Raw genomic sequence first — 55,533 nt, 5'->3', positions numbered from 1 at the left:
GCGACAGGCCTAGCAACATGACCGGACGCTAACAATCGCCATTCGGCCACTGTCGCTATTTTTTGATCGAATGCCGCTTTGCGTGAGAAAGGATCGACTGTTCCGTCAGCCCGTCGTTGCGGACCATGACCGCGTCGAAAGCGATCTCGACAGCCCTTATCGGCTCTACAGTGTAGGCCGATGTGAGGCTACCCTGAGCGCTGGCCAACCCATAGCCGGGCCGCTCCGAAGGGATCGGGCCAATCTCCGGCAGAACGGTGAATTCTGCTGCCGTTGCAAAGCCGTTCAATGCCTGGCTTGCGCCGGACACTGCCGGACTGCCGGGCATCGGGCCGCTCCAGGCCATCGTCGCCGGTGCAGCACTCGGTGCCGGCGACGGCACGGGTGCCGCATAGCTCTGCAATTGATCGCCAAGCGGTGCGGCATAGGCCACCATCACGCCCGTTGCGATCTGCCCTTCGGGCTGAACGGATGGAAGCCTGTCGCCCTTTCGCGAGTAGGACGCCATCAGATAAGGCATATCGTGCCCGTCCATGCGGGCGCGACCGACATACTGGACGTTGACCTTCGCGGTGCCGGTCCGCTTCATGTCGAGCAAATCAGCCGTCTTGGACGAAACGTCGATGATGCGGCCGGGATGAAAAGGCCCACGATCGTTGACACGCACGATGACGGAGGAGCCGGTTTCCAGATTCGTCACCCGCGCATAGCTTGGCAGCGGGAACGTCGGATGCGCGGCCGACAGATGTTCTTTGTCGTAGATTTCGCCATTGGCAGTCACGCGGCCGTGGAATGCCGACCCGTACCAGGAAGCCAGCCCGCTCTTGTTGTAGCCGGGATCTTCCTCCGGGACGTAGGTCTTCCCTTTGACTTCGTAGGGTTTGCCCACCATGAACCGGCCGCCCCCTTTCGGGACCGGCCGCCCCTCGGAAACGACACGAGGGCTTGCCTTCACGCCATATTCCTTTTCGGAGAAGTATTCCTTGCTGCGGGTCTTCTTCTTCGGGGCTTCGGTCGTCGCACAGGATGCAACGCTCAAGCACACCATCATGATCCCAAGCCATTTCGCCGAAAGCGAAAGCGCACCGCCGCTCAATTGCAACTCGAAGTCCCCTCACGTCACCGGCCGCAGACCTCGCGTTCAGGCGGCCATTGCTCCGCTCCGGCACAACCAGGCTGATCCGGCGAAGCAACAGCCACACCCTTTGGTGCGAAAGTGGCGAAAATGCGAATTAAATCTGGGGACAATCTGGCATTTGGCTTGATGTGGTTAACCAACACCTAACGCCCGCGTGGCGCGATCAGTCCCCCCGTGCGGTGTGAAAGTCGACCTTGCTGGAAAGGACGGAGCGCCCGTTATCGTCGCGCACATAACGTTAATCTCACCATAGGCGCTATCGGCAAGCTCCTCGCGCGCCAGATCCGTCAGGATCCGGCTCACCTCACGCAACAGGGTGTCACGGTTCTCCGGAAGAACAATCCCATCTCGTCACGAACCAGTCCGTCACCGTTGACAAGGTCAAAGAAATAGCGGGGCACGCTCGGTACTCTTTCTTTTTTCCGAAGCCTCACTGGGCAGGATTGTTCCTTTTTTTTGCGCGGAGGGTCGATGAAGAGACGACAGGGGGCCCTGCACATCGACCTCGAAGTGGTGCGTAAATGCCGGGAATGAAGGTGGCAATGGCGGAAGAGGTGGGATTCGAACCCACGGTACGGTTTCCCGCACGCCGGTTTTCAAGACCGGTTCCTTAAACCACTCGGACACTCTTCCACAGAGCCGAGCGTTTACAGTGTGGCTTAGAGAGCGTCAACTGGCACCTCGCAGGCCGCATAAAACCTGCGAGCATGCCTCTACGGGTCTCGTTTCGCCTTAGCAGGCTTCGACGGAAGCCGCCGCGCCGGCTGTTGCGGCAGCACCCGGATCTGCCAGACCCGTGGCGCCCGCCGTTCCGGTGCCATGCATCGACGTCTCCGCACCGCAGTTGGAAATTGCCGTGCCTGTTCCGGCGTTGCCGGTCGCAACGCCCTGCAAGTCATTAGGCACTGCGTTGCCTGCTGCTCGCGGCTGCAGAAGAGCCGTTCCGCTGGCGCCTGCTGCGGTGGATGCTTCAGACGTTGCCGTCACTGCCGCGCCACCGGTCGTCTGTGCCAGCGCTGCGGTGGTAAGGCCAAGCGCGAATGTTGTGGTCATGAGAAGTCTGCCGAACATGGAATTCCTCCTTGTGGTTCGAGAGACTAACGAGGGGGTCGGCAAAATTGTTTCCGGATCAGGGGACGCATTTCTTCGTCGCCGGAGCGCTTAAGAACGCGCCACCGTCAGCCGCTCGAGTGCCGAAAGTCCGTCATAGATGAGGACCGCCAGAGCGCCGACAATCAGTCCACCCTGGACAACGAAAGCGAGGTTGTTCGACTGCAGCCCGGCAATGATCACTTCGCCAAGCGTGCGGGCAGCGACGGTCGATCCGATCGTTGCCGTCGCAAGGCTGATCACGACGGAAAGCCGGATTCCCGACAGGATCACCGGAAGTGCCAGGGGAAGCTCGATCTGGAGCAGTCTCTGGGCCCCGGTCATGCCGGTACCGCGCGCGGCTTCCACGACGGCTCTCGGCAGCGTGGTGAGACTGGTCAGCGTGCTTTCAAAGATCGGCAGGAGACCGTAAAGGAAGAGTGCGATCAGCGTGGGCTTTTCGCCGAAGCCCACCACCGGCACCGCAAGCGCCAGGACGGCGACCGGCGGAAAGGTCTGGCCGATGTTCACGAGGCTGCGCGAGAGCGGCAGGAATTCGGCCCCTGCAGGCCGGCTGACGAGGATAGCCAGGCTGACAGCAACGACCGTCGCGGCGGAGGTGGCAGCAAGAACCGTGAGCAGATGCTGCACGGTGAGAGACAGAAGGCTGCCCTGATTGTAGATGACCGGCGCGTTTGACTGCGCAAGCGGGCGCAGCAGTGGCTCCATGGTCTGCGGCACAAGCAGGAAGGTCATCAGGAGCGCCAGCAGCAGTCCGCGCAGCAAATATGGAAGAGCCCGCATCACTTCGGCCCTCGGGCCCGCTGCAAAAGCGCCTCCAGCGTCACGCGCCCCCTCGCCTCTCCATCCGATGAAACAACGGGTGCCGCGCTCCGGCCGGTCCACATCAGTTCGGCAAGTGCATCCTGTTGAGTCACCGTTGCCGCAATCGGCGACCCGTCCGCGCTCCCAGGTTCGGCGAGATCAGAAACGCGGCGCATGGAAAGCAGCCGGAACGGCCGCTCCGACGCGCCCACCATGGCCTCGACGAAACCGGTGGCGGGTTGCCGCACCAACTCGTCCGGGGGCCCGAACTGCAGCAACCGGCCAGCATCCATCACGGCGATTTTGTCCGCGAGGTGAAACGCCTCGTTCATGTCGTGCGTGACGAGAATGATCGTCGTGCCGAAATGCTTCTGGATGGCCAGGAGATCGTCCTGCGCCTTTGCCCGGATGATCGGATCGAGCGCTCCGAACGGCTCGTCCATCAGGAGCACATTGGGTTCGGCCGCCAGTGCGCGGGCGACCCCGACCCGCTGCTGCTCGCCACCGGAGAGCTCGTGCGGGTAGCGCGGCCCGAAGAGATCCGCGTCGAGCTGGAAGAGCGTCAGCAGTTCCCGCACCTTTGCTGCCGTCTTTTCTTTGTCCCATCCAATTAGTCGCGGCACCGTGGCGATGTTCTCCGCCACCGTCCGGTGCGGGAAGAGGCCATGGCCCTGGATCGCATAGCCGATCCGGCGGCGCAGTTCGTAGCCGGGGATCGTCCGGTTATCCTCACCGTCAAGGCGGATCATTCCCGCATCCGGCTCTACAAGCCGGTTGACCATGCGCAGCAGGGTGGTTTTGCCCGAACCGGAGGTCCCGACGATGACGGCGACGGTGTGAGGCTCGATCGTCAGCGTAACGTCGTCGACGACCGACTTCCCGTCATAGATCTTGGTGATACCGTCGATTTCGATCATCAGGCATCCTTCCTTGCGGGCGAGATACTGTTCATGTCGATCAAGGCATCGAGCACGACCGCCGACACGAACGCCAACCCCACCGTCGGCAGCGCACCCAACAGGACGAGGTCTGTCGCGGTCTGCCCCAATCCCTGAAAAACGAAGGTGCCAAACCCGCCGCCGCCGATCAGCGCGGCAATCGTCGCCAGGCCGATATTCTGGACGAGGACGATGCGGATGCCCGTGAGGATCACTGGCAGCGCAAGAGGGAATTCCACCCGGAGCAAACGCTGTGCAGATGTCATGCCTATCCCCCGGGCCGCCTCCCGACTTTCACGAGGAACACCTGCAAGGCCGGCCACCGTATTGGCCACCATCGGCAGGAGCGAATAGAGGAACAGCGCGACGAACGCAGGCGTGGCACCGATGCCCCGAATGCCAAGCGCATAGGCCCCTGGCACATGTGCGGCAACCCAGCCAAGCGGAGCGATCAGTATGCCGAAAAGGGCAATCGACGGGATCGTCTGGACGATGTTCAGCGTGTTCAGCACCGCTGCACGCGTTGCCGGCACGCGCTCGCAAACAATGCCAAGAGGAACACCGACGGCAACCGCCGCAGCAAGCGAACCAAGCGCCAGCACCAAATGCCGCGACGCCTCGCTCCAGAACACGTCGGCTCGCACCGCGTACTCCTTCATGACCGAAAGGTCCGCCCACAGGCCGGACAGTAGAATTGCAGCGATGATTGCCATGGCTGTCACGAGGTAAAGAAGACGCATGACCGGACCGGGCCGCATGCGGCTGATTCCGTCCGCTGCAAGCAGCGCGAAGGTGAAGAGCAACAGCCAGAACCCAGTTGCCGGCGCCACGCGTGCGTAAGTGTTGTCAGCAGGCGTCAGAAAGGCGGCTGCTTCCCCGATAAAGGCGAAAAGTGCGACCATCACGGCTGCGGCCGAAACGAGCCGAGGAATTGCTTCGCGCCGGAGGAGCGCCACCAGCGACGCCAACGCAATGACCGTCAACAGCAGTCCCGCCATCCAGGCCGGAAGCGCAGACGGAATGCCGAAACCTTCACCCTGGACGATCCGGTTGGAACGCAGGGTGGCGAAGGGAGAGGACGCCGCATAGGCGACCATTGCGACGATCAGGGCGCCAAGCTTGTCGATATTGGAACTCACCACGGCGTCCCTCTGTCAAGGCTCCGCCGGGCGCCGTTTCGGCACTGGTGGAGCCTTAGACAACCTACTTGAGGAAGCCATTCTGCTTCAGGAAACCCTGGGCCACGGCCTTGGCGGGCTCACCTCCGACCTGAACGCGTCCGTTGAGCTCCTGCAGCGTTTTCAGATCAAGCTTCTCGAACACCGGCTGCAGCAGTCTCTCGATTTCCGGATGTTCCTTCAGCACTTCCTCGCGGATGATGGGTGCCGGCTGGTAGACGGGCTGGACACCCTTGTCATCCTCCAGGACAACCAGTCCTGACGCGCCGATACCGCCATCCGTACCATAGACCATGGCGGCATTGGCGCCGTTCGTCTGGTTCGCCGCTGCGGCGATCGTTGCCGCGGTGTCGCCGCCCGACAGCGTGATGAGCTGATCCGGCTTGAGCTCGAAGCCATAGGTGGTCTGGAAGGCCGGTAGTGCAGCGGCGGAGTTGACGAATTCTGACGAGGCCGCCAGCACGACTTCACCGCCGTCCGCGACATACTCGCCGAAATCGGTGAGGGTCTTGAGATCGTTTTGCGAAGCGACATCATTGCGAAGTGCGATCGCCCAGGTGTTGTTGGCGGGCGATGGGGTGAGCCAGACGATCTTGTTGGCGTCGTAATCCAGCTTCTTCGCCTGCTGGTAGGCCTGCTCAGCATTCTTCCAAGCCGGATCATCCGCCTTTTCGAAGAAGAACGCGGCATTGCCGGTGTATTCCGGATAGATGTCGATTTCGCCCGCCGTGATGGCCGATCGCACGACCGGCGTTGCGCCGAGCTGGATCCGGTCCGTGGTTTCAATACCGTTTGCCTGCAGAACCTCAAGGATGATGTTGCCGAGGACACCGCCTTCGGTATCGATCTTGGAGGAAATTACCACCTGGGCCGAAGCCTGGCCGGCAGTCAGTGATAGCGCAAGCAGAACACCAGCGCTCTTCTTCCGAATGTGCATGAGATTTGCCCTCCGTGTCTGATCCCCCGGCATGACCGGCTACACCGTCTATGCCTCGTCCACCAATATGGATCATTCGCGCCCGAATTGGAGAGCAGCGGACGACTTTTCTGTACAGGCGCCTCCAGTTGCCGCTCTTCCTGACTCATCACTGGCGGAAACGGAAAAGCGCTCGGCGCAAATGGAACGGTGCGGGCCGGCAGGCCTGCAAAACTCATCGGGTAAGGACAAGGGCACCAAGAACCCTCGCATGACTCTGCCCGGCGTGGAGGAAACGCCGGTGAAATGCCGCCGACCGGCGGGACATCAACCAGGGGAACGCCATCCATGAAACGTCTGCTTGCTTCTACCTGCCTCGCCTTCGGCCTGTCAGCCCTTGGCGCAACGGTCGCCGCCGCCGAATGCGGCGATGTCACGATTGCCAGCATGAACTGGCAAAGCGCCGAGGTGCTCGCCGCCCTCGATCAGTTCATCCTCAACGAAGGCTTCGGCTGCAACGCCGAAATCATTGTCGGGGATACCGTGCCGACGCTCACTTCAATGGTTGAAAAGGGCGAACCCGATCTTGCACCGGAAGGGTGGATCGACCTGCTGCCCGAAGTCGTGGGCCGTGGGGTTGCCGACGGCAAGCTGGTCGGCGCCGCCGTGGCGCTGTCGGACGGCGCCGTTCAGGGATGGTGGATCCCGAAATATATTGCCGACGCCAATCCGGAGATCAAGACCATCGACGACGTGCTGAAGCATCCGGAACTATTCCCGGATCCCGAAGACTCCAGCAAGGGCGCAATCCACAACGGACCCGCCGGATGGGGCGGCACCGTTGCCACCGCACAGCTCTACAGGGCCTATGGTGCCGAAGACGCCGGCTTTACTCTGGTCGATACCGGCTCGGCTGCCGGCCTTGATGGTTCGATCGCCAAAGCCTACGAAGGTAAGGACGGGTGGGTCGGCTACTATTGGGCGCCGACGGCGCTGCTCGGCAAGTACGAGATGGTCAAGCTTGAGCACGGCGTTCCCTACGACGAAGCGGAATGGAAACGGTGCAACACCGTTGCCGACTGCCCGGACCCGAAGAAGAATGATTGGCCGAAGGACACCGTGCAGACCATGCTGAGCGCAAGCTTCGCAGAGCGCGCTGGCCCGGAAGTCATGGATTACCTGAACAAGCGCTCGTGGAGCAATGCGACGGTCAACGCGCTCATGGCATGGATGACCGACAATCAGGCAACCGGTGAAGACGGCGCCCGCCATTTCCTGCAGGAGCACGAGGATATCTGGTCCACCTGGGTCTCGCCCGAGGTGGCCGAAAAGATCAAGGCCGCGCTCTAACGCAGGATCAATGCTGGCGGCCGCTCGCGCCGCCAGCAAACATGCCCCCCTGCCTGCCGCAAATACCCCGATCTCACCGGAGACCTTCTGATGGAGTGGCTTTCGAGCTTCCCCCACATGGATGACGACATGCTGCGGGGCCTGAAAAAGGTGATCGACGAAGGCTTTCGATCCTTTACCCGCGCCTATGGCGATGCAATCGAATCCTTCTTCGATCCACTGCAGTTCTTTCTCATTCAGTCGGAGCGACTGCTGACGGACACTCCGTGGCCGATCATCCTTCTCATTATCGCAGCCATCGCCTGGCTCGCCAGCCGCAGCTGGAAGATCGTGGCCGGATGCGTCATCACTCTACTGTTGATCGGCTATTTCGACATGTGGGAAGACACGATGAAGACAATCTCGATGATCTTCGTCTGCACCGTGCTCTCGATCATCGTCGGCATTCCGATCGGGATCGCGATGTCGCGCTCGAACCGCCTTCAGGCGATGGTCAATCCGATCCTGGACGTGATGCAGACGATGCCAAGCTTCGTGTATCTGATCCCTGTCGTCATGCTGCTCGGCATCGGCAAGGTGCCGGGCCTGATTGCGGTCGTCATCTACGCGCTGCCGCCGATGATCCGTCTCACCAATCTCGGCATCCGACTGGTGGACCGCGACGTCCTGGAGGCAGCCGACGCCTTCGGCTCGTCTGCCTGGCAGAAACTGAAAGATGTGCAGATGCCGCTTGCCCTACCCACCATCATGGCGGGGATCAACCAGACAATCATGATGGCGCTGGCCATGGTGGTCATCGCGTCGATGATCGGGGTTCAGGGGCTCGGGCAACCGGTCCTGCGGGCGATCTCAAACCAGTATTTCACGCTCGGAATCTTCAACGGCTTGGCGATCGTCGGCATCGCGATCATCTTCGACCGGATCAGCCAGGCCTATGGAAAGCGGCTGCAGAGGCACCTGGAGATCGTCCACGGGTGACGGAGCCTGCTACTTAACGTCCGCCGCCTCCGCGCGCACACCGACGTGGACGCTGCGACCGGCCTGCCAGCCGTTCCACGCGGCGCCAGCGCCCAGCGCGACGAACAGCAGGCCGCAAGCGGCAAAGCTGCCGCTCCAGTCGCGGATCAGGCCGACGAAGAGCGGACCGATCGAGGCCAGGAGATAGCCCACGCATTGCGCCATCCCCGAAAGGTGTGAGGCGACCAGAGGATCTGGCGAGCGGAGCACGATCACCGTCATTGCCGCTGCGATCAGCCCGCCCTGGCCGATGCCTTGGAGGACAGCCCAGAGCCAGACTGTGGAGAGCGGCGCAAACAGGAGGCCGAGAAGCGCAACCACCGAGAAGAGGCAGAGGACGACGTTGATCACTCGCTGGTCCCTGCCGCGCACGGCAATATGCGGCACGACGAGGCAGGCAGCGGCCTGCACCATGACCGAGGCGGAAACGATCCCGCCGGCTGCAACGCCATTCAATCCCCGCTCGCGGAGGATCGGCACCAGCCAGCCGAAGACGCAATAGGCAAGCGCCGACTGCAGCCCCATGAACAACGTAACCCGCCAAGCCAGGCGGTCTCGCCAAAGCCCCCGAACCCGAGGGTGGCTTTGTCTCGGTTGGCTCCTGCTTCTGAAGACCTGCGGCATCCAGATCACGGCGGCGAGAATGGCCGGCAGAGCCCACGCCGAGAGCGCCAGCCCGAGCGAGCCGCCGAGCGCGTGCTCGATCGGTAGCGTCAGACCAGCCGCCCCGGCTGCCCCACCGCAAAGCGCCATGGTGTAGAGACCGGTCAGCAGGGCGGTCCGGTCTGGAAAGTCCCGCTTCACCAAACCCGGGAGAAGGACGTTGCCGACGGCAATACAGGCACCGGCGATAGCCGTGCCAAGGAAGAGGAGCCAGATGGAAGAGATACCGCGCAGCGCCGTTCCCAGCGCCAGCAGGAGGGTGACGGCGAGCAACGTCCCCTCCGTACCGATCCGCTGTGCCAGTTTCGGCGCAAGCGGCGAGAAGGCCCCAAGGCAGACAACCGGCAACGTCGTCAGAAGCCCTGCACCAAGTGCATCGAGACCAAGCTGCGTGCGGATCTCCGGCAGGAGCGCAGAGGCGCTCGAGAAAACGGGTCTGAGGTTGAAGGCGATCAGCACCAGGCTGATCCCGAGCAGCAACCGGGATCCCGCGCTCCTCCCGCTGACCTGAGCAGGCTGACGGCTCATCTGGGATGAGGGCGATAGGGGCGGCTGGGGAGAAGTGTCGTTCACGCAGGCATCCAGTCAAGTTTGCCGCCAACGGCGACGTTCGATCCCGGCAACGGCTCTAGCAGGTGCCGGGTGCGGCAACAACGCCACTTCCATGGACGGCGGTACGCCCTCGCCAACGGGCTCCCTTGTCCGACTCGGTGGAACATGATTGCGGTGAAGAGATAATCGCAGCGGAACCCCACCTCATGTTTCCCACCGCCCCTGTTTTCACGATCGTCCTTCTCCTGCTGTCCAACATCTTCATGACGTTTGCCTGGTACGGGCACCTCAAGTTCAAGGCCGCCCCGCTCTACGTCGTCATTCTCGTCAGCTGGGGGATCGCGCTTTTCGAGTATTGCTTTCAGGTCCCGGCGAACCGCATCGGCTACGGCTATTTCAATGCAGCGCAGCTGAAGACCATCCAGGAGATCATCACCCTCTCCGTCTTCGTTCTGTTCTCGGTCTTCTATCTCGGCGAAGCCTTCCACTGGAAACAGGGCATCGGGTTTGCCTTCATTGCGCTCGGCGCCTTCTTCATCTTCACCAAATAGGCTTCGGAACTCTGGCGCCGCGCCTCCGTTGGCCCACGAACAACCGCCTTCGGGCTGGTTGAGCAGACGGATGACGAGGAGACGCCATGACCAGAACGGGCACCATCCGCATCGGTATCTCCGGGTGGACCTACAAGCCGTGGCGTCGCGTTTTCTATCCCGTGGGACTGCCGCAGAAGCAGGAGCTTTGCTTCGCGGCGAGCCACTTCCCCAGCATCGAGATCAACGGCACCTTCTATAGCCTGCAGATGCCGCAGGACTTCACTACCTGGCGCGAAGCGACGCCGGACGACTTTGTCTTTTCCGTCAAAGGCCCGCGCTTCATCACGCACATGAAGCGGCTGAAGGAGATCGAGATCCCGCTTGCCAACTATCTGGCGTCCGGTCTTCTCAACCTGCGCCACAAGCTCGGTCCGATCCTCTGGCAGTTTCCGCCGCGCATGAAGTTCGACGCGGGGCGATTTGAAAACTTCCTGAAGATCCTGCCCAAGGAAACGGACGAGGCGGTGGCGCTTGCGAAGCGGCACGACAGCCGCCTCGACGGTCGTTCTGCAACGGAGACCGACAAGAACCGCCTGATGCGGCACGCGTTCGAGATCCGGCACGAGAGCTTTGCGTGTGACGAATTCATCGAACTGCTGCGCTGTTACGGTGCCGCGCTCGTGGTCGCCGACACGGTGCAGTGGCCGCTGCTGATGGATCTCACCGCCGACTTCGTCTACTGCCGCCTCCATGGTTCTGAGGAACTTTATGTCAGCGGCTATGACGAGGGGGCGCTCGACGTCTGGGCGGCACTTGTCCGCAGCTGGGCTGCCGGAAAAGATCCTCAACAGGCAAAACGGGTGTTGCCGCCCTCCCCCGACCGATCCTCCGGCCGCGACGTCTATGTCTATTTCGACAATGATGCCAAGGTGCGTGCGCCGGCAGACGCTGCCTCCCTCATCACACGGCTCAATTGATTCCCTGGCAGGGGTGACAGCAGCCGGACACTCACCTGCTTTTGCATCCGCATGCCTTCATTTCCGTGACAGATTGTTCTAGAGACGTTCGATCATCCCGCCCGAGCGGCGGCCGGACATCGTGCAAGGTAAAGTAGGCAATGCTCAACTCCCTCAGAAATGCTTCCCGCTCCTGGGTCGCCAAGGCGCTTCTTCTGCTTCTGGTCGCATCCTTCGGCATCTGGGGCGTTTCCACGTCGCTTGTGGCGACCGACGCCAACACCGTCATGACCGTCGGCGATCAGGAAGTCTCGGCGCAAGAGTTCGCGCTCGCCTATCAGCGGCACGTCGCCGCTTTGGGACGGCAGTTCGGCATGCAGCTCACGCCGGAGCAGGTGCGTGCATTCGGCATCGATCAGCAGGTCTATTCGCAGCTTACAGCCGGCGCCGCGCTCGATCAGCTGTCGGACGATATGGGGCTCGGCCTGTCGCATGACCGCCTGGCCATGCTGATCGCCGAAGATCCGGCCTTCCAGGGCAGCAACGGCCAATTCGACCGCAACCTCTTTACCTCCCGCCTGCGCAATGCCGGCCTGCGTGAAGACGACTATATCACCGAGCGCAGTCAAGTCGCCGTACGCAGCCAGATCGTCGAGGCTGTCTCCGACGGCTTCCAACCGCCTCAGGTCATGCTCGATGCGCTCAAACAGTATCGCGACGAAACCCGTTCTGTGGACTACCTGCTGCTCTCCAACGCGAACATCGCGCCGGTGAAGGCGCCGACCAATGACGTGCTCGCGGCGTGGTTTGAGGGTGTCAAGGCGCGCTACCGTGCTCCGGAATACCGTACCTTCACCTATGTCACCTTGCAGCCATCGGACCTTGCGGATCCCTCCTCCATCAGCGAGGAAGAGGCTCGCGCGGAATACGAGAAGCGCAAGGACAGCTTCACGACCCGAGGCACGCGCACCATCGAGCAGCTGACGTATCCGAGTCGCGAAATGGCAGAGGCAGCGGCCACGCAGCTCAGGGAAGGCAGCACGACGTTCGACCAGCTCGTCGCCGATCAGGGCAAGACCGCCAGCGACGTCCTCCTCGGAGAATTCACGAAGGAAAACATTCCAGATCCGACTCTTGCCGATGCGGCTTTTGCAGTGTCCTCCGAAGGTGGAACGACGGATGTTATCGACGGTGCGTTTGGTCCCGTGATCCTGCGGGTAACCAACGTCACATCGGAAACCACAAGGTCCTTCGAAGAGGTAGAAAGCGAAATCCGACAGCAGCTTGCCCTGCAGGTCGGCTCCCAGCAGGTGCTGGATGCGCATGACCGGTTCGAGGAAATCCGTGCTGGCGGCGCTACGCTGGAGGAAGCGGCCAGGGAACTGAACCTGAAGGCTGTGACCGTGACCGCCGACGCATCGGGCACCACACCTCAGGACGAGAAGATCGAGAACCTGCCAACGGCCGATACACTTCTGACCGACGTTTTTCGCTCCGAACCGGGTGCACAGCCGCTCCCCGTCTCTCTCGGCAATAACGGCTATGTCTGGTTCGAGGTAAGCGAAGTGACGCCGGAACGGGATCGAACGCTTGATGAGGTTCGCGAGCGGGTCGTTGCCGACTGGACGGCGGAGCAGCAGCGCGAGGCTCTCGGCGCCCGGGCAACTGAACTCAAGCAGCGCGTCGAAGGCGGCGCCACGCTCGCTGCTGTGGCCGAAGATCTGGGGATTGCAGTCGAAACGAAGCAGGGACTGCGCCGCAACGCGGAGGATGCCATCTTTGGGCCGGAAGCGGTGAATGCTCTATTCGCCGGTCCTGTCGGGCTCGTCACAACCGCCGTCGGGGCAGACGGTGAGAGCCAGCTGCTGATCAAGGTCACCGGTTCGGATCTGGTGCCGGCGGATGCGCTGTCAAACCAGGAGCCGCTGCAGCGCCTGGCGCAGGCGGCGGGCGACGACATGCTCGACCAGATGGTCAACCGGCTGCAGAATGATTACGGCGTTTCCATCAACCAGGCCGTGGCCGAACAGGTCGCCAACTCGATCCGCTGAGGAAGATATCGCAAGATGCCCGAACTGAAGCCGATCATTGCGAAGGTCGCAAACGGCGAGAGCCTGAACCGCGAGGAGGCGCGCCAGGCCTTCGAGATCCTGATGTCAGGCGAAGCGACGCCGACGCAGATCGGTGGTTTTCTGATGGCCTTGCGGGTACGCGGCGAGACGGTGGACGAGATCGCCGGAGCCGTCACGACCATGCGTTCGAAGATGCTACCGGTTGAAGCGCCGGCACACGCGGTCGATATCGTCGGCACCGGCGGCGACGGAACCGGGACCTACAACATCTCCACCCTTGCTTCCCTCATAGTTGCGGGCTGTGGCGTGCCCGTCGCCAAGCATGGCAATCGCGCGCTCAGTTCCAAGTCCGGGGCCGCCGACGCCCTTTCGGCGCTGGGGGTGAACCTCGACATTGGTGCGGGCAAGATCGGCCGGTGCATCCGGGAGGCCGGAATCGGCTTCATGTTCGCCTCGATGCATCACTCCGCCATGCGTCATGTCGGACCAAGTCGCGTAGAGCTTGGCACGCGCACCATCTTCAATATCCTTGGCCCCCTTTCCAACCCCGCCGGCGCCAAGCGGCAATTGCTGGGGGTCTTCTCGCCACGCTGGCTGATGCCGATTGCGGAGGTGCTTCGCGATCTGGGCTCCGAGCGCGTCTGGGTCGTCTATGGCGACGGCATGGACGAAGTCACCACCACCGGCACGACGAACGTTGTGGCGCTGGAAGACGGAGAGATTCGGAGCTTCGACCTGACGCCGGCGGATTTCGGCGTCGAGACCGCAACACTCGCCCAACTGAAAGGTGGGGACGGTGTTGCGAACGCCGCTGCGCTGCGTGCCGTTCTCGGCGGGTCAAAGAACGCCTATCGTGACATCTCCCTCTGCAACGCGGCCGCAGCGCTTGTCGTGGCCGGTGTAGCTTCCGACTTGAAGCGGGGTATGGAGCAGGCGACCCACGCTCTCGACAGCGGCGAAGCAGCCGCAGCACTGGACCGGTTGGTAGCGGTGTCGAACGAACAAGATTGAGGGCCGATTGATGACCGATATCCTGAAGAAGATCGAGGCCTACAAGCGGCAGGAAATCGAAGCCGCCAAGGCGCACGTATCGTTGGCGGACCTGAAGGCGAAAGCCGCCGAACAGGAATCACCTCGCGGATTCTATCGGGCGCTCAAGGCAAAGCAGGATGCCGGCAGCTTCGGTCTCATCGCCGAGATCAAGAAGGCGAGCCCCTCGAAGGGCCTGATCAGGCCGGACTTCGATCCACCTGCCCTCGCTCGTGCCTATGAGGAGGGTGGCGCGGCCTGCCTCTCCGTCTTGACGGATACCCCCAGTTTTCAGGGGGCACCGGAATTTTTGACTGCTGCCCGGAACGCCTCCTCGCTTCCGGCGCTGCGCAAAGACTTCATGTTCGACACCTACCAGGTGCATGAAGCACGCGCCTGGGGCGCCGACTGTATTCTGCTGATCATGGCATCGCTGACGGACGACGAGGCTCGGCGGCTCGAGGACGAAGCACAGGATGTCGGCATGGATGTCCTCGTCGAGGTGCATGATGAAGAAGAGACCGAGCGAGGCCTCAAGCTCTCCTCCCCGATGATCGGCATCAACAACCGGAACCTGCGCACCTTCGAGGTCAGCCTTGAGACGTCAGAGCGGCTCTCGGGCATGGTACCCGACGACCGCCTGCTGATCGGCGAAAGCGGCATCTTCACGCACGACGACTGCCTGCGGCTCCAGAGATCCGGCATCAGCACGTTCCTGGTGGGCGAAAGCCTGATGCGCCAGGACGACGTAGCACAGGCGACGCGGGTCCTTCTCACCGGCACGTCCGCATCCGTGGCGGCAGAGTGATGGCCGGGGTGGCGGGCCTCACCCATATCGGCGCCGCCGGCGAAGCCAACATGGTGGACGTCGGCGACAAGGCCGAGACGCAGCGTTCGGCAACCGCGGAGGGTTTCGTGCGGATGCAGCCGGAGACCCTCAAGCTCATCCGCGACGGGGACGCAAAGAAAGGCGACGTGATCGGTACGGCACGACTCGCCGGCATCATGGGGGCGAAGAAGACCTCCGACCTCATCCCGCTCTGCCACCCTCTGATGCTGACAAAGGTGTCGGTTGAGATCACCGAGGATGCTGACCTTCCTGGCCTAAAGGTGACAGCGACCGCGAAGCTCACCGGCAAGACAGGTGTGGAGATGGAAGCTCTGACTGCCGTTTCCGTCGCCTGCCTGACGATTTACGACATGGCCAAGGCTGCCGACAAGGACATGGAGATTGGCGGAGTTCGACTGGTGGAGAAGACCGGCGGCAAGTCTGGCCCCTATCGCCGCGGAGACGATTGAGCATGGCTCTCCTGCCTGTCTCCGAGGCAAAGGCCCGACTGCTTGCTCGTGCCAGACCGGTAGAAGACAGCGACATCGTTTCACTAGGGGAGGCCAATCGGCGGGTGCTTGCCGAACCCGTTGCTGCCCGATTGACTCAGCCACCCTTCAATGCCTCCGCGATGGACGGCTACGCCCTGAGAGCGGAAGATGCGCCCGAAGTCGGTGCCGAACTGACCGTCATCGGCACTGCGGCCGCCGGCCATCCCTTCCCTGGACATGTCGGGCAAGGAGAGGCCGTCCGCATCTTTACCGGCGCCCCCGTCCCCGATGGTGCTAATTCCGTTCTTATTCAGGAAGACGCCGAAGCCGTCGAAGGCGGCCGCATTCGTACGAAGTTTGCTGTCACCAAGGGCAGACACATCCGGCCCCGCGGCCAGGACTTCGCCGAGGGAGAGGCCGTGCTTCCTCAGGGGACATGGCTCGATTATTCGCATCTCACGGTTGCTGCTGCGATGAACCATCCGGCGCTTGCCGTTTATCGGCGACCGAAGGTGGCAATCCTCGCCACCGGCGATGAGCTGCTCGCACCCGGAAGCAACCCTGCCGCAGGGCAGATCATCGCCTCCAACACGTTCGGGGTGGCAGCTTTAGTGCGTGACAACGGCGGAGAGGTCCTCGACCTCGGAATTGTGCCGGACCAGAGCAAGGCCATCACCGCAGCAATCGAACGCGCACGTGCCGCGGATGTCGATGTGCTGGTAACCCTCGGCGGCGCCTCGGTGGGCGACCATGATCTCGTGCAATCGACGCTGAAAGCTGCCGGCATGGAGCTGGATTTCTGGCGAATTGCGATGCGGCCAGGCAAGCCGCTGATGGTCGGCAGCCTCGGCGAGATGCAGGTGCTCGGCCTGCCGGGTAACCCGGTGGCGAGCCTCGTCTGCAGCCTGCTCTTCCTGGAGCCGCTTGTCCGGACACTGGCGCATCTTCCCGCTCGCTCGAGGGATGCCGAAGCCATCGCCGCCCATGACCTCGCCGCCAACGACCAGCGCCAGGACTACGTGCGTGCGAGACTGATCCGCGGCGACGACGGCATTCTTCGCGCCGAGGCGTTTGCCAAACAGGATTCCTCTATGATGAAGATCCTGGCCAATTCCGGCGCGCTGATCGTCCGCCCGCCGCATGCGCCGGCGCTCAAGGCCGGTTCTCCCTGCTCGATACTCCTGCTAAGGCCCTGATCTATCTGGCGCGCTGGTACGTAGTCCCTGCAGAACAGCCAGTGGAGCCCTCTTGTCCCAGTCCCCCTCGCCCGTGATCCTGTGGTTTCGTCGGGATCTCCGTCTTTCCGATAACGCAGCTCTGTCAGCCGCTGTGGAAACGGGCGCTCCGCTGATCGCGATCTTCATCCGCGAACCCGCTCCCACGACCGTCATGCCGCTCGGTGCGGCGCAGGCGTGGTGGCTGCATCACTCGCTGACGGCGTTGGCGAATGACCTGAAAGATCGAGGAGCTGATCTCGTGCTCGCCTCCGGTCGCGCAGAGGATGTTCTTGCTGAAGTTGCGAAGGAGACCTGCGCCAGCACCGTCTATTTCAACCGATGCTACGAACGCGACGATATTGATCGGGACATAGCCCGCGACCTGAAGCGTGAGGGAGTTGCAGTGGAGGCGTTCCACGGCCAGCTTCTCCAAGACCCGCAGGTGGTACGCACGGGTGCAGGAAAGCCATTCCGTGTCTTCACGCCATTCTGGAAGGCCATGCAGGCTCTGGGGGAGCCGCGGGATACCGTCGAAGCGCCCAAGACGCTGCCAGGCTTTGCGTTTTCGCCCCGATCAGAGCGGCTTGAAGACTGGGATCTTCTCCCGCACCGGCCGAATTGGGCAGCATCGTTCGAAAACATTTGGCATCCCGGCGAAGCCGGTGCACATGAACGGCTGAGCGACTTCATCGAGAACGGCCTGAGCGATTATAGGGAAGGCCGGGATGTTCCGGCACGTGATGTCACCTCTCGGCTCTCCCCTCACCTCGCCCATGGCGAAATCACGCCGGCCCAGGCCTGGCACGCCACAAGCGGCCTTGCAGGAGTTGATCCGGCACAGGTGACCCATTTCCGCCGCGAACTCGCCTGGCGTGACTTCAGCTATAACCTGCTCGTAACCTTTCCCGATCTTGCCACGCGAAACTGGAACTCGTCGTTCGATGGCTTCCAGTGGTCCTTCGACCGCAAGCACTTCCGCGCCTGGACGAAAGGCCTCACCGGCTATCCGATCGTCGACGCCGGAATGCGCCAGCTCTGGCAGGAGGGCTACATGCACAACCGCGTTCGGATGATCACGGCGTCCTTCCTGATCAAGGACCTGATGATCGACTGGCGCAAGGGCGAGGACTGGTATTGGGATACTTTGGTCGATGCCGATCCGGCCAACAACGCCGCAAGCTGGCAGTGGGTGGCCGGATCTGGCGCAGATGCCTCGCCCTTCTTCCGCATCTTCAACCCGATCCTGCAGGGCGAGAAGTTCGACCCCGACGGAGATTACGTGCGTCGCTATGTTCCGGAACTGGCAAAGCTGAACCGGAAATATGTTCACCGTCCCTTCGAGGCTCCCGAAATGGTGCTGCAGCAGGCTGGCATCGTTCTGGGGCAGACGTACCCCAAGCCAATCGTGGACCATGCGAGCGCGCGGGACCGAGCATTAGCGACCTATCGATCGATCGGATGAGCCACGATCGAGGCAGACGGCTAGGAGCAGAAAGTCTGATCCGCTAGTCCAGGGGCGATGAGGGAGTAGTTGCCATGACCTTCACCATCAACTTTCTGGATGACAGCACACGGCCCAGGGCGCCGAAGATTGAGGATGTGACAGCGGAGCAGAGGCGGCGCGGCCGACGCCTTGCCGCCATCCATGCCGTGCATCTTCGTCAGATGTCGGACGTGAGGAGCATCATCGACGAGGTTGCGCAGGGGTTGCGGTCGGTGAGCGAAGTTACTTACGCTGTGGGTTCGCTGGCGATGAGCAAAAACACCCGCCTTGCCGGAACTATCTGCGGTGAAGAATGCCAGATGCTGACCTTCCACCACACGGCCGAAGATCAGTGGAACTTTCCCGCCCTCACCGGTCACAGTGCCGGTCTGACCCGTGTTGTGGAGCGCCTGGCGGAAGAACATCTCGTCATCCACGCGCTGATAGAACGGCTTGAATCAGCCGCTGCAGAGGCAATCTCAGTACCGACGCCCGCCAGCTTCGACGCGCTCAACGGGAGCTACAATCAGCTCGAGGCGGTGGTGAAATCGCACTTCAGCTATGAGCAGGAAGAGCTCGAAGAGGCGCTGGGTTTCTACGACGTGGACCTGTAGCGCAGCCACAGGTCCACACCGAAATTAAACCAGCCGGCTCTGCTCCAGGGCCGCCTCGATGAAGCTTGCAAACAACGGATGCGGGTCGAGCGGACGGCTCTTCAGTTCCGGATGGTACTGGACCCCGATGAACCAGGGATGATCCGGATATTCGATCGTTTCCGGCAGCAATCCGTCAGGCGACATGCCGGAGAAGACCAGACCGCAGCTCTCCAACTTGTCCTTGTACTCGACATTCACCTCGTAGCGGTGGCGATGGCGTTCGGAGATCGCGGTGGAGCCGTAGATCTCGGCGATCCGCGTTTCCTTCTTCAGTGACGCGTCGTAGGCGCCGAGGCGCATGGTTCCGCCCAGATCGCCGGACGCTGCGCGCTTCTCCAGCGCGTTGCCCTTCACCCATTCCGTCATCAGGCCGACGACGGGTTCCTGTGCCGGACCAAACTCCGTGGAGGAGGCCTTCTCGATGCCGGCGAGATTGCGCGCCGCTTCCAGAACGGCCATCTGCATACCGAAGCAGATACCAAAATATGGCACCTTCCGCTCGCGCGCAAAGCGCGCCGCATTGATCTTGCCCTGAGCGCCCCGCTCGCCAAAACCACCGGGCACGAGAATGCCGTGCACCTTTTCGAGATAGGGCGACGGATCCTCCTTCTCGAAGATCTCCGACTCGATCCACTCGAGCCTCACCTTTACATGGTTCGCGATGCCGCCGTGATGCAGCGCCTCGATCAGCGACTTGTAGGCGTCCTTGAGGCCTGTGTACTTGCCGACGATCGCGATCGTCACCTCGCCTTCCGGCGTATGGATCCGGCTGCAGACCTCTTCCCAGGCATCCAGCCGCGGCTTGGGCGCCGGCTCGATCCCGAAAGCCGCCAGCACCTCCGAGTCGAGGCCTTCCTTGTGGTAGGCCATCGGCACGTCGTAGATGTTGGCGACGTCGAGTGCCTGAATGACGGCAGAGGGACGAACGTTGCAGAAGAGCGAGAGCTTGCGGCGTTCGGCCTCGGGGATCTCACGATCAGCACGAACGAGGAGAATGTCGGGAGCAATCCCGAGCGCCTGCAGCTCCTTGACCGAATGCTGAGTCGGCTTGGTCTTCAGTTCGCCAGCCGCCGGGATGAAGGGCATCAGCGTCAGGTGCAGGTAGACGGCCCCACCGCGCGGCAGCTCGTTGCCGAGCTGGCGGATCGCCTCGACGAAAGGCATTGCCTCGATATCGCCGACGGTGCCGCCGATTTCGCAAATGACGAAGTCGTAGTCGTCATTGCCTTCGACCACGAAATCCTTGATCTCGTTGGTCACGTGCGGAATGACTTGGACGGTCGCGCCGAGATAGTCGCCGCGGCGTTCCTTGTCGATGATGTTCTTGTAGATACGGCCGGTGGTGATGTTGTCGGTCTTGGTCGCCGAGCGTCCGGTGAAGCGCTCGTAGTGACCGAGGTCGAGGTCGGTTTCCGCGCCGTCGTCAGTGACGAAGACTTCGCCGTGCTGCGTCGGGCTCATGGTGCCCGGATCGACATTCAGATAGGGGTCAAGTTTGCGAAGGCGAACCCGATAACCACGGGCCTGCAACAACGCTCCGAGTGCCGCGGCCGCAATTCCTTTTCCGAGGGAAGAAACCACGCCGCCTGTGATGAATACATATCGCGCCATGGGAGTCACCGGATACCTTTTCATGATCGATTCCGCCAGCCCTTTTCTTCACATGCTTGGGGCGGTCCGACGAAATCTGGACAAAAGAAAACCGGCAGGCTTTTGGCCTGCCGGAGAATGTTGCAAAGACCGGGCTTATTGGCCGGTCGGAACGCCCGTCGAATTGGCGGGCGCGGCAGGCGCCGGAGCGGCAGTACCTTGAGCAGGAGCCGCATCCTGAGCCGCGGGTGCGGCGTCGTTCTGTGCAGGCACTTCGCCGCCGGTCGGTACACCGTCATTGGCCGGGGCCTGAGCGGGGGTCTCCGTCTGCGCCGGGCCGAGCGAGTCGAGAATGCCGTTGCCGCTTCCTTGCGTCGCGGGAATGCGGTCGAGGATGTCCGTCGGACGCGACTCATAGCGCGCGAGGATGCCCAGCGTCATGGAGGTGATGAAGAACAGCGTAGCTAGGATGGCTGTGGTGCGCGTCAGTGCATTGGCCGTGCCGCGTGCCGACATGAAGCCGGAGCCGCCGCCGACGCCCAGGCCGCCGCCTTCCGAGCGCTGGATCAGCACCACGCCCACCAGGGCGAGCACGATCATGAGGTGGATGACGATTAAAACGGTTTGCATGGCAAATTCCCTGCCCTGGCGAAGGGCAATAACGGTAAGATTGGCGGCTCTTTACATGAGGCTGAGGCGCATTCCAAGCCCCGGGTGCCGGTTTACCCCATCAGCTCGCGATAGACATCGTAGATGGCAAGGAAATCAACGGCTTTCAAGCTTGCCCCGCCGATCAGCGCCCCGTCGACATTCTCCACCGCCATCAGGTCGCGGGCGTTCGAGGGCTTGACCGAGCCGCCATAGAGAATGCGCATGGCTTGCCCCTCCGCCCCGAACCGGGCTGCGAGTTCGCGGCGCATGAAGGCGTGCGCTTCCGCGACGTCGGCAACGCTCGGCGTCAGGCCCGTGCCGATGGCCCAAACCGGCTCATAAGCCACCACCGTCCGTTCGGCACGTGCACCATCAGGAATCGAGCCTTCGAGCTGCCGCTTCAGCACCTGAAGCGTCTCGCCCCGCTCGCGCTCCTCTTCCGTCTCCCCGACGCAGATGATCGCAGTGAGATCCGCCGCGTTAGCCGTCTCGGTCTTGGCGCGCACAAGCGCATCGCTTTCGCCGTGATCGGCACGCCGCTCTGAATGGCCGACGATCACGTAAGTGCCGAAGCAGTCTGCGATCATCTCGGCGGAAATGTCGCCGGTATGGGCGCCACTTACGTTCTGGTGGCAGTCCTGCGCGCCGAGGGCGAGCGGGCTGTCGGTGCAGATCGCCGTCGCAACGTAAAGCAGGGTCGCCGGCGGGCAGAGCAAGGCGTCCACCTTCTCCGCCAGTTCGCCCTTCACCCCCTCGCTAATCGCTTTGATCTGATCGAGCGATGAGCGGGTGCCGTTCATCTTCCAGTTTCCCGCCACCAGTGGCCGCACGTCGGGGGTCATCTCCTTCTCCTTCCCTTGGGGACTTGTGTCCGCATCTTGTTGTTGGGCCCTGTTCTAGCGTTGCAGCCGACAAAAGCCATGAAAATCGGCGGCGGCGCCCGCAAGCCTTATCCTGCCGTCAGCAGGAAGTTGATCAGCTTGCGCCAGTCGGTCATGCGGATCGGCGTGCCGTGCCCACCCGTGTTGAACACGGTCATCCGAACCGGATAGCCCGCCGCCTGCAGCTTGCGATAGACGCCCGTCTGCTCCTCCGCCGGATACACGCTGTCGGCGCTGCCGTGGGAGAGATAGAGCGGCAGACGGCGCTTGGCCGCAGGTGTCGTCAGGAAGCCCGGATCCGGCGGCCCGCCCAGAACCGAAAGGCCTGAAAGATAATGGACAGCCTCGCGATTGCGGGCGATGTGGGAGCAGACCATTCCCCCCATGGAGGCACAGGCCAGCAGGACCGGCCGGCCGCGTGACTGTTCAAACGCGTGACGGATCAGGAGCGCGATCTCCTCGGCACCGCTTTCGTCAAAGGAGGTGACGCTTGGGGCATAGTAGGTTCCGCCGTTCATCACGGCGAGGTTCTTGAGCCGATTGAAGTTGCCGCCGAAGCTGTAGTCGTTTGCGCCAAGGCGCCTGTCTCCGCCGCGGCCGTGAACGAAGATCACCGTGAAGGCGGCGTTCTTCTCCTTGCCGACCCGAGTCACTTCGATCAGCCGCCCGCCGAGCTGCAGCGTCTCATTCTCCTGGTATTGCTTTACGCCCGTCGAGACGTAACTCGACTTTACCCGCCGTTCCGGCACCTGGTCGCGCTCATTGATGTCGCGCAGCTCCTGGTAGTCGATCACTTCATAGGCGCCACCATCGGCGCTCTCCAAAACGGGGAAGCGGGAGAACAGGGCGTCCTTGTAAGGCTTGAGCGGCCCTTGCTGCGCAAAGGCTGGAGCGCCGGACAAAGCCGCCATGACGATCGCAAAAGCTGTGGCTAATGCAAAATGAACTGTGGACATGGCCCTCTCCGGCTGCCTGATCATGCATTGGCGCCTTGCCATTCGGCGACAGGCGCCGCATTGCTGCCTGAGCACCGTTTCCCTGGCGCATCGCGAAAAAGCCAGCTTTCTGGCAGAATTGCCGGTGATTCGAAATAGCGTGAGATGGCGATGGCATCACCTTCAGCCCCTCGACAGGTAGTACCGACTGACCCGATGGATGACAACAACGACCTTTTCGCCGATCTGCCGACAGCCACGCCCATAGCGCTGGACGCCGACAAGGGAACGGACACGCCCCCGCCGCCGGCAGCTCAACCGCGTCCGGCGACGTCCGCAGATGATTACGGCGCCTCCTCGATCCGAGTCCTGGAGGGGCTGGAGCCGGTCCGCATGCGTCCGGGCATGTATATCGGCGGCACGGACGAGAAGGCGCTCCACCACCTGTTTGCCGAAGTCATCGACAACTCTATGGATGAAGCGGTCGCGGGTCATGCCAACTTCATCGAAGTGCATCTGGACACCGAAGGCTTCCTGACCGTCACGGATAACGGCCGCGGCATCCCCGTGGAAAACCACCCGCAGGTCCCGGGCAAGTCGACGCTGGAAGTGATCATGACCAAGCTGCATGCCGGCGGCAAGTTTGACGGTAAGGCCTACGAGACCTCGGGCGGTCTGCACGGCGTCGGCGTCTCGGTCGTCAACGCGCTTTCCGATCTCCTCGAGGTCGAGGTTGCCCGCGACCGCAAGCTCTATCGCCAGCGCTTCTCGCGCGGCGTTCCGCAAGGGGGGCTGGAGGAACTGGGGCCGGTTCACAACCGCCGTGGCACGCGCGTCCGTTTCCATCCCGACCCGCAGATCTTCGGCGACCACGCGAGGTTCGACGCAGGTCGCATCTTCCGCATGGCCCGCTCCAAGGCCTACCTGTTCGGCGGCGTTGAAATCCGCTGGTCGTGCGATCCCGGCGTGGTCGTGGTTGGGGGAGAAATCCCGGAGAAAGCCGTTTTCCATTTCCCGGGCGGCCTGAAGGATTATCTGTCCGCGACGCTCGGCAAGGACTTTACCGTGACCCGCGAGATCTTCGCCGGCCGCACGGAAAAGACCGGCGGTCACGGTGCGCTCGAGTGGGCTGTAACCTGGTATGGCGGCGACCCGCAGATCCATTCCTATTGTAACACCATTCCGACACCCGAAGGCGGCACGCACGAGGCCGGCCTTCGCATTGCGCTCACAAAGGGTTTGAAGAGCTACGCGGAGCTCACCCAGAACAAGCGCGCGGCCCAGATCACGACGGACGATGTGATGATCTCCGCCGTCGGCATGCTCTCCGTCTTTATTCGGGAGCCGGAATTCGTCGGCCAGACCAAGGACAAGCTGGCGACCGTCGAGGCCCAGCGCATCGTCGAAAATGCGCTTCGTGACCCCTTCGACCACTATCTCGCGGGTAACCCGGCTGAAGCGGCAAAGCTCCTTGATTGGGTGATCGAACGCGCCGAGGAGCGCCTTCGCCGCCGCAAGGAGAAGGAAGTCAACCGGAAGACGGCCGTGCGCAAGCTGCGCCTGCCCGGCAAACTAGCAGACTGCTCGCAAAACACGGCAGAAGGCGCCGAGCTCTTCATCGTGGAAGGCGACTCGGCCGGTGGGTCGGCAAAACAAGGCCGCAATCGCGCCAACCAGGCGATCCTGCCTTTGCGCGGCAAGATCCTCAACGTCGGCAGCGCCAGCCGCGAAAAGCTCTCCGCCAACCAGCAGATCGCCGATCTCATCCAGGCGCTCGGGTGCGGAACGCGGACCAAGTACCGCGAAGAGGATCTCCGCTACGAACGCGTGATCATCATGACCGATGCGGACGTCGACGGGGCGCACATCGCATCGCTGCTGATCACCTTCTTCTACCAGGAGATGCCGGAGCTCATCCGCGGCAACCATCTCTACCTCGCCGTGCCTCCGCTCTACGTCATCCGCCAAGGTGCCAAGACCGTTTATGCAAGGGACGATGCCCACCGGGCTGAGCTGATGGAGACGGTTTTCAAGGGCAAGAAGGTCGAGATCGGCCGGTTCAAGGGTCTTGGCGAAATGATGCCGGCGCAGCTCAAGGAGACCACCATGGATCCCGCCAAGCGCACGCTTCTGCGCGTGGCGATCGACGAGGTGGACTTCGAGGGTACCCGGGAGGCGGTCGACAACCTGATGGGCACGAAGCCAGAAGCTCGCTTCCGCTTCATCCAGGAACGCGCCGCCTTCGCCGACAACCTCGACATCTGAGAACCGTCTGCGGCGACTGTCGCCGCAAGCGGCTGACGCTTAGTCCACGCGTGTTTGAGCCAGTAGGCGCGCTATCGCGCGGATGAGCGCCGACGCTTCGTAAGGCTTGCGCAGAACGGGTACGTCGATGTGATCGGGTATCGTGGCGCGATCGCTATAGCCGGTCGCGAAGACGAACGGGATGCCTCTGCGAAGCAGTTCGTGCGCCACCGGAACTGATGTCCCTGTACCTAGGTTCACGTCGAGGATGGCGATGTTGGGCGCGAAGTGCTCCAGTTTTCGCAAGGCCTCAGCGACGGACGGACTCGTGGTGACCTTCTTTAGTCCGTATTCCGCCAGGATCGTTTCCACGTCGGCAGCGATCAACATCTGATCTTCCACAAGCAGAAGCTCAACCTCCGAGAAGTCCGACTTTTCCTGATCGCCCTCGTCCAACGCAGATTCGATCAATTGCCGTTCTTCGTCTTCGCCGCCAGCCTGAATATGAGTGGACGGGATGCAGAAATATCCACGCAGGCCGGCTTCGTCATAGTCGATCCGGCTCTTGCCACCGAGTTCGTAGGAAACGCTGCGGCCAATCAGGACGCTGCCGAACCCACTGCGGACGGGTGCCGTTACGGGCGGACCGCCGTTCTCCTCCCACCGGATCTCGCAATCGGCCGTATCGCTCCTGCTCCAGCGGACGGAGAGATCACCGCCCGAGCGCGAAAGCCCGCCGTACTTGGCGGCATTGGTCGCCATCTCGTGCAGCACGAGCGCCATGACGGAGAAGGATCGTGCATCCAGCCAGATCGGCGGCCCCTGCAGGACGATTCGCCGGTCGCCTGCCTGATATGGCTGCAGCTCCGCATGGAGGAGATCGCGCAGCATGCCGCCGTCCCCGCTCCGGACAATCTGGTCATGCGCCAGCGAAAGCGCCTGAACCCTGCCCTTCAGGGACTCGATGTAGCTCTCGATATCCTGTCCCGGGTCAACCGGGCTGCCGATCAGCGACTTGATGACCGACAGGATGTTCTTGACCCGGTGATTGAGCTCCTCGTTGAGCATCCTCTGGCGCACGTCCGCCTTGCCGCGCTCATCGGCGATCAGCTCGTTGTGGTGCAGGACGATCTCGACAAGCACGGCACGGATGGCGTCGGCAACCTCCAGGTCACCGTCTGACCAAGGCTGCGCCTGATCACTGACAGTCTCCTTCCAGACCGCGAAGCTTTTGCGCGGCGTCAGGCGGTCCCCGAGTGGGCCGCTCTCATAGGCTTTTTCCGGGTTGCCGGCCCAGTCCAGCGTCTGGACGAGTTCGCGGCGGAAGAAGAAGAGGTAATCTCGCGACCTTTGCGACAAGGGAACCGCTATCACCCCGCAGGTTCCTTCGGCGGATGCACGGGAGGTTGGGAGATCCACCGAAAGGTGATGTGTCTCCCACACCCGACCGCCAGCCTTTTCCGCCAGCAGTTCCGCAAGTTCCGCGGCCCCTTCTTTAGACGGCGCGCTTCCTGCGGCCGTCCAGACGCCTGAAAGCCAGAGCCCTACCCCGTCCGACGGCAACATCGCGCTGAGTTCGTCCAGTGACTGCCGCAATAGCTCGCGGATGTCGGAGTGATGGGCCGCGGCCTGCAAGAAGCGGTCCAGAGCGCTGCGAACCTCCCGGTTCTTCTCAGCAATCTCCTTCTGCTTCAGTGCGCTCAGATGCAGAGAGAAAAACTCGCCGAACGTCTCTGCCGCTACACGTTGCGGCATAGAAAGCGCCTTCCGCGAATAGTGGTGACAGGCAATCAGCCCCCATAGTTCTCCGTCGACCACGATCGAGATCGACATGGAGGCCGAGACGCCCATGTTGCGCAGATATTCGCAGTGGATGGGGGATACGCTGCGCAAATGCGCGAAAGAAAGGTCAAGCGGCGCGCCCGCCTCATCGAGGGCAGGAACGATCGCCACCCGCGGATTGTCGGCATCCGAGATGACCCGGATGGTGTTCATCAGGTACAGAATACGGGCCTGCTGGGGAATGTCGGTTGCCGGAAAGTGCTGCCCTTTGAAGCTTTCCAGATCGCGGCGCTTGTGCTCGCTGATCACCTTGCCCGAACCATCCTTGTCCAGGCGGTAGATCATTACCCGGTCGTAACCGAGCAGCGCGTGGATGAGACGGCTGGAACGCTCGACCAGCTGGTCGACGGATCGGATGTTGCGGATCCTGCTGATGAGCATGCGCGCCGCTTCGAGCGGCTGGTCCGTGTCCCCCGAAACAGGCTCAAATTCGAGGATCGCATTTGCTTCATAGGCATGGATAGACACGTCGAAACGCTGGCCCGACGGGAGGATCACCCCGTGACGGAGCGCCGGCCGTGCCGGATCGGAGGAGGTCGCGATTGCGTTTCGCAGCGTATGCGCCACTTCCGGTCCCAGGGCCTCATCCAGCCGCATACCATTGATGTCTTGGGGCAGGCCCAGCATCTGTGGCGCATTCGTGGAGTGGCGCACAATTCCGGAACCGGCTGCGTCACACGCAATCAGGCAGCCGTGCGGCTGAATGCTTCCGGGCACATGAATCGGCTCACGATCGCAGTTGGTCAGATCCACGGTCTTCGTATCAGGCATGGTCACCGCCTTCGAATGCACGCTCGACCGCCACGAACGTGGCTTCGGAGGCGGCGACTGTGCGATCGAGATCGAGTACAGGCGCAGATTCCAGCAGTTCCAGAAGGCGCTTCCAGCGCTCCACCGACCGAGCTTGTGCCGCCAGATGGCGGGCGCCGAAGGTATCCGACAAGCCGAGCGTCTGCGCGCGCCGGAAGAGAACGCGGGCACCGAGTGAGGAGCCTTCGACGACATAGAGCGTCCCGAGCAGGCTTTCGAAGTCCGACGCGAGAAGTGGCTCAGGCTGCGCAAGATTGATCGGCGGGGGAGTGACGCCGAGATCGTCCATGTCCTGACGCATGAGGTCAGTGAGGCGATCCGAAGCCGCCCAGAGCCCAAACTGCTCCGGCCAGTGCAGCCCATTCATCCTCGCGTCGAGCGATGCACGGAAAATGTAGCTTCCGCGCAAGTAGCGGCGATAATTTTCGAGGCTATCGAACGATCCAACGGTCGCTTCGACCTTTGCGTGGGATGAAGAAGTCCGATCCCGCACAAGGAACCGACGCGCTGAAGATGTCATCGAAAGATTTCGGTCTGTTTGAATTTCATCATAATTATCGCATAGGTCATATTGGGCAAGGCGCGCACTGCATTTTAAGGCCGTTGGCGGTTATCTTGTGCTTTATAGCGCCACGCGCCACATGCTGGCCATCAACGGAGTTGTGATCACCGTGAACGGATCTTCAAGATCGAAAGACGGCCCCCGCTGGCTCGGACCGGTCGCACATAGCCGGGCGGCGCTTATACCACCGATCTCCGCTGCGCGCTGGCTCCTGGTCCTAATCGTCATCGCCAGCATCTACTTCTTCCACGGCTTCGTCGTTCCCGTTTTGGCCGCGCTGGTCATCGGCTTTGCCAGTTGGCCGCTCTATCGCAGGATGCTGCAACACATCGGTGGCAATACGACGATCGGCGCCACCCTAGCCATCATCTTCATCATCGCCTTCCTGGTCGTACCGATCGGCATTGCGGTCTCCTACACCATAGGCGAGGTCCGCGAGTGGGTGGCCTGGATCCTCGAGGTCAATCGCAACGGCGAAGCCGTTCCGACCTGGATCACCGCGTTGCCTGGCGTCGGCGACTGGCTGGGCGAGCAGTGGGACCGGTACATTGGCGCTCCCGGAGCAGTCGGGGAGCTCATCCAGATTGTCAGTGGCGCCAATATCGGCAACATCTACCGCGCGGTGATTGCCGCCGGCGACGGCGCATTCCATCTCGTCCTGACGCTGCTGTTCATGCTGATCGCCCTTTTCTTTGTCTATCGTGACGGCGCGTCCTTCACCGCACAGATCGACCTTCTCGGTGAGCGTATTCTGCCGACGCGATGGGAGAGGATTTCCCGCGTCGTACCGGCCACAATCAGCTCCACAGTGACGGGTATGACGTTGATCGCGATTGGCGAAGGCATCGTGCTTGGGATCGCCTACTGGATCGCGGGCGTCCCCTCGCCCGTTACGCTTGGCGTTCTGACCGGCGTCATGGCGTTGATCCCGGGCGGTGCGCCGCTTTCCTTCACGCTCGTCTCCATCTATCTCGTTGCCAGTGGCTCCTACTTCGCCGGAGCAGCCCTCTTTATCTGGGGATCCGTCGAGCTTTTCATCGTCGACAAGACGATCCGCCCGAGACTGGTGGGCGGCCCGATCAAGCTGCCCTTCCTGCCGACCTTCTTCGGCCTGGTGGGCGGGGTAAAGACGATGGGTTTCCTTGGCCTGTTCATCGGCCCGGTGCTGATGGCCCTGGTCGTCTCGATCTGGCGGGAATGGATCCGCGAAGTCCGGCTGGCGGACTCGACCGAGATCGCCTCCGCCGACCTCGCGACGGAGGAACTGGATCAGCCAGCGCCGGTGATCAGGAAAGCCTCTTCTCCATGAAGAGGCTCAAAGGGTCGGTCCTGTAGCTACCGAAGGGCGGGATTTCGGTGAACCCGTAGGATCGGTAGAGACCGATGGCTTCTGGCTGATGGATGCCTGTCTCGAGCCGGATCGCACCAAGTCGAGCGTCCAGACCGGCCCCGATCAGCGCTTCCAGCAGCAGCTTGCCCACCTTGAGACCGCGCGCAGTTGGGTCGACGAACATCCGCTTGATCTCAGCCGTACCGTCACCGGCGTCAATGAGCGCACAGCAGCCAACGATGTCGCCGTCTCGCCGTGCCACAATGAACCGCACGGTCGGCTTCTCAAGCGCCTCGAGGTCGACCAGATGATTGCTTTCCGCCGGATAAAGAGAAGCAGCATAGGCGTCCGATAGCGCAAGCAGCCGGAGGACCTGCGGTTGCCGCGGTGGCTCGAAGGCGATGGTGACGTTCATAATCCTGCTCCAGTGGCGTTCCCACGCCATAGCGCAGGTTCGGGGGCGGTGAAAGCCGCCGTTTTTGCGTCACGATTATCGTGAAGATCAGGTTCAACAGGGGACGGCAACATGAATCCGGCAATCATCATTCTCACCATCCTGGGCTGCGACGACAGCGGCACGGAATGTCACTACGTTGCGACTTCCGAAAAGCGTTGGCCGAGCGTGGAGATATGCAGCGCCAATTCAGACGGCGAGCTCGCTAGCTATTCCAACGCCCCCTATCCCGTGATCATTGCAGTGTGTCAGACGCCGCAGGAGACGGAGGTGGTCTCCATCGATAAGCCGGAGTCGCCTCAGCTACCGCCTGCTGTCGAAGTCACGGAGGATGGGGAGCGTAGTCTTGCGGGGCGCGCGATCGCCCGGGTCAAGGCGGTGCTTCCGACGACGGAGGGTGTGCGCACGCTGATGCAGAAGCCGGTCAGGCTGGTCGAGGAGAGTTATTCCTGGGTTGCCCGCAAGTTCTGATCCCGCCGCTCATGCGGCGAGCGTTGCATCCTCGGCATAGATCCGAGCAAGTGCCCTGACTTCTCGCCGCTGCAGCTTCTCCACCAGGTTCAGCAGTTGCGACACCGGCGCCTCTGCATCGGCAGGGCGGCGGCAGCTGGCCAGAAGCTGCGAGCAGAACTTGTCTGCAGTCGTCAGTTCGTCGGCACCCCGCCAGATCAGGGTCGCCTCGACGAAGACCATGGCGACGTCGCGCGTCAGGCCGGCCGATTCGAAGAGCGCGCGAACCGCGTGCATGCGCCCGGAAGCAAGGAGCGCATGCACGCGCCGTTCTTCCAGCCTCGAGAGTCTCACCAGGGCTGACGAAAAGAATGCAATCCTGCCGGTGCACAGGGCGTGCATCAACAGGGCCGGGGTCAGCTTTCCGTTTGAACGCAACTGCTCGATCAGCTTTTCGCTATCGACCGCCGGCAGATCTCCGGCGATTTCCATGAGGGCGGTTTCGCAGGCCTCGGATTTCAGCCGCTCCAGCCTATTCTGCGGCAGCACCGTCCGCGCAAGCTGCCAGCCCGTAAGCGCTGCGCTCACCTGTTCAACAAGGTGCTGGCGCGCATCGGCAGGCAGATCGGGGCGCTCCAGCAGCCAGCGCCGGATTGACGCGCAGTGGCCAAAACGCACGGCGATACGTCCCAACGACCTCCGTGCGATGTCGGCATTCGGGTTCTCCAGCAAGAGGAGCAGGGTTCCCTCGTCGCCCACTTCCGCAAGGGCGGCGCTGACGGCGCGGGTGACTTTGCTGCGTGCGGCAATCAGGCCCGCAGTGAGCGAACCATTGCTGGCGGCCAAATCGACCAGATCCGGCTCGGTGAGGACAGGCGATCGGGCAATCACGGTACATGCGATTTCGGCCTGATCTTCGGCAAGAGCCAGTATCACAGCACGCGGCGCCTGCGGCGAGTCGGCAAGCGCCTCCGCCATGGCCAGCCTGACCTGCGGAGCGGAATCGTTGAGGAGATGGCACATCGCCATGAGCGCCGCCTGCCGCTGCTCCGCCTCCAGATCCGGCCGAAGGTAAGCTCTCGCCAATGCGCCGGCAGCCTTGGCCCTATCGCTGGCACGCGCGGTTTCGACCCAACGAAGAAATGCCTGTATGATCACAACGAAACCCCGGCTGGCGGATGGCGCCACCTGAAACACTCACAGTTATCAGGTTAGGGGCAAAACGTTTAAGTTTGGTTCACCATGTTTGCTAACGAGGCGGTTGACGACTGAAGGCCTAGCCACCGTTCGGCCTCGTCAGCTGAAACACGTCCGTGCCGCCGTCGCTGAAGTCGCGATAACCCATCCGGGCGATCGGCCGTAGCAGGTTCATGTCGATGCGCTCGTCGCGGATGACGGACTCGCTGATATGGATACCGACGACTTGCCCGAAGACCATAAAGGAGGCCGCCCTGCCGCCGTCCAATGTCTTCGGCTGGATGAGGTCGGTTACTCGGCATTCTAGCACGGCATGCGCTTCCGCCACATAGGGCGCGTCGACGAGTTCCCCGCGCTTCGGCGTGACCCCCGCAATGGCGAACTCGTCGGTGCCATATGGGACGGAGATGGAGGACGCATTCACCTGCTCGGCGAGATCGCGGCTGGCGAGGCTGGCCGTGAAGACGCCGGTTTCTTCAGCGTTGCGGAGGCTGTCCTTGCGCCCGCTGGACGAAAACATGACGATCTTGGGATCATCCGACACAACGTTGAAGAAAGAGTAGGGGGACAGGTTGATCGACGCGTCCCTCCCCTTCGTGCCGATCCAGCCGATTGGCCGCGGCGCAACGATGGCCTTGAACGGATCGTGCTGCATGCGATGGCGGTTGGTGTCGGTGGTGTAGAACATCAGCCCTTGGCCTCGCCCGCATAGGTGACGATCTGTGACAGCTCGGGTCGCGGACGATCGGGCACAGGGAAATCGCTTGAGCCAATATGGATGAACCCGGCAATCTTTTCTTCCGGCTTCAGCCCGAGTGCGGCGAGCGCATCCGCGTCATAGGCGATCCATTCGGTCCGCCAGTTGGCGACGTAGCCGTGGGCGTTTGCTGCAATCAGCAGGTTGAGGCAGACTGCGCCTGCAGAGAGCACCTGCTCCCACTCTGGGATCTTCACATGTGGCGCTGCCGTGCTGACCACTGCCACAACCAGTGGGGCTCTCGTGAAACGGGTCAGCTCCGCATCGCGCGCTGCGTCCGTCATTTTCCCCGACGCCTTCTCCGTGATCTGCAGGAATGTCTTTCCCAGTGTCCGGCAAACATCGCCGCGGTAGACAATGAAGCGCCACGGCGCCAGCTTCCCGTGATCGGGCACGCGCGATGCAAAGGTCAGAATCGAGTTGAGCTCCTCAGCGCTCGGGCCCGGCTCGCTCATCTGCGCCACCGGGGTGGAATGCCGCTCACGCAGGTAATCAACGAGTTTCATGTCGTTTTGCATACTTGAGTCTTCCTTCACGGGGAGATTGGGCGGGAAAGCCTTGAATTCGCCTTGGCTTTGGTCTTCAAGTGAGCGTTACAAATTAAAGAGTCAACCGGTTCTCCAGAGATGACAGGCATATCCATCGCTGTGCGCACGGCCCTTGCTGCGGCCCTGGTCTTTGGACCCGCGCAGGGTGCTTGGGCGCAAAGTGACGCGTTCAAGAGCTTCAAGCAGCTCGACAGCACCGCGAAGATGCCGAAGCTCAATGCGTTCTCCGCACCGCTTGGTGAACAGTCCGGCAGCCTCGCCAAGGATGTGGCTCTTGAGGCCAAGCTGACGGCAGCGGACGACGAAGCGGTTGAGGAGGGTCTTACCTGGCGTGTATTCAGCCCAATCTCGGGCGAGGATGGCAAGCTGCCGTTGGTCGCAAGTTCTGAAGGAGGCGACGCGTCCTTCCAACTGGCTCCCGGCGACTATTTCGTTAACGTCGCCTTCGGTCGTGCAGGGGTGACCAAGAAGCTGACCATTCCTGCTGACGGTGCGGTCGAGAAACAGGTCCTCGTGCTGGACGCAGGTGGTGTCGTGCTTGATGCGACCGCCGGCTCCGATGAGCCGATCCCGGACAAGCAGCTGAGCTTCTCGGTCTATTCCTCGGAGGTTCGCGAAGACGGTGAGCGTGGACTGGTGATTGCCGGCGTGAAGCCAAAGACGATCGTCCGCCTCAACGCCGGCACCTATCACGTCGTCTCCGAATACGGCGACGTAAACGCCGTCGTGCGCGCCGACATTCAGGTCGAGGCTGGCAAGCTGATCGAGGCGACGCTGCAGCACCGCGCAGCCCAGGTCACACTCAAGCTCGTCTCCCAGCCGGGTGGTGAAGCGATCGCCGATACCGCCTGGTCGGTGCTGACCGCAGCAGGCGACATCGTGAATGAAAGCGTCAGCGCCTTCTCCACCATGGTGCTTGCGGAGGGCGACTATCTCGCCGTCGCACGCAACAAGGACAAGATCTATCAGCGCGCCTTTAACGTGAAGGCGGCAGAGAATATGGATGTCGAGGTGATGATGAAGGATCAGCCGGCGAACATGGACTTGTTCTCCGGGGCCGAACTGCGGGACGGAGGAGCGATCTCAAGTTCCGACGTCCTTGAGTGAAAAACGCCCGCTACTTGAGCGAGCGTTTTCGTTTCAGGCGGCCTTGCGAGCCGTTGCCTTGCGCAGCAGGTCCGGCGGGGTCGCCTCGAGCTTGAGGCACGCGACTGCTTCGTTGAGCGACATCGACGTCTGCGCCTGCGAACCGAGCCGGCGGATGTTGACCGAGCGCTCCTCGGCCTCCTTCTTGCCGCAGACGATAATCACCGGAACCTTGGTCACCGAGTGCTCGCGGATCTTGTAGTTGATCTTCTCGTTGCGGAAGTCGGTTTCCACATAGAGCCCGGCGTCTCGCAGCGCTTCGGCGACTTCACGACCGTAGTCGTCGGCATCGGAGGTGATGGTGGCCACCACCACCTGCTGCGGTGCGAACCACAGCGGCATGTGACCGGCGAAGTTCTCGATCAAAATGCCGAGGAAGCGCTCCATGGAGCCACAGATGGCCCGGTGGATCATCACCGGCTGGCGCTTTTCCGAGTTCTGATCAATGTAGAAGGCACCGAAGCGATCAGGCAGGTTGAAGTCCACCTGCGTTGTCCCGCACTGCCATTCGCGGCCGATCGCGTCCTTCAGGGTATACTCGAACTTTGGCCCGTAAAAGGCCCCCTCGCCCGGAAGAATACCGGTCTTGATGCGGCCTTCCGACTGCGCCTCGATCGTCTTCAGCACGTCCGTCATGATCGTCTCGGCGCGATCCCAGAGATCGTCCGAACCCACCCGCTTTTCCGGCCGCGTCGAAAGCTTGACGACGATCTCTTTAAAGCCGAAGTCGTCATAGACCGAGAGGATCAGGTCGTTGATCCGAAGGCATTCCGCCGCCAGCTGCTCGTCGGTGCAGAAGACATGCGCATCGTCCTGCGTAAAGCCGCGGACGCGCATCAGGCCATGCAGCGCGCCCGAAGGCTCGTAACGATGGACGTTGCCAAATTCGGCAAGGCGGATCGGCAGGTCTCGATAGGACTTCAGGCCGTGCTTGAAGATCTGCACATGGCCCGGGCAGTTCATCGGCTTCAGCGCAAAGACTCGCTGGTCTGCCTCTTCGTCATCGGGATGGGTGAAGGCATGGGCGGATTTCACCGCGAACATGTTCTCCTGGTACCACCCCCAGTGACCGGACGTCTCCCACAGAGCCTTGTCGAGCACCTGCGGCGCGTTGACCTCTTCATAGACGCCCGCCAGACGGCGGCGCATGTAGGCCGTTAGGGTCTGGAACATGCGCCAGCCCTTGCCGTGCCAGAAGACGACGCCAGGGCCTTCTTCCTGGAAATGGAACAGATCCATTTCGCGGCCGAGCTTGCGGTGGTCGCGCTTCTCCGCTTCCTCCAGGAGGTGAAGGTAGGCGTCGAGCTCTTCCTGCGTTGCCCAGGCCGTGCCGTAGATCCGCGTCAGCATCGGCTTGGTCGCGTCACCCCGCCAATAGGCGCCGGCAACCTTCATCAGCTTGAACGCGGTGCCAACCTGTCCGGTGGAGGCCATGTGCGGACCGCGGCAAAGGTCGAACCATTCGCCCTGGCGGTAGATCTTGAGATCCTGACCTTCCGGGATCGCGTCGACCAGCTCGACCTTGTAAGCCTCGCCTTTGTCGGCGAACACGTCCCGCGCCTTTTCGCGCGACCAGACTTCCTTGCTGAAGGCCGCGTTTTTCTGGATGATCTCCTTCATCTTCTTTTCGATCTTCGGCAGATCGTCAGGCGTGAAAGGCCAGTCCTCGCGGGTGTCCGGATGGACGCGCTTGAAATCGTAATAGAAGCCGTTCTCGATCACCGGGCCGATTGTCACCTGCGTGCCAGGCCAAAGGTCCTGGACGGCCTCGGCCATGACGTGGGCGGCATCGTGACGGATGAGTTCCAACGCGCGGGGATCGGTGCGGGTGACGATCTCAATCCGGCCGTCAAAAACGGGGTCGGAGAGATCGCGCAACTCACCGTCGAGCGCAATGGCAACTGCCTTCTTGGCGAGCGACTTCGAAATCGACTCGGCCACAGCAAGACCGGTCGTACCCTGGTCGAAAGCGCGGACGGAACCATCCGGAAATGTAAGGGAAACGGACATGTCGTATGCTCCTGATCCAGTCCCGCCAACGAATGCGGGTGGTGGTGGTTTTGGGATGGTCGGCGATTCGCCGACGGGTCAGCCAGATACCGGCTTTTAGAGTTTGAGTAAAGGCTGCGGCCTTGGTGGATCTTGCTGCCTCAGCCGCTCGACCAGTAGCGCCACGGCAGGAGCCAGTGTTGCCTATCGCCCAGCCTTTCCGGCACAGGGTCGAGACCGGAGGTGCCGCCGGGACCGCAGCGGCCGACGCGAAAGAGCGTCATCCACCCGCCTGCCCATATGCCATGGCGGGCAATCGCCTCGTATCCATACTCAGAGCAAGTCGGAATATGGCGGCAGGAGTTGCCGATGAAACCGGAGAGCGTCAGCTGGTAGAGGCGAATGATCCCCATGCCGAAGATCCGCCCGGGTGTCTTGCGGAACGGACCGCTCCAGTTTCTTGATGCAGAAGCCTTCCGTTCGTGGCGGCAGTCGGGGGCGGAGCACATGTCACGCTGAAACCGCGGTCTGCTTCGCCTCGATCTGGTCAAGACAGTCCACGACCGCATCAAACGTCAGCATGGTCGACGGGTGCCGCGCCTTGTAGTCCTTGACCGGCTTCAGGTAGCGCATGTCCTCAAACCGGCCGCTCGGCCCCTCGCCACCCGCCGTCAGCATGTCCAGCATGTCCTTGCGCGCCTGGCGGATCTCGGCGGCGCTGGCCCCGACCACGTTCCGCGCCATCACCGAGGACGACGCCTGGCCCAGAGCGCAGGCACGCACCTCATGCGCGAAGTCCGTCACCACGTCATGGTCCGTCTTCAGATAGACCCGCACCCGCGAGCCGCAGAGCTTGGAGTGCTTTTCCGAAGTTGCATGTGCATCGGGAAGCGATCCCGCGCGACCGATATTTCCGGCAAATTCCAGGATCTTGCTGTTGTAAATGTCGTCCATCGCTTCATCTGGCTCGGGTTGGCGCGGCCGCAGAAGACACTGCGTCCACAGAAGAATGCTGTAAACCCTTCCTTCAGGCACTATATGTGACTTCAGGTCGAGACGATCAAGAAACCGGTGCTTTCGTCGGCCCGGCTTCGCGTGCAAGGCGAAATATCTTGTCAAAGCAGCGACGAAGGGTCATAGCGCCAGACTGCAACGGGTTTACGGCCCTTATCCTCCGCTAGAATATGAGGTACGGCACGTCGCCGGCCCCGGGAGACCGCAATGGATGCAATCGTGAAGAACTTCCCCGGCCAGTCCGAAACCCGCCCCACGCGCGAGCAGGCTGAAGAAGCCGTGCGCGTGCTGTTGCGCTGGGCGGGCGAGGATCCTCAGCGGGAAGGCCTGCTGGACACGCCCAAGCGCGTCGCCACGGCCTATCGTGAACTCTTCAGCGGCTATGACCTCTCGCCGGAAGACGTACTAGGCCGGACGTTCGAAGAAGTCTCCGGTTACGGCGACCCGGTTCTCGTGCGCGACATTCCGTTCTATTCCCATTGCGAGCACCACATGCTGCCGATCAGCGGCAAGGCGCATGTTGCCTATCTGCCGAACGGCCGTGTGCTTGGCCTGTCGAAAATCGCTCGCGTCGTCGACATCTTTGGTCGCCGCCTGCAGACCCAGGAAAACATGACGGCGCAGATCGCTAGCGCGATCGACAAGACGCTGAGGCCCCGCGGCGTCGCGGTCATGATCGAGGCGGAGCACATGTGCATGGCGATGCGCGGGGTGCAGAAGCAGGGCTCCACCACGCTCACCACGACATTCACGGGCGAGTTCAAGGAGAATGCGACCGAGCAGGCGCGCTTCCTGACCCTCGTGCGCAACCGGTAGTGGCCATTCATGACAATCAGTTTTCCACCGCCGTCCGAAACTAAGAGCGAGCTTGAAGGCGAAGGGTTGTTTTCGCCGCGCTTCGGCGCAGATGGTCTCGTCACCACCGTCGTCACCGATGTCGCCGACGGTGATCTCCTGATGGTCGCGCACATGAACGCGGAGGCTCTGGCGCTGACGGTCGAGACGGGTATCGCCCACTACTACAGCCGCTCACGCCAGAAGATTTGGAAGAAGGGCGAGTCCTCCGGCAACCTTCAGACCGTCCACGAGATGCGGACCGATTGCGATCAGGATGCCGTCTGGCTGAAGGTATCCGTCGCCGGTCACGATGCCACCTGCCACACCGGGCGACGCTCTTGTTTCTACCGGACGGTCACTCATCGGAATGGAAGAGCCGAGCTCGCGATCGTCGACAACACGCGACACTTCAACCCCGCACAGGTCTACGGATCAGCAGGAACCAAGTCCTAACTGTTCCGTTTCCAGACAAGGCAAACGCGGCTATACTCTTTCGAAACCAATCTGTGTTTTGATCTTCTTTACGACAGCGTTCAGCTTGGAGGGTGGCGATGCTGAACTGGAATTGGAACCGAGGCGCACCGGCCAACCACGTGGCGCCTGCTGAAGGTTCCAAGGCACCCGAACTCCCCAAGGTTATCGATGTTCCCAAGAAGGCCAAGCTCGCGTTGGCGCTTGGCGGCGGCGCCGCGCGCGGTTGGGCACATATTGGCGTCCTGCGCGCCCTCGACGAGGCGGGCATCGAGGTCGGCATGGTTGCCGGAACCTCCATCGGGGCGCTTGTCGGGGGCTGCTATCTCGCCGGAAAGCTTGACGAACTCGAAAGCTTTGCGCGGTCGATCACAATGCGCAGGCTGGCAGGGCTTCTCGATCTTACCATCGGCGGCAGCGGCCTGCTGGGCGGCATGCGCCTGACCAAGCGCATGCAGGAGCATCTAGAGGGGCTGTCGATCGAGGACCTCGATCGCCCGTTCGTCGCTGTCGCGACCGAACTCTACACGGGCCACGAGGTCTGGATCGGCAGCGGATCGCTGATTACTGCCCTTCGTGCCTCCTACGCACTTCCTGGCATTTTCGAGCCTGTTAGCTGCAACAACCGCACTTTGGTGGACGGTGCCTTGGTCAACCCCGTTCCAAGCTCGGTTTGCCGTGCCTATGAGCAGCCGCTCGTGGTGGCGGTAAACCTGAACTACGACATCTTCGGCCGCTCGGCGGTCGTCAAGCACAGCGCGAGCTTCCAGTCGCTGGACGAGCCTCGCCGCCAGCAGCCGCGCGACCAGCACCACCTTGGGCTCCCGGGCGTCATGGTGCAGGCCTTCAACATCATTCAGGAACGTATCTCCCGCGCAAGACTTGCCGGCGACCCGCCGGATCTGGCGCTTCATCCCCGGCTGAGCGACATCGGTTTGTCTGAGTTTCACCGCGCCGGTGAAGCCATCGATCGCGGCTACCAGGAGACAATGAACCAGATCACATCGTTGCAACGCATGCAGGAAGCTTTCGCCCTCTGACATGCGCCAGCGGGCGCGCTGGAAGTCAGCCGGCGATATAGGCCTTGATCTGCTCCGCCTCCAGCTCGATCTCGCGAATCCGCGACTTAACCACGTCCCCGATGGAAATGATGCCGACGAGGCGGCGGCCCTCCTCTACGGGCACGTGACGGAAGCGGCCCGAGCTCATCATCTCCATCAGCTGATTGACGGTGGTGTCGTCCCGACACTTCTGCACGTTTACGGTCATTCTTGAGGAGACGGGCTGATCGAGAGCCGCAGCTCCGCTCTCGGCAACGGCGCGAACCAGATCGCGCTCGGTGAAGATCCCGGCAATCCGCCCACTCGCGCCGGCAACCACGACGCCACCTATCCGTTTCTCATTGAGTACTGCAGCAACCTCGTGCAGGCTTTGTTCGGGCGCGACCGTCACGACGTCGCGGCCTTTTGTATCCAGTATGTTTTTCACGGTTGCAGACATCGCTTCCTCCTCGCAAGCATTGGTCGCGGCGGCGCTCCTCCCCGAGCGATAACCGGATGCCCATGGTGCGCCTGCGTCTTCGGCTTGGCAATATCTTATCGCAGCCGCTGCTCCTGATCGGGCCACGCGCGCATGGGCAGCGGATCGAAGAAGCCGAACAACAGGAAGCCGAACAGGAACCCGCCGATGTGGGCGTCCCAGGCGATCGCCCCCTCGCCTCCACCGACCAATGGCAATCCGACCGCAATTAGCAGGTTGCCGAGAAGCCAGAGCGCGGTGAAGACCACCACGGTTCGGTTACGGAACGAGCCCAAAATTGTCTGGCGCGGATAGAGATGGCCATAAAGTCGGTTGAGTCCTCCCCGACTGGGGAAGGCAAAGCGACATGCCGCTCCCATCAACGCCGAGACCACGCCCGACGCACCGATCAGGATCGTCTGGTCGCCCCAGTTCAGGGCAGCATGAAAGAATGCCGCCGCCGCGGCCGAGGTGGCCCAGAAAAGCACATAGCGGATCGTCCCGATCCGCCTGACCACGGGCGTGCCAAACGCCAGGAGCCACAACGTGTTGAACAGGATGTGCTCCATTCCGCCATGCAGCAGCGAATAGGTGACCGGCGTCCAGAGCCATTCAAGCCCCTGCTCGGTCAGCGGATAGACATAACGGAGTGGCGTGAAGGCAAGATAGAAGAGCATCGCACTCTGACCCTCCGGACCCAGGAGCAGGGACTCCAGTGCGTAGAGGACAGCGATCAGCGCGATGGTAACCGCCAATGCAGGGGGCAGGTTGAAGACCGGCTGCCGCTGCGGCGCCAACGATCCGCCGTCGTGATCATCCCGTAACTCAAAGCCATTCTGTGGAGGTTGGCGCTGCTGGTCCATCGTGGCTCCTCGATACTCTGTCTCACGCATATAGGGCCCCGGAGAGGATGAAAAGAGAGACCGCACAATCGCCGGCGACCTTCGTCAGGCGACCGAAATACCGAATCTTAACCCGGCGCCGGTAAATCTGAGTGACCTGCGGACAGGAAACCCAGACAATGTATTCATTCCAGTCGCCACAGACTGCCGCCCAGTCGCAAGCAGCGGCTGCCACCGCGTTTCAGCGGGTTACGGTCAATCTGACCGGTCGCCTTATGTTGGCAGACTACGAGGAATATCCATGCATCGCAGTCGAGATGTCGCCTGGTGAGGTGGAGTTCGACTGCATTGCCCGTCCGCGCATCAACGAGCGCATCATCGCTTACATGGACAATCTCGGCAGGCTCGAGGGCGCGGTGACAGCTATCTCCACCTCCGGCTTCACCATGCTTCTGCAGGCGACCGAGCGGAAACGGGAAAAGCTTGCGGCGCAGCTGACCTGGCTCGCCAACAAGCATGAGCTTGGCCTGCCGGAGGACCGGCGCCACGACCGTCTGACACCGCGGCAGATCAACACCGAAATCGTGCTTGAGGATGGGCGCCGCTATGCGTGCCGCCTGACGGACCTTTCACTCTCTGGCGCCGCGCTCGACATCGACATCCGGCCGCCGCTTGGAACCGTCCTGCGCCTGGGCAATATGCGCGGCAAGATCGTCCGCCATTTCATGGAGGGCGTGGCCGTGGAATTCGACACGGTACAATCGCGCGAAACGCTACGAGAATTCCTTTAGCAGCAAGTCCTATCGGATGATGCGAGAAAGAGCGGCTGACGGCCGCTCTCTTTCGTTGAGAGGATGGCTTCATCACGAGATCCTTTTGTCCGGCGAACTCCGGATCAGCTGCCGACCGTCGCCGCCTTCGAAAAAAAGATGTGCCGTATCGGGATTTTTTTTCTAAAAGCGAAGGCGGCGATCGGATGCTAAGAAGCCCGATAGCAGCTCCTACTCCCATCGCAGCTTGGAACTTGCGCCCTCTCTTCCCGTGCGCCCCAACCCGATCCTTGCCCAACCAAAGCTGACGAGCGGCCGACCGTCTTAACCACGCCGACACGAAGAGCCGCTGCCGCCGCCTTTCGCGATCCTTGAACGGCCCTCACGGTAACTTCCGATGGCGCAATTTGCTTCAAGTTTGGCGCGCATCTAGTTCTAATTTTATCGGTATTCGATTTGATTTTGATCCGTTTTTTACGAAGGCTTGAATCAATTACGCTATTGATTTTACTGCGTCTTTTTGCAGACGATCAAAGCCTTTCTGTCATCTTCCTCCTCACAACGGGGAGACAAGAACATGACACACCGCAAGGGACTGAGCATCGCGATCGCCACAGCCTTCTTCACGCTGTTCGCCGCTCATTCATCGTCCGCTATGCCGGGCGCCATGCAGGTCATCGGCAAGGCCAACCCGCCGATCGGCCACTACGAGTTCTGCCGCATCTATACGAGCGAGTGTCAGGCTGCCTCGCACGATCCGGGCCCGGTAGCGCTGACGGAAGATCGCTGGCGTACACTCCTCGACATCAACTACACGGTCAACACGTCGGTCGAACCTCTGACAGACCAGGAAATCTACGGTGTCGAAGAGCGCTGGGCCTACCCCCGCACCGTCGGCGACTGTGAAGACTTCGTTCTCCTCAAGCGCAAGATGCTGATCGCGAAGGGCTTCGACCCGGCCGACCTGCTGATCACCGTCGTGCTTCAGCCGAACGGCGAAGGCCACGCAGTGCTCACCGTGCGCACGGACCATGGCGACTTCGTCCTCGACAACATGCGCAACAAGGTCCTGCTCTGGTCGGATACCGAATACACCTTCCTGAAGCGGCAGGCATCCGACAATCCGGGTCAGTGGGTCAAGCTGCAGGATGGCCGCGCCACCGCCGTGGGCAGCGTCGGACACTAAAAGACTTACCTCCCGCGACCTGTGCCGGCCGTCCTGCGGCGGGCATTTGTCGTTTGTCTCTCACCGCACGACCCGCTTCCGGCCCGGCTCCAGTCTTCCGTATTAGCGTTCGGCTCGGTTACGGATGAGGCCAGGGCGAATGCATCATCGGCTCAGGGCGCAAAATTGGAAGCAACTGCCACCGTGCCAGCACGGGACGGCGGCGCATTCGATGCGCATCAGCCGGCACATCCTCCTCGGAACGCGAAAACTCGTAGCTTTCTCAGGTATCATCATATTGATGCCGCCTTTGCAGCCTTTGAGAAGGAGCCGATGGGCGGTGGACTTAGGGGCAGCGACGCAAGGGTCAGTCGGTTGCGATCCAATTTGGAAACCCATTGTACATCATAAACCTCTTGGTAACGCTGTTGCCATAGATTGAAGGGTAACGGTCGTGGCGGGGGCGCGTCCGGAAGGTATTTTAATGATGCAAACGATGAGTGCGGCAGTGTCGAAAGCAGTTTTCCCCACCTCCTCGCCCGAGCGGACTGGCCGAACACGAGGCCTTCTTGCTGGATTCCTTGTGGTCATTGCAGCGATCTCGATCTGCGGCCTAGCCGCGGCGCCGGCGCAGGCAGCTCCCAAATATGCGGGCATCGTAGTCGACGCCAACACGGGTAAGGTCCTCTACAGCGACGATCCTGACGGGCTTCGTTATCCGGCCTCGCTCACGAAGATGATGACGATCTACCTCACCTTCGAAGCTCTGGAGGCCGGTCGCATCCGGCTCGACTCCAAGGTTCCGGTGTCGGCCAACGCCGCCAAGGAACCGCCATCGAAGCTCGGTGTGCGCGCTGGCGGTTCGCTGACTGTAGATCAGGCCATAAAGGCGCTGGTGACGCGTTCTGCCAACGACGTTGCCACCGCGCTGGGTGAATTTCTCGGCGGCTCCGAGGCTCGTTTCGCACAGATCATGACCAATAAGGCTCGTGCGCTGGGAATGACCCGCACCACCTACCGCAATGCCCATGGTCTCCCCAATACGGCTCAAATGACAACTGCCCGCGACCAGGCTCGCCTCGGCATGGCGCTGCGCCAGCACTTCCCGCAGTATTACGGCTACTTTTCCACCCGCAGCTTCAAGTTTGGCAAGCAGACGATTGGCAACCACAACCGCCTTCTCGGATCGGTTGACGGCGTCGACGGTATCAAGACGGGCTACATTCGTGCCGCTGGCTTCAACCTTGTTACCTCGATGCAGCGTGACGGCCGCTCGATCGTCGGCGTTGTTATCGGTGGCCGCACCGGCGCGAGCCGCGATGCACAGATGCGCAAGTTGGTCGCCGAATATTTCCCGAAGGCTTCGCGTGGCGGCAGATCCGCTCTAATCGCGCAGACACCATCCGCCCCCGTGGGTGACGCCATGGCGGCTGCCGATCGGCTCGCTGCATTCGATCTGCCGAGCAGCGGTCCGGTTCCGCAGGTTCGTTACGAAGAGCAGCAGGTTGCCGCAGCCTATGCCCCGGCCGAGAAGCGTTCCGGCGAGGCTCTGAAGGCCCTGGCTGATGTCGCCGTCCCCACCCCTGCCCCCGAATACATTCCGAGCGAACAGGGTGACGCGGGTGTTGATGACACGGACAGCGTGACAACCGCCTCCACGACCGCCACAAACATTCCGGCTTCTACCGTATCGGGGTGGGTGATCCAGGTCGGCGTCTCGCCGAACCAGAAGCTCGCCGATCAGCTGTTGCAGAAGGCGCAGGACAAGGGCGGCAAGGTTCTGCGTTCCGCCAAGCCCTTCACCGTCGCTGTCAACGCCAATGGTGAGCAGCTGTACCGCGCCCGGTTCGGCGGCTTCGACGACCAGAAGGCGGCGGTTAACACCTGTAACGCGCTGAAGAAGCAGGGCATCAACTGTTGGGCATCCCAGCAGTAACAAGACTATCCGGCTCTTTGGAGCTGGACCATGAAAGGGTGTGGCGCACCAGTCGGCGCCGCATCGGAGGGGCGAGTAGAAGTCCCACATCAACCTCGATTGTATTGCGTTACGAGGCCATCGATGACGGTTTATGAGAATATCGCGAACTTGCCGTTCGCATCCGGTCGCCAGCGTCCTGCCAAGGGCGTTGCGTTGCATCCCATCCATGAAGCGGCAATGCGCCTCGCTGGAGCGGGGCTGTCGAAGTCACGCGGTCGCACACGCGATCTCGTTGCCCTGCTGCTCAGCCATGGAGCACGCGCTTGGCGGCAATCACAGCCCGACGTGCAGGTTCACATCCACGTCAGCCCTTGCATGGGCCGTGCGCCCGTTCGAATGAGGATCGGCAGCAAGAACCTCTAGGTCAGAGCAAACCGAGCTCGGCCAGTTCGCGACGCAGATCCTCCGGCATGGCAGCGACACTTTCGCCCATGCCGATCAGGTCCCGCGGCGCCTCTTCCGCCTTCAGGTAGCGCCAGCCTTGGAACGGCCGCTTCGGCTGCGGCGCGGTCTCGATGATCTCCGGGCCAAGCACTAGTTCGCACCGCTGAATGCCATCGGCGCCGGTCACGCAGCGGATGTCGAGGAACCGCTGGCGCGCCAGAACCTGCCCCTTGATCACCCAGTAGAGCGAGCCTTCGTCAAGAAGTTCCTCCATGCGCTTCGGTACCATGCGCGTCGTGTGGACCGTATGCGGCTCGAGACCGGCGGAGATGTTCGTCATGGCGCGTTCGCCGACCCATTCGCGAAGATCCTCCAGCGAGTCCGCGCCCACGCAAAGCTTAATGAGATGTAGAGCCATGTCGCGCTTGAACCTCTAACGCTGCGTCAGGTCAAGCTCGCTTTTCAGCTGGCCGTTCAATCCGGCTCAGCATTCCACCACATTAACGGCGAGGCCACCGGTCGAGGTCTCCTTGTACTTCTCGCTCATGTCGTTGCCGGTCTGGCGCATCGTCTCGATGCAGGCATCAAGCGGAACGAAATGCTGCCCGTCCCCCTTGATCGCAAGAGAGGCTGCGGTGACTGCCTTCACCGCACCAAGCGCATTGCGCTCGATGCAGGGGACTTGCACCAGACCCGCCACTGGATCGCATGTCATCCCGAGGTGATGCTCGAGCGCAATCTCCGCCGCGTTCTCGATCTGCTCTGGCGATCCGCCCAAGACGGCCGCAAGTCCTGCCGCCGCCATGGCGGCAGCGGAACCCACCTCACCCTGGCAGCCGACTTCGGCGCCCGAAATAGAGGCATTGTGCTTGATGATGCCGCCCACGGCGGCAGCAGTCAGCAGAAACGTCCGGACGTCCTCCGGCGTCGCATCCTCATGAAAATGCATATAGTAGCGGATGGTCGCCGGGATCACTCCGGCAGCGCCGTTGGTGGGTGCTGTGACTACGCGACCGCCTGCAGCATTCTCCTCGTTGACGGCCATGGCATAGACGCTCAGCCAGTCATTGGCCAGCAGCGGATTCAGCCGGTTGCTGCGCCATTCCTCATTCAGCTTCTCGTGGATCGCCCTCGCTCGTCGACGCACGTTGAGACCGCCCGGCATGATGCCGTCGACGCGGAGCCCGCGGTCAATACAGCCGCTCATCGCGTCCCAGATTTCATCGAGGCCGTCATCGAGCTCCGCAGCGGTCATCCTCGTCTCTTCATTTGCCCTCTTCATCTGGGCGATGGTGAGGCCGGAGCTCTGCGCCATGTCGAGCATCTGCTTGGCGCTGGAGAAGGGATAGGGCACGCGTGCCCTCCGCGCATCCTTCTTCGATGCGCGCATTGCCTCAAGTTCGGTATCGCTGACGATGAACCCGCCGCCGATCGAATAATAGATTCGCTTGAGGAGCAAACGACCGCTCGCGTCGAGCGCAGAGAAGGTCATGCCGTTCGCGTGTCCCGGAAGCGGCTGCTTCTTGTCGTAAACCAGATCGTCCTTCGGCTGAAACCGGTATTCCGGGTGACCGGGGGGCGCCAACCATCCCGCAGCCTCTACCGCAGCGATCGCGGCATCCATCCTGTCGGGGTCCACCGTATGCGGCTCCTCGCCCGTCAAGCCCAGGATCACGGCGCGCCCCGTGCCGTGGCCGATGCCGGTATAGGCGAGCGAGCCGTGCAGGCTCACCTTTAACTGGGCAACACGGGCGCCCGTCGGCCGCGGCCATTCATCCGAGAGGATAAGATCCAGGAAGCGCTTCGCCGCCGACATCGGTCCCATGGTGTGGGAGCTCGACGGTCCAACACCGATCTTGAAGACGTCAAAGACGGAGAGAAACATGCAGAGAACTCCCTGGAGCGATCACCTGAAGCTAAGCCAGCATATGGCGTGGGCATGGCGGTCGCCCGACATCCCGTTTGGCTGGTGCGACATCTAGGGCTTGCGTGAAAGCAGAAACAGCGCGGCTTAAGGACCGCGCTGTTTCTGAATTCGATTTCGTAACGTGAAAGAATCAGATGGTGCCGAAGAGATAGGCCACGGCCAAGATCCCGACAAACCCCGCGAGCGCCTTGAAGGTCACTGCCCAGCAGGATTTCTGGATGGTTTCTTCCATGATGACTCCGATTGGATTGAATGTGCGGTTCACATTAGATGCGACCATGGTGAACGATATATTAAAATCGTCCGGCGCTCGCAATTGCAAAAAATGGCGGAAGCATGGCAAACCCACAGGGCAGGCATTCGCGGCATGCATGACAATGCGTGACCGGCGGGCTCTATAGGGCCTTTGGGCCAGTATGGCCAGCCTTAATTTCGACGGAGCGGTTAACGGGGCGGGTCTTGCCGCTGATGTCGAGGCGGCGATAGGTTCTGCCCATTTACATGCTTTGAGGATTCGCATGACCGCAGCCGATTACGTCGCCCTTCTCCTCTTCGCTCTCTTATGGAGCGGCTACTCGTGGATCACCGCTGGAGGTGGTTCGCATCTCTTCCGCCGCGCCAGCCTCAACCGCGCCATGGCAGAGCGGCGACATCGCTGGATCTACAACTCCCTTCATCGCGACCTGAAGATGATCGACACGCAGATCATGGCGGGTTTGCAGAACGGCACGGCCTTCTTCGCCTCCACCTCGATCTTCGCAATAGGCGGCTGCTTTGCGCTCTTGGGCGCGACCGATCAGGTGGATGCCGTCTTCAGCGACATGCCCTTCGTCTCCTATGGCGGTCGCACGTTGTTCGAGCTCAAGGTCATCGGCCTGACGGGTCTCTTCGGCTATTCCTTCTTCAAGTTCGGCTGGTCCTATCGCCTCTTCAACTACTGCACGATCCTCTTCGGGGCACTGCCAATGGAGGAAGAAGCCCGCGCCGACATGGAGCGCGCGAAAAGGGCAGCCGATCAGGTGGTGAAGATGAACACGATTGCCGCCAAACACTTCAACGACGGACTACGCTCGATTTTTTTGTCGATCGGCTATCTCGGCTGGTTCGTCGGGCCCTATATCTTCATGCTCACGACGGTCATCGTGATCTTTGTCCTGACCCGCCGGCAGTACTTTTCGGAGGCGCGCAAGGCGATCATGGACGTAGAGGCACGTTGACCGTACTGCATTTGAAAGGTCCCGCGTGACACTCGCCGAAAGCCGCCGTCCTTCGCCTGCCCTGCCCCGTATCCGACTGATCGACACCCTGCGTGGCGTCGCGCTGCTCGCCATGGCCTCCTATCACTTCACCTGGGATCTCGAATTCTTCGGCTATATCAATCCCGGGACGGCCACACATGGCTGGTGGAAGATCTATGCGCGCGCGATCGCTAGTTCCTTCCTCTTTCTTGCGGGCGTCAGCCTCGTCCTCGCCCACTATCCGCAGATCCGCTGGTCCGCCTTCTGGAAGCGCTTTGCGGTCGTTGCCGGCGCTGCCGCAGCCATCAGCCTTGCCACCTACTTCATGTTCCCCCGTGAGTGGATTTTCTTCGGCATCCTGCACAGTATTGCCGTCGCCAGTCTGATCGGGCTTGCATTCGTGCGTCTGTCGCCTCTCATCTCAGCAGGCGTCGCAGCGCTTCTCGTCGTGCTGATGGTGATCGATGCAACGGTCGCGCCCGGCAGCTTCCGCTCGACGTTCTTTGACCCTCGCTATCTCAGCTGGACGGGATTTTTCCAACATCCGCCGAGATCGAACGATTTCGTGCCGCTGTTTCCGTGGCTAGCCGCCCTCCTTGCTGGCGTCGCGGTCACCCGCCTTGCCATGCAGAAGAACTGGCTCGTCCCGCTCAGCCGGGTGCAGACGCAGCCAAACATCTTCTCCAGAGCCGGACGTCACAGCCTGATCATCTACCTGATCCACCAGCCGGTGCTGATTGCGGTCGTCTATCTCATCTCGGTGGTTGTGCCGCCACCACAGCCGGATCCGATGAAAAGCTACACGCGCGCGTGTGAGAGCGGCTGTACCGCATCTGGCAATGGCGAAGCACTCTGCCGCAGCTTCTGCAGCTGCACGGCCGATGCGTTACAGGCGCAGTCGCTGCTTGTTCCGCTGCAGCAAGGCAGCATCAACGCCCAGACCGATGAGCGCGTCCTGGTGATCGCGCAGGGGTGCTCCATCCGCGGACAGTAGCAGAACAATCAGGTGCTGACGCCTATTTCCGCCAATCGGGTGAGGCAGGCCTCTTCCGCGTTGTCGAGCTCTTCGAGCGTCTCGTCGATATCCTTGCGCTTCTGGCGAAGCTCGCTGCGCTTTTCGTCGATGCGGTTCATCATCAGCTTCAGCTGGCCGAGTTCGCCCGGCGGCTCCTTGTAGACGTTGATGATCTCGCGGATCTCGGCGATGGTGAAGCCGATACGACGGCCGCGCAGGATTTCCTGAAGGAGGCGTCGGTCGGCCGAGCGGAACAGGCGCGTACGACCGCGCCTCTCGGGATGAATGAGACCTTCGTCTTCGTAGAACCGAAGCGTGCGGGTCGAAACGCCGAATTCCCGCGTCAGCTCGGTGATGGTATAATACTTGTTCACGGCCTTTTCCTGCTCTGGCCGCTCAGAATATTTGACTTTTACGTAACAGTCAATTTGCTGGGCCCTATTGCAGCAGCCACAAGGTGGCGAGCCCGAGAAAAGCAAAGAAGCCTGTGATGTCCGTAATGGCCGTCACGAATACAGAGGATGATACTGCCGGATCTGCTCCGACTTTGTCCAAGAGAAGAGGGATCATGATGCCTGCGAGCGCCGCCGCCAGCATATTGATCAGCATGGCTGTCGCGATAATCCCTCCTAAATTTGGGTCGGCGAACCAGAGACCAGCGGCGAGGCCGATCAGGAGTCCGAAGATGGCACCGTTCAACAAACCGACGCTCGCCTCCCGTCGCACGACCCTCCAAGCGTTGTGAATGTCCAAATTGCGCGTCGCAAGCGCGCGTACGGTCACCGTCATCGTCTGCGAGCCCGCATTACCACCCATTCCAGCCACGATCGGCATCAACACGGCGAGAGCCACGATCTGCTCGATCGTGGCTTCGAAGAGCGAGATCACCGAAGCGGCAAGTATCGCGGTCAACAGATTGACGAGGAGCCAGGGCACGCGCGACCGTGAGGTCTCCAAGGCGGTATCGGAGAGTTCTTCGTCGCCGACACCGCCGAGGCGCATGAAGTCCTCCTCCGCCTCCTCCTGGATGACGTCGACGACGTCATCGATCGTCAGCACGCCCACCAGGCGGCCGTTTTCATCGATGACAGCGGCAGACAGCAAATCGTATTGCTCGAAGATTTGCGCTGCCTCTTCCTGGTCCATCTCGGCCGGAATCGGATAGTTCGTTTCGCGCATGATGCTTTCGATCCGCACCTGGCGCTTGGTGCGCAGGATCCGGTCGAGATCAACGATGCCGAGAAGCTTGAAGGTGGGATCGATGACGAAGATCTGCGTAAAACTCTCCGGCAGCTCCTCCTCTTCACGCATGTAGTCGATCGTTTGGCCGACCGTCCAGAACGGCGGCACGGCAACGAATTCCGTCTGCATGCGTCGGCCGGCCGAACTTTCTGGATAGTCCAATGCCCGGCGCAGGCGCACCCGTTCGGTGAACGGCAGCTGCGCCAGGATCTCTTCTCGGTCTTCCTTGGCGAGGTCTTCGAGGATGTAGACCGCATCATCGGAATCCAGCTCGCCGATAGCTGCCGCAATCTGCGCGTTCGGCATCTGCTCGACGATCTCAAGACGAATCGCCTCGTCGACCTCGGTCAGCGCCGTCAGATCGAAATCGTCGCCCAGCAGCCGCACGAGCGCGAGGCGCTGGTCCGGCTGAATAGTCTCAAGAAGGTCGCCGAGTTCTGATTCATGCAGGCGGGCCACGTGCTGGCGTAGGAAGAGAACGTCGCGATCGGCGATCGCCGCGCCGACCATCGCGAGGAAGTCCGCCCGCACCGAGCCGTCGTCGGCATAGATGTCGTGGATCGCCTCCTCGTTCCGGATCCGGGCGAGCTCCTGTTCGTCGATGTCGCTCATCTGTCGCCCCCGCCTGACCCGTGCACGCCATGGAGAATGGCGGGCAGAACCATAATGTCAACAACCGGATAGAAGGTGCGGCGGCCACCGCACGCCGTCCCTGCTAGCCCAATTGGTGGCACGGGTCCAGCGCAAGCCGGCTACGAGGTTGAGCCAAGGGGCGCCTGGCGGTAGTGAGGGTGAGGACCACCTGCGGAATGAGATTAGATGACACGCCTGACGATCCTTCGCTATCCAGACCCTCGGCTGTCACAGCCCTGCCTGCCGGTACCAGCCTTCGATGCGGAGCTGCGGCAGCTTGCCGAAGACCTCTTGGACACGATGCGCGCGGCGCCAGGTGTGGGTATCACCGCCGCCCATGTCGGCATCCCGCAGCGGCTCTTCGTGCTCGAGCTTTCGCCCGGCAGCGCACTCTTTTACGTCAATCCCGAAATCCTCTCGTTTGGGAACGAATCCATCCGCCATCAGGAAGGGAGCGTCTCGATGCCCGGCGTGACGGAAGAGGTAGAGCGTCCAGCCTCGATCCGTCTCCGCTTCCACGATCTTGAAGGCAAGCTGCACGAGGAGGATGCGCAAGGCTTCCGCGCTGTCTGCATCCAGCACGAGATCGATCAGTTGGACGGGATCTTCTGGCTGAAGCGCCTGTCGCGCCTGAAGCGCGAGCGGCTGATCCGAAATCGGCAGAAGCAGATGGGTTGATCCTCTCGAACCAATCGCCCTTCCGGACGTTAGAGACAACGAAAAGTCCGAAAGGAGATCCCGATGGCGATCAAGCGCAATGCCAACAACACTACCCGCGAGGAAGACTACCGCGACTACGATACCCGCAACATCGACGACGGCTGGCCCTATGCGGACGCCGCCGGTGCCGCGACCAAACCGGTGGACAACGCCGCCTATGGTGATCCCAACGCCAATTTCGACCGCGAGCGCAACCGCGGCTATCACGTCGACGGCGTCGACGAAGAAGGCTTCGAGGAGCAGACACGTGACAACGTGCTCCCCGCCACCGATGGCTTCGAAGATTCCGACGATGTCGAGGAGCGGGTGACGGAAGCGCTCGACAATCTTGGCGACGTTCCGATGGAGAGCATCGACGTGCACGCCGAGCAGGGCACGGTCACGATCGAAGGCGTCGTCGACGACAGCGAAACCTCATCGCGCGTCACCCGCACCGTTCAAAGCATCAAGGGGGTGCAGCGCGTCGTCAATAACGTTCGGCTTGCTGGCATCGACACGCATATCCCGCAGGATGATTAAGATCCACGCTTGACCTCACGATAGCGTACCAGCGCCCCGAGAAAGCAAAAAACCCGCCGAAGCGGGTTTTTTGGTGCGGTCGAGAAGACTCGGATAAATGCTGAAACGCCTTGATCTGCGGGGCTTATGTGGTCCAACGATTGGACATTTCGGGCGCTCGGTTTCAATGGGTTAGCGGCGAGTGGTCCAACGCCGGTTCTCATTTTGTCCACAGTAATCGACAGCCTGTGGATAGCCGGTTGACGGAGCCCTCGCCTCGCTCCATCTCTCCCCTACCCGTGGCGGCGGGCAGCACCGTTGGCCGCTCGACATGCGTTGGCTACTGGGGCTCGTTGCTAGAGGATCACGCCTATGGATTACATTCTGGCCGGTGCGGAACACGACCACGTCGTAATCGACAACTACCTGGCAGTATGGGAAAGCTACGGAACACCCGCCGATTACTTGCGAGAGGACGCAGAGGAAGTCGCGAGGCAGTTCCTTTACGAGGGCCGACGAGAAAGGAAGCTGGCAAGCTTCATAGCCTTCGAAGGAAAGAGGCCGGCAGGCTCGATCTCATGTCAGTTGCACATGGTGCCGTACCCCGCCGTTCTGAAGCCGGAGCACATGCTCCACGGCTATATCTGGACTGTCTACACAGATCCAAGTATGCGAGGACAAGGTATCGCAGGCGGCCTCATGTCCCTTGCCCTGAAACATCTCCAAGACATAGGCTGCACGACAGTCGTTCTTCATTCATCGGAAGCGGGTCAGAATCTCTATCACCGCATCGGTTTTCAGTTAGCAAAAGAGATGCGGTTGAAATTCGCGACATCAGCCTGATGGTGAGCGATCCGTTGAAATGAATTCCCTAAAGAGATCTCTGCGGCCGGTTTACCGAACCGACCGATATCAACAGGCGCGATGGCCGAGTTTTCTTGACGTTCACCATCATCTGAGCGATCTCGAATGCACCCGTGGCGGCGGGCAACACCTTCGACCGATGCGCGGTCTCAACACGAGCGACTCCGCCATGCGCCGAAAACCACTACCCGATGACGAGCCACGCGATCCACATCTGGCCGATTTCGCCGGTCGGAAGATCATAGTCACGTGCACGGCGTGCAGAATGAGCCGCCGGTACGATGGGAGCGCGATGCTGCAGAAGACCCGCGACATGAGCCTGCCGGAGCTGCGCCTGAAGATTGCCGCGGCAGAAGGTTGCCCCAAAACGCGCAACCCCTACTATGACCGCTGCAGGCTTGCGTACGACGTGGAAGCAATGGGGATGGGATGAGTTAACGGCCGCCTACTCGACGCGGCGGGCATGATCCGAGACCTGCACATCGTGCTGGATAGGGGTACCGGGTTTCAGATTGGTGGTGGCGAGACAGCGTAAGAGCCCAGCACATGGCGCCGGGCCTCCAATTGTCATTCCGAGTATAGTATTCGCCAAGGATGCCAGCCAATAGGTGGCAGCGCGACAGTCATGGCACGAAGACCGAGATAGCCTTCTCCCGGATCCGAAATTCCACAGGGGTCATCGTCTTGATCTCTCCGTCCAAGTTAACGGCGTGAGGTTTGCTGGTTCTGAGTTTCAGGCCCTTAGTTGAGAAGGCTCGCACGTCCTTCCATTCCCCCTGAGTGCCTTTCCGTAAACTTGGAAGTAGTCTCAGCAGCCTCCACCAGTGATCAACTTCAAGGCTGTAGAAGTCGAGCATGCCGTCTGTTGCCGTCGCGTCAGCATGCACAGTCATCCCTCCTCCATAGAACCGGCCGTTTCCTACCGCGACCTGGAGAGTGCGCAGCTCCTCGATCTCGCCATCATGCTCGAGCGTCGCAGTAAACAGCCGTGAATTTACAACAAGCCGCGCCGCTACGATCCCGTAGCCTAGTTTCCCCCAACGTTTTTTGGCCTCTTCGGTCAGCGACTTCGCAAGATCGACGCTAAAACCGACGCTGGCCACGTTGAAGAAGGGATGTCCGTTCGCCTCTCCCAGAATGTCCTCGGTTTGAGGTTAGTCTCTTTTCGAGTGAGGTGCTTCCAATTTGGGCCGGAGGGAGTTGGAATTCCCGGGTTCCTTTGCGTGAAGGCGGAGAGGCAGTAGGCGACGGCAAATCAGAGAACGTCAACGGTGGTTCCTGTAAGGTGAAGGCGCTCAGAGGCCGTTGAAAGCGGAGAGAAAAACCTTAATGCGCCTAATCCCCGGGAGGCTATCGGAATGCTGGAACATTCCCTGTTCGCACGTCATCCGCTATTGCATTATGTTGAGAGCTGCAGAGAACTGGCATCGCATCTAGTGGGAAATATCGCAGGTCGAATGTCTCTATATGGTCGAGCGTGAGATCACCGCCTGTTACCTTCATCTTAAACATAGTCGTGATCGTCTGACAGCTCCGCCCGTCGGTCAAAGTCGTGAAATATTTCGAATATACGCCGATGAGGGCAGTCGGAATTGCCTGTAGCCCCGTCTCCTCAAGAACCTCACGGATGGCTGCGTCGGCAACTGATTCTCCGACTTCAAGGATTCCTCCCGGAAACCCCCATTGCTCTTCGGTTGGGGACCGAAGCTGCAACAGTACATGCCCTTGGTCATTTTCGATCCATCCGCCAGCTGAATTTATGATTATCATCCGCGACCTCCAGATCAGTAATCGAGAAACTGATGTTCTGTTCAGCCTTCAGGCCAAGCACCAATACAGTGACACGACATTCTGAATTTCCAACAGCCTCGAACAGGTCAAGCCGCTTCGAGCTTCTTCTCGCATCGGAGCGGAAATGTGTAGTTAAGAGGGTGCACGGGCCCAAAATTGCGTCGCGGTAGTTGGAGCGTTGGCGCTGATGCTGTCAAGGCACTGATGCGCCATTTGCGGTCATCCAAACGTTGACCTGCTACTGATTTTTTCCTCCACCTGGAGTTAGAGTCCGGCCTCGATTTGAAGGACGGACAGATGAAGCGGAA

General features: G+C 61.5%; 56 protein-coding genes, 1 tRNA gene and 1 pseudogene. 29 read left to right on the top strand and 29 right to left on the bottom strand.

The features are described from left to right. Positions 1–55: 55 nt before the first annotated feature. The 7 genes from MUU54_RS21225 to osmF all read right to left on the bottom strand — a co-directional run bounded on the left by MUU54_RS21225 (position 56) and on the right by osmF (position 6,105). Positions 56–1,048 (bottom strand): septal ring lytic transglycosylase RlpA family protein, encoded by a 993-nt coding sequence (locus MUU54_RS21225; protein ID WP_247245965.1) that lies wholly within the window; start codon positions 1,046–1,048, stop codon positions 56–58. Between the two features lie 633 nt (positions 1,049–1,681). Beyond that, positions 1,682–1,771, bottom strand: a tRNA-Ser gene (locus MUU54_RS21220). 99 nt (positions 1,772–1,870) lie between these two features. Further along, positions 1,871–2,209, bottom strand: a complete 339-nt coding sequence (locus tag MUU54_RS21215; protein WP_247245951.1) for a hypothetical protein — start codon at positions 2,207–2,209, stop codon at positions 1,871–1,873. A gap of 90 nt (positions 2,210–2,299) precedes the next feature. After that, a complete protein-coding gene (locus MUU54_RS21210) occupies positions 2,300–3,031 on the bottom strand; it encodes an ABC transporter permease (RefSeq protein WP_247245950.1) in 732 nt (243 codons plus the stop codon). Then, a complete protein-coding gene (locus MUU54_RS21205; protein WP_247245949.1) occupies positions 3,031–3,969 on the bottom strand; it encodes an ABC transporter ATP-binding protein in 939 nt (312 codons plus the stop codon). The genes MUU54_RS21210 and MUU54_RS21205 overlap by 1 nt, the downstream gene beginning before the upstream one ends. Beyond that, complete coding sequence (locus MUU54_RS21200; protein WP_494338238.1) at positions 3,969–5,129, bottom strand: ABC transporter permease; 1,161 nt, start codon at positions 5,127–5,129, stop codon at positions 3,969–3,971. The genes MUU54_RS21205 and MUU54_RS21200 overlap by 1 nt, the downstream gene beginning before the upstream one ends. A gap of 64 nt (positions 5,130–5,193) precedes the next feature. After that, positions 5,194–6,105 carry a glycine betaine ABC transporter substrate-binding protein OsmF gene (gene osmF / locus MUU54_RS21195; RefSeq protein WP_247245948.1) on the bottom strand — a complete coding sequence of 304 codons (912 nt, stop codon included), beginning with the start codon at positions 6,103–6,105 and terminating at the stop codon, positions 5,194–5,196. A gap of 31 nt (positions 6,106–6,136) precedes the next feature. On the opposite strand from osmF, the gene MUU54_RS21190 reads away from it, so the two are divergent. The 3 genes from MUU54_RS21190 to MUU54_RS21180 all read left to right on the top strand — a co-directional run bounded on the left by MUU54_RS21190 (position 6,137) and on the right by MUU54_RS21180 (position 8,412). Further along, positions 6,137–6,436, top strand: a complete 300-nt coding sequence (locus MUU54_RS21190; RefSeq protein WP_247245947.1) for a hypothetical protein — start codon at positions 6,137–6,139, stop codon at positions 6,434–6,436. Continuing rightward, positions 6,433–7,434: an ABC transporter substrate-binding protein gene (locus tag MUU54_RS21185; RefSeq protein ID WP_247245946.1), complete on the top strand. Its 1,002-nt coding sequence runs from the start codon at positions 6,433–6,435 to the stop codon at positions 7,432–7,434. The genes MUU54_RS21190 and MUU54_RS21185 overlap by 4 nt, the downstream gene beginning before the upstream one ends. Positions 7,435–7,524: 90 nt before the next feature. Beyond that, positions 7,525–8,412 carry an ABC transporter permease gene (locus MUU54_RS21180; protein WP_247245945.1) on the top strand — a complete coding sequence of 296 codons (888 nt, stop codon included), beginning with the start codon at positions 7,525–7,527 and terminating at the stop codon, positions 8,410–8,412. A 9-nt stretch (positions 8,413–8,421) separates the two neighbouring features. Here the strand turns inward: MUU54_RS21180 and MUU54_RS21175 are convergent, their stop codons facing one another. Continuing rightward, positions 8,422–9,642: a CynX/NimT family MFS transporter gene (locus tag MUU54_RS21175; RefSeq protein ID WP_247245963.1), complete on the bottom strand. Its 1,221-nt coding sequence runs from the start codon at positions 9,640–9,642 to the stop codon at positions 8,422–8,424. Positions 9,643–9,872: 230 nt separating this feature from the next. On the opposite strand from MUU54_RS21175, the gene MUU54_RS21170 reads away from it, so the two are divergent. The 9 genes from MUU54_RS21170 (at position 9,873) to MUU54_RS21130 (ending at position 18,890) form a co-directional block, all read left to right on the top strand. Next, the gene (locus tag MUU54_RS21170; protein ID WP_247245944.1) at positions 9,873–10,217 is read left to right on the top strand and encodes a DMT family protein; all 345 of its coding nucleotides are present in this window, start codon (positions 9,873–9,875) and stop codon (positions 10,215–10,217) included. Positions 10,218–10,303: 86 nt separating this feature from the next. After that, positions 10,304–11,176, top strand: a complete 873-nt coding sequence (locus MUU54_RS21165; RefSeq protein ID WP_247245943.1) for a DUF72 domain-containing protein — start codon at positions 10,304–10,306, stop codon at positions 11,174–11,176. 140 nt (positions 11,177–11,316) lie between these two features. Next, positions 11,317–13,206, top strand: coding sequence for a peptidylprolyl isomerase (locus tag MUU54_RS21160; RefSeq protein ID WP_247245942.1), 1,890 nt, complete (start codon positions 11,317–11,319; stop codon positions 13,204–13,206). 15 nt (positions 13,207–13,221) lie between these two features. Continuing rightward, positions 13,222–14,238, top strand: a complete 1,017-nt coding sequence (trpD, locus tag MUU54_RS21155; protein WP_247245941.1) for an anthranilate phosphoribosyltransferase — start codon at positions 13,222–13,224, stop codon at positions 14,236–14,238. A gap of 10 nt (positions 14,239–14,248) precedes the next feature. Then, positions 14,249–15,064, top strand: coding sequence for an indole-3-glycerol phosphate synthase TrpC (gene trpC, locus MUU54_RS21150; RefSeq protein WP_247245940.1), 816 nt, complete (start codon positions 14,249–14,251; stop codon positions 15,062–15,064). After that, on the top strand, positions 15,064–15,555 hold the full coding sequence (gene moaC / locus MUU54_RS21145) for a cyclic pyranopterin monophosphate synthase MoaC (protein WP_247245939.1): 492 nt from the start codon (positions 15,064–15,066) through the stop codon (positions 15,553–15,555). Before trpC ends, moaC begins: the two co-directional genes overlap by 1 nt. Positions 15,556–15,557: 2 nt before the next feature. Beyond that, positions 15,558–16,772 (top strand): molybdopterin molybdotransferase MoeA, encoded by a 1,215-nt coding sequence (locus MUU54_RS21140; protein WP_247245938.1) that lies wholly within the window; start codon positions 15,558–15,560, stop codon positions 16,770–16,772. A 52-nt stretch (positions 16,773–16,824) separates the two neighbouring features. Continuing rightward, entirely contained in the window at positions 16,825–18,255 is a 1,431-nt protein-coding gene (locus MUU54_RS21135) for a cryptochrome/photolyase family protein (protein ID WP_247245937.1), read from the top strand. 74 nt (positions 18,256–18,329) lie between these two features. After that, positions 18,330–18,890 carry a hemerythrin domain-containing protein gene (locus MUU54_RS21130; RefSeq protein ID WP_247245936.1) on the top strand — a complete coding sequence of 187 codons (561 nt, stop codon included), beginning with the start codon at positions 18,330–18,332 and terminating at the stop codon, positions 18,888–18,890. A 24-nt stretch (positions 18,891–18,914) separates the two neighbouring features. Here MUU54_RS21130 and pyrG read toward each other — a convergent pair whose 3' ends face one another. From pyrG to MUU54_RS21110, 4 genes are all read right to left on the bottom strand, one after another. Next, complete coding sequence (pyrG, locus tag MUU54_RS21125; RefSeq protein ID WP_281433424.1) at positions 18,915–20,567, bottom strand: CTP synthase; 1,653 nt, start codon at positions 20,565–20,567, stop codon at positions 18,915–18,917. Between the two features lie 111 nt (positions 20,568–20,678). Beyond that, on the bottom strand, positions 20,679–21,152 hold the full coding sequence (secG, locus tag MUU54_RS21120) for a preprotein translocase subunit SecG (protein WP_247245935.1): 474 nt from the start codon (positions 21,150–21,152) through the stop codon (positions 20,679–20,681). Positions 21,153–21,244: 92 nt separating this feature from the next. Further along, positions 21,245–22,015, bottom strand: coding sequence for a triose-phosphate isomerase (tpiA, locus tag MUU54_RS21115; protein ID WP_247245934.1), 771 nt, complete (start codon positions 22,013–22,015; stop codon positions 21,245–21,247). A 107-nt stretch (positions 22,016–22,122) separates the two neighbouring features. Continuing rightward, positions 22,123–23,010: an alpha/beta hydrolase gene (locus MUU54_RS21110; RefSeq protein ID WP_376742229.1), complete on the bottom strand. Its 888-nt coding sequence runs from the start codon at positions 23,008–23,010 to the stop codon at positions 22,123–22,125. Positions 23,011–23,205: 195 nt separating this feature from the next. Between MUU54_RS21110 and parE the strand changes: the two genes are divergently transcribed. Then, positions 23,206–25,254: a DNA topoisomerase IV subunit B gene (gene parE, locus MUU54_RS21105; protein ID WP_247245960.1), complete on the top strand. Its 2,049-nt coding sequence runs from the start codon at positions 23,206–23,208 to the stop codon at positions 25,252–25,254. Between the two features lie 39 nt (positions 25,255–25,293). Here parE and MUU54_RS21100 read toward each other — a convergent pair whose 3' ends face one another. Both MUU54_RS21100 and MUU54_RS21095 read right to left on the bottom strand, forming a co-directional pair. Next, on the bottom strand, positions 25,294–27,846 hold the full coding sequence (locus MUU54_RS21100; RefSeq protein WP_247245933.1) for an HWE histidine kinase domain-containing protein: 2,553 nt from the start codon (positions 27,844–27,846) through the stop codon (positions 25,294–25,296). Beyond that, complete coding sequence (locus MUU54_RS21095) at positions 27,839–28,405, bottom strand: biliverdin-producing heme oxygenase (protein WP_247245932.1); 567 nt, start codon at positions 28,403–28,405, stop codon at positions 27,839–27,841. Before MUU54_RS21095 ends, MUU54_RS21100 begins: the two co-directional genes overlap by 8 nt. A 121-nt stretch (positions 28,406–28,526) precedes the next feature. Between MUU54_RS21095 and MUU54_RS21090 the strand changes: the two genes are divergently transcribed. Next, complete coding sequence (locus MUU54_RS21090) at positions 28,527–29,756, top strand: AI-2E family transporter (RefSeq protein WP_281433426.1); 1,230 nt, start codon at positions 28,527–28,529, stop codon at positions 29,754–29,756. On the opposite strand, the gene MUU54_RS21085 is transcribed toward MUU54_RS21090, so the two are convergent. After that, on the bottom strand, positions 29,734–30,195 hold the full coding sequence (locus MUU54_RS21085) for a GNAT family N-acetyltransferase (RefSeq protein ID WP_247245959.1): 462 nt from the start codon (positions 30,193–30,195) through the stop codon (positions 29,734–29,736). The genes MUU54_RS21090 and MUU54_RS21085 overlap by 23 nt on opposite strands. A gap of 108 nt (positions 30,196–30,303) precedes the next feature. On the opposite strand from MUU54_RS21085, the gene MUU54_RS21080 reads away from it, so the two are divergent. After that, entirely contained in the window at positions 30,304–30,702 is a 399-nt protein-coding gene (locus MUU54_RS21080) for a hypothetical protein (protein ID WP_247245930.1), read from the top strand. A gap of 9 nt (positions 30,703–30,711) precedes the next feature. Here MUU54_RS21080 and MUU54_RS21075 read toward each other — a convergent pair whose 3' ends face one another. The 3 genes from MUU54_RS21075 to MUU54_RS21065 all read right to left on the bottom strand — a co-directional run bounded on the left by MUU54_RS21075 (position 30,712) and on the right by MUU54_RS21065 (position 33,153). Further along, entirely contained in the window at positions 30,712–31,839 is a 1,128-nt protein-coding gene (locus MUU54_RS21075; protein WP_247245929.1) for a DUF2336 domain-containing protein, read from the bottom strand. Between the two features lie 118 nt (positions 31,840–31,957). Then, positions 31,958–32,566, bottom strand: a complete 609-nt coding sequence (locus tag MUU54_RS21070) for a flavin reductase family protein (RefSeq protein WP_247245928.1) — start codon at positions 32,564–32,566, stop codon at positions 31,958–31,960. After that, positions 32,566–33,153, bottom strand: a complete 588-nt coding sequence (locus MUU54_RS21065) for a nitroreductase family protein (protein ID WP_247245927.1) — start codon at positions 33,151–33,153, stop codon at positions 32,566–32,568. The genes MUU54_RS21070 and MUU54_RS21065 overlap by 1 nt, the downstream gene beginning before the upstream one ends. 108 nt (positions 33,154–33,261) lie before the next feature. Here MUU54_RS21065 and MUU54_RS21060 point away from each other — a divergent pair, with 108 nt between their 5' ends. Beyond that, positions 33,262–34,290 (top strand): RgsD C-terminal domain-containing protein, encoded by a 1,029-nt coding sequence (locus tag MUU54_RS21060; protein ID WP_247245926.1) that lies wholly within the window; start codon positions 33,262–33,264, stop codon positions 34,288–34,290. 33 nt (positions 34,291–34,323) lie between these two features. Here MUU54_RS21060 and thrS read toward each other — a convergent pair whose 3' ends face one another. The 3 genes from thrS to MUU54_RS21045 all read right to left on the bottom strand — a co-directional run bounded on the left by thrS (position 34,324) and on the right by MUU54_RS21045 (position 37,272). Further along, positions 34,324–36,339 (bottom strand): threonine--tRNA ligase, encoded by a 2,016-nt coding sequence (gene thrS / locus MUU54_RS21055; protein WP_247245925.1) that lies wholly within the window; start codon positions 36,337–36,339, stop codon positions 34,324–34,326. Between the two features lie 140 nt (positions 36,340–36,479). After that, positions 36,480–36,827: a membrane protein insertion efficiency factor YidD gene (yidD, locus tag MUU54_RS21050; RefSeq protein ID WP_247245924.1), complete on the bottom strand. Its 348-nt coding sequence runs from the start codon at positions 36,825–36,827 to the stop codon at positions 36,480–36,482. Position 36,828: 1 nt separating this feature from the next. Beyond that, complete coding sequence (locus tag MUU54_RS21045) at positions 36,829–37,272, bottom strand: iron-sulfur cluster assembly scaffold protein (RefSeq protein ID WP_247245923.1); 444 nt, start codon at positions 37,270–37,272, stop codon at positions 36,829–36,831. A gap of 267 nt (positions 37,273–37,539) precedes the next feature. On the opposite strand from MUU54_RS21045, the gene folE reads away from it, so the two are divergent. From folE to MUU54_RS21030, 3 genes are all read left to right on the top strand, one after another. After that, positions 37,540–38,148, top strand: coding sequence for a GTP cyclohydrolase I FolE (gene folE, locus MUU54_RS21040; protein ID WP_247245922.1), 609 nt, complete (start codon positions 37,540–37,542; stop codon positions 38,146–38,148). 9 nt (positions 38,149–38,157) lie between these two features. Beyond that, entirely contained in the window at positions 38,158–38,622 is a 465-nt protein-coding gene (hisI, locus tag MUU54_RS21035) for a phosphoribosyl-AMP cyclohydrolase (protein WP_247245921.1), read from the top strand. A gap of 98 nt (positions 38,623–38,720) precedes the next feature. Further along, positions 38,721–39,680 (top strand): patatin-like phospholipase family protein, encoded by a 960-nt coding sequence (locus MUU54_RS21030; RefSeq protein WP_247245920.1) that lies wholly within the window; start codon positions 38,721–38,723, stop codon positions 39,678–39,680. Positions 39,681–39,705: 25 nt separating this feature from the next. Here MUU54_RS21030 and MUU54_RS21025 read toward each other — a convergent pair whose 3' ends face one another. Beyond that, the gene (locus MUU54_RS21025; protein WP_247245919.1) at positions 39,706–40,140 is read right to left on the bottom strand and encodes a CBS domain-containing protein; all 435 of its coding nucleotides are present in this window, start codon (positions 40,138–40,140) and stop codon (positions 39,706–39,708) included. 95 nt (positions 40,141–40,235) lie between these two features. Then, positions 40,236–41,021: a rhomboid family intramembrane serine protease gene (locus MUU54_RS21020; RefSeq protein WP_247245918.1), complete on the bottom strand. Its 786-nt coding sequence runs from the start codon at positions 41,019–41,021 to the stop codon at positions 40,236–40,238. 158 nt (positions 41,022–41,179) lie between these two features. On the opposite strand from MUU54_RS21020, the gene MUU54_RS21015 reads away from it, so the two are divergent. From MUU54_RS21015 to MUU54_RS21000, 4 genes are all read left to right on the top strand, one after another. Further along, complete coding sequence (locus MUU54_RS21015) at positions 41,180–41,791, top strand: PilZ domain-containing protein (protein WP_247245917.1); 612 nt, start codon at positions 41,180–41,182, stop codon at positions 41,789–41,791. A 556-nt stretch (positions 41,792–42,347) separates the two neighbouring features. Continuing rightward, positions 42,348–42,956: a transglutaminase-like cysteine peptidase gene (locus MUU54_RS21010; protein WP_247245916.1), complete on the top strand. Its 609-nt coding sequence runs from the start codon at positions 42,348–42,350 to the stop codon at positions 42,954–42,956. Between the two features lie 466 nt (positions 42,957–43,422). Continuing rightward, positions 43,423–44,871, top strand: coding sequence for a D-alanyl-D-alanine carboxypeptidase (locus tag MUU54_RS21005; RefSeq protein WP_247245958.1), 1,449 nt, complete (start codon positions 43,423–43,425; stop codon positions 44,869–44,871). A 123-nt stretch (positions 44,872–44,994) separates the two neighbouring features. After that, positions 44,995–45,276 (top strand): hypothetical protein, encoded by a 282-nt coding sequence (locus MUU54_RS21000; RefSeq protein WP_247245915.1) that lies wholly within the window; start codon positions 44,995–44,997, stop codon positions 45,274–45,276. Position 45,277: 1 nt separating this feature from the next. Here MUU54_RS21000 and MUU54_RS20995 read toward each other — a convergent pair whose 3' ends face one another. Further along, entirely contained in the window at positions 45,278–45,715 is a 438-nt protein-coding gene (locus MUU54_RS20995) for a DUF1489 family protein (protein ID WP_247245914.1), read from the bottom strand. A 66-nt stretch (positions 45,716–45,781) separates the two neighbouring features. After that, the gene (locus MUU54_RS20990) at positions 45,782–47,182 is read right to left on the bottom strand and encodes an L-serine ammonia-lyase (protein WP_247245913.1); all 1,401 of its coding nucleotides are present in this window, start codon (positions 47,180–47,182) and stop codon (positions 45,782–45,784) included. 560 nt (positions 47,183–47,742) lie between these two features. Between MUU54_RS20990 and MUU54_RS20985 the strand changes: the two genes are divergently transcribed. Further along, the gene (locus tag MUU54_RS20985) at positions 47,743–48,441 is read left to right on the top strand and encodes a DUF599 domain-containing protein (RefSeq protein ID WP_247245912.1); all 699 of its coding nucleotides are present in this window, start codon (positions 47,743–47,745) and stop codon (positions 48,439–48,441) included. Between the two features lie 25 nt (positions 48,442–48,466). Continuing rightward, positions 48,467–49,456 (top strand): heparan-alpha-glucosaminide N-acetyltransferase, encoded by a 990-nt coding sequence (locus MUU54_RS20980; RefSeq protein WP_247245911.1) that lies wholly within the window; start codon positions 48,467–48,469, stop codon positions 49,454–49,456. An 8-nt stretch (positions 49,457–49,464) separates the two neighbouring features. On the opposite strand, the gene MUU54_RS20975 is transcribed toward MUU54_RS20980, so the two are convergent. Together MUU54_RS20975 and mgtE are read right to left on the bottom strand one after the other, a co-directional pair. Beyond that, positions 49,465–49,851: a MerR family transcriptional regulator gene (locus MUU54_RS20975; protein ID WP_247245910.1), complete on the bottom strand. Its 387-nt coding sequence runs from the start codon at positions 49,849–49,851 to the stop codon at positions 49,465–49,467. Between the two features lie 64 nt (positions 49,852–49,915). Further along, positions 49,916–51,331, bottom strand: a complete 1,416-nt coding sequence (gene mgtE, locus MUU54_RS20970) for a magnesium transporter (protein WP_247245909.1) — start codon at positions 51,329–51,331, stop codon at positions 49,916–49,918. A 207-nt stretch (positions 51,332–51,538) separates the two neighbouring features. Here mgtE and MUU54_RS20965 point away from each other — a divergent pair, with 207 nt between their 5' ends. The 4 genes from MUU54_RS20965 to MUU54_RS20950 all read left to right on the top strand — a co-directional run bounded on the left by MUU54_RS20965 (position 51,539) and on the right by MUU54_RS20950 (position 53,867). Then, positions 51,539–52,030, top strand: a complete 492-nt coding sequence (locus MUU54_RS20965) for a peptide deformylase (RefSeq protein ID WP_247245908.1) — start codon at positions 51,539–51,541, stop codon at positions 52,028–52,030. Positions 52,031–52,093: 63 nt separating this feature from the next. Next, entirely contained in the window at positions 52,094–52,591 is a 498-nt protein-coding gene (locus MUU54_RS20960; protein ID WP_247245907.1) for a BON domain-containing protein, read from the top strand. Between the two features lie 351 nt (positions 52,592–52,942). Beyond that, a complete protein-coding gene (locus MUU54_RS20955) occupies positions 52,943–53,413 on the top strand; it encodes a GNAT family N-acetyltransferase (RefSeq protein ID WP_247245906.1) in 471 nt (156 codons plus the stop codon). Positions 53,414–53,726: 313 nt separating this feature from the next. Next, on the top strand, positions 53,727–53,867 hold the full coding sequence (locus MUU54_RS20950; RefSeq protein WP_247245905.1) for a hypothetical protein: 141 nt from the start codon (positions 53,727–53,729) through the stop codon (positions 53,865–53,867). A 190-nt stretch (positions 53,868–54,057) separates the two neighbouring features. Here the strand turns inward: MUU54_RS20950 and MUU54_RS20945 are convergent. Together MUU54_RS20945 and MUU54_RS20940 are read right to left on the bottom strand one after the other, a co-directional pair. Further along, a pseudogene (locus MUU54_RS20945) lies at positions 54,058–54,570 on the bottom strand (lipid kinase); the annotation flags it as partial. A 214-nt stretch (positions 54,571–54,784) separates the two neighbouring features. Continuing rightward, on the bottom strand, positions 54,785–55,204 hold the full coding sequence (locus MUU54_RS20940) for an NUDIX domain-containing protein (RefSeq protein WP_247245904.1): 420 nt from the start codon (positions 55,202–55,204) through the stop codon (positions 54,785–54,787). Between the last annotated feature and the right edge of the window lie 329 nt (positions 55,205–55,533).

It is taken from the genome of Pseudorhizobium tarimense (assembly GCF_022968135.1).
Lineage (GTDB): Bacteria > Pseudomonadota > Alphaproteobacteria > Rhizobiales > Rhizobiaceae > Neorhizobium > Neorhizobium tarimense.
The sequence above is the reverse complement of the archived record's forward strand: the minus strand, read 5'-3'. Positions and strand labels throughout refer to the sequence as shown.

Excerpts from the sequence above, each read along its gene's own strand:
- MUU54_RS21080 (WP_247245930.1), top strand. The coding sequence starts at position 30,304 with ATGAATCCGGCAATCATCATTCTCACCATCCTGGGCTGCGACGACAGC.
- moaC (WP_247245939.1), top strand. The coding sequence starts at position 15,064 with ATGGCCGGGGTGGCGGGCCTCACCCATATCGGCGCCGCCGGCGAAGCC.
- yidD (WP_247245924.1), bottom strand. The coding sequence starts at position 36,827 with ATGTGCTCCGCCCCCGACTGCCGCCACGAACGGAAGGCTTCTGCATCA.
- MUU54_RS21070 (WP_247245928.1), bottom strand. The coding sequence starts at position 32,566 with ATGTTCTACACCACCGACACCAACCGCCATCGCATGCAGCACGATCCG.
- hisI (WP_247245921.1), top strand. The coding sequence starts at position 38,158 with ATGACAATCAGTTTTCCACCGCCGTCCGAAACTAAGAGCGAGCTTGAA.
- MUU54_RS21180 (WP_247245945.1), top strand. The coding sequence starts at position 7,525 with ATGGAGTGGCTTTCGAGCTTCCCCCACATGGATGACGACATGCTGCGG.
- MUU54_RS21165 (WP_247245943.1), top strand. The coding sequence starts at position 10,304 with ATGACCAGAACGGGCACCATCCGCATCGGTATCTCCGGGTGGACCTAC.
- MUU54_RS20960 (WP_247245907.1), top strand. The coding sequence starts at position 52,094 with ATGGCGATCAAGCGCAATGCCAACAACACTACCCGCGAGGAAGACTAC.
- MUU54_RS21140 (WP_247245938.1), top strand. The coding sequence starts at position 15,558 with ATGGCTCTCCTGCCTGTCTCCGAGGCAAAGGCCCGACTGCTTGCTCGT.
- thrS (WP_247245925.1), bottom strand. The coding sequence starts at position 36,339 with ATGTCCGTTTCCCTTACATTTCCGGATGGTTCCGTCCGCGCTTTCGAC.
- MUU54_RS21100 (WP_247245933.1), bottom strand. The coding sequence starts at position 27,846 with ATGCCTGATACGAAGACCGTGGATCTGACCAACTGCGATCGTGAGCCG.
- MUU54_RS21110 (WP_376742229.1), bottom strand. The coding sequence starts at position 23,010 with ATGTCCACAGTTCATTTTGCATTAGCCACAGCTTTTGCGATCGTCATG.
- tpiA (WP_247245934.1), bottom strand. The coding sequence starts at position 22,015 with ATGACCCCCGACGTGCGGCCACTGGTGGCGGGAAACTGGAAGATGAAC.
- MUU54_RS21060 (WP_247245926.1), top strand. The coding sequence starts at position 33,262 with ATGACAGGCATATCCATCGCTGTGCGCACGGCCCTTGCTGCGGCCCTG.
- MUU54_RS20940 (WP_247245904.1), bottom strand. The coding sequence starts at position 55,204 with ATGATAATCATAAATTCAGCTGGCGGATGGATCGAAAATGACCAAGGG.
- MUU54_RS21065 (WP_247245927.1), bottom strand. The coding sequence starts at position 33,153 with ATGCAAAACGACATGAAACTCGTTGATTACCTGCGTGAGCGGCATTCC.
- MUU54_RS21225 (WP_247245965.1), bottom strand. The coding sequence starts at position 1,048 with ATGGTGTGCTTGAGCGTTGCATCCTGTGCGACGACCGAAGCCCCGAAG.
- mgtE (WP_247245909.1), bottom strand. The coding sequence starts at position 51,331 with ATGAGCGACATCGACGAACAGGAGCTCGCCCGGATCCGGAACGAGGAG.
- pyrG (WP_281433424.1), bottom strand. The coding sequence starts at position 20,567 with ATGAAAAGGTATCCGGTGACTCCCATGGCGCGATATGTATTCATCACA.
- MUU54_RS21130 (WP_247245936.1), top strand. The coding sequence starts at position 18,330 with ATGACCTTCACCATCAACTTTCTGGATGACAGCACACGGCCCAGGGCG.
- MUU54_RS21025 (WP_247245919.1), bottom strand. The coding sequence starts at position 40,140 with ATGTCTGCAACCGTGAAAAACATACTGGATACAAAAGGCCGCGACGTC.
- MUU54_RS21030 (WP_247245920.1), top strand. The coding sequence starts at position 38,721 with ATGCTGAACTGGAATTGGAACCGAGGCGCACCGGCCAACCACGTGGCG.
- MUU54_RS20990 (WP_247245913.1), bottom strand. The coding sequence starts at position 47,182 with ATGTTTCTCTCCGTCTTTGACGTCTTCAAGATCGGTGTTGGACCGTCG.
- secG (WP_247245935.1), bottom strand. The coding sequence starts at position 21,152 with ATGCAAACCGTTTTAATCGTCATCCACCTCATGATCGTGCTCGCCCTG.
- MUU54_RS21000 (WP_247245915.1), top strand. The coding sequence starts at position 44,995 with ATGACGGTTTATGAGAATATCGCGAACTTGCCGTTCGCATCCGGTCGC.
- folE (WP_247245922.1), top strand. The coding sequence starts at position 37,540 with ATGGATGCAATCGTGAAGAACTTCCCCGGCCAGTCCGAAACCCGCCCC.
- parE (WP_247245960.1), top strand. The coding sequence starts at position 23,206 with ATGGATGACAACAACGACCTTTTCGCCGATCTGCCGACAGCCACGCCC.
- MUU54_RS20995 (WP_247245914.1), bottom strand. The coding sequence starts at position 45,715 with ATGGCTCTACATCTCATTAAGCTTTGCGTGGGCGCGGACTCGCTGGAG.
- MUU54_RS21010 (WP_247245916.1), top strand. The coding sequence starts at position 42,348 with ATGACACACCGCAAGGGACTGAGCATCGCGATCGCCACAGCCTTCTTC.
- MUU54_RS20965 (WP_247245908.1), top strand. The coding sequence starts at position 51,539 with ATGACACGCCTGACGATCCTTCGCTATCCAGACCCTCGGCTGTCACAG.
- osmF (WP_247245948.1), bottom strand. The coding sequence starts at position 6,105 with ATGCACATTCGGAAGAAGAGCGCTGGTGTTCTGCTTGCGCTATCACTG.
- MUU54_RS21170 (WP_247245944.1), top strand. The coding sequence starts at position 9,873 with ATGTTTCCCACCGCCCCTGTTTTCACGATCGTCCTTCTCCTGCTGTCC.
- MUU54_RS21015 (WP_247245917.1), top strand. The coding sequence starts at position 41,180 with ATGTATTCATTCCAGTCGCCACAGACTGCCGCCCAGTCGCAAGCAGCG.
- MUU54_RS20955 (WP_247245906.1), top strand. The coding sequence starts at position 52,943 with ATGGATTACATTCTGGCCGGTGCGGAACACGACCACGTCGTAATCGAC.
- MUU54_RS20985 (WP_247245912.1), top strand. The coding sequence starts at position 47,743 with ATGACCGCAGCCGATTACGTCGCCCTTCTCCTCTTCGCTCTCTTATGG.
- trpC (WP_247245940.1), top strand. The coding sequence starts at position 14,249 with ATGACCGATATCCTGAAGAAGATCGAGGCCTACAAGCGGCAGGAAATC.
- MUU54_RS21160 (WP_247245942.1), top strand. The coding sequence starts at position 11,317 with ATGCTCAACTCCCTCAGAAATGCTTCCCGCTCCTGGGTCGCCAAGGCG.
- MUU54_RS21020 (WP_247245918.1), bottom strand. The coding sequence starts at position 41,021 with ATGGACCAGCAGCGCCAACCTCCACAGAATGGCTTTGAGTTACGGGAT.
- MUU54_RS21210 (WP_247245950.1), bottom strand. The coding sequence starts at position 3,031 with ATGCGGGCTCTTCCATATTTGCTGCGCGGACTGCTGCTGGCGCTCCTG.
- MUU54_RS21175 (WP_247245963.1), bottom strand. The coding sequence starts at position 9,642 with ATGAGCCGTCAGCCTGCTCAGGTCAGCGGGAGGAGCGCGGGATCCCGG.
- MUU54_RS21045 (WP_247245923.1), bottom strand. The coding sequence starts at position 37,272 with ATGGACGACATTTACAACAGCAAGATCCTGGAATTTGCCGGAAATATC.
- MUU54_RS20950 (WP_247245905.1), top strand. The coding sequence starts at position 53,727 with ATGCTGCAGAAGACCCGCGACATGAGCCTGCCGGAGCTGCGCCTGAAG.
- MUU54_RS21005 (WP_247245958.1), top strand. The coding sequence starts at position 43,423 with ATGCAAACGATGAGTGCGGCAGTGTCGAAAGCAGTTTTCCCCACCTCC.
- MUU54_RS21095 (WP_247245932.1), bottom strand. The coding sequence starts at position 28,405 with ATGACATCTTCAGCGCGTCGGTTCCTTGTGCGGGATCGGACTTCTTCA.
- MUU54_RS21185 (WP_247245946.1), top strand. The coding sequence starts at position 6,433 with ATGAAACGTCTGCTTGCTTCTACCTGCCTCGCCTTCGGCCTGTCAGCC.
- trpD (WP_247245941.1), top strand. The coding sequence starts at position 13,222 with ATGCCCGAACTGAAGCCGATCATTGCGAAGGTCGCAAACGGCGAGAGC.
- MUU54_RS21190 (WP_247245947.1), top strand. The coding sequence starts at position 6,137 with ATGACCGGCTACACCGTCTATGCCTCGTCCACCAATATGGATCATTCG.
- MUU54_RS21215 (WP_247245951.1), bottom strand. The coding sequence starts at position 2,209 with ATGTTCGGCAGACTTCTCATGACCACAACATTCGCGCTTGGCCTTACC.
- MUU54_RS21090 (WP_281433426.1), top strand. The coding sequence starts at position 28,527 with ATGCTGGCCATCAACGGAGTTGTGATCACCGTGAACGGATCTTCAAGA.
- MUU54_RS21205 (WP_247245949.1), bottom strand. The coding sequence starts at position 3,969 with ATGATCGAAATCGACGGTATCACCAAGATCTATGACGGGAAGTCGGTC.